At 33.7% G+C, this 57,671-nt stretch carries 47 protein-coding genes, 1 tRNA gene and 2 rRNA genes (2 of these 50 running past the window's edge); 29 read left to right on the top strand and 21 right to left on the bottom strand.

Annotated elements, in window-relative coordinates; genetic code table 11:
* From ftsH to E9099_RS10135, 5 genes are all read left to right on the top strand, one after another.
* Positions 1-1,278, top strand: the 3' portion of a protein-coding gene (gene ftsH / locus E9099_RS10155) for an ATP-dependent zinc metalloprotease FtsH (RefSeq protein WP_136583511.1). The gene continues 690 nt to the left of window position 1, outside the view; the window shows 1,278 of its 1,968 coding nt (coding positions 691-1,968); its start codon lies off the left edge, out of view; its stop codon occupies positions 1,276-1,278.
* Positions 1,279-1,389: 111 nt separating this feature from the next.
* Entirely contained in the window at positions 1,390-1,998 is a 609-nt protein-coding gene (locus tag E9099_RS10150) for an LUD domain-containing protein (protein WP_136583510.1), read from the top strand.
* 4 nt (positions 1,999-2,002) lie between these two features.
* Positions 2,003-2,827: a phosphatidate cytidylyltransferase gene (locus tag E9099_RS10145; protein WP_136583509.1), complete on the top strand. Its 825-nt coding sequence runs from the start codon at positions 2,003-2,005 to the stop codon at positions 2,825-2,827.
* Positions 2,817-3,467, top strand: coding sequence for a phosphatidylserine decarboxylase family protein (locus E9099_RS10140; RefSeq protein ID WP_136583508.1), 651 nt, complete (start codon positions 2,817-2,819; stop codon positions 3,465-3,467). Before E9099_RS10145 ends, E9099_RS10140 begins: the two co-directional genes overlap by 11 nt.
* 4 nt (positions 3,468-3,471) lie before the next feature.
* A complete protein-coding gene (locus tag E9099_RS10135; RefSeq protein WP_136583507.1) occupies positions 3,472-3,738 on the top strand; it encodes an acyl-CoA-binding protein in 267 nt (88 codons plus the stop codon).
* 262 nt (positions 3,739-4,000) lie between these two features.
* Here the strand turns inward: E9099_RS10135 and pafA are convergent, their stop codons facing one another.
* The gene (pafA, locus tag E9099_RS10130; RefSeq protein WP_136583506.1) at positions 4,001-5,656 is read right to left on the bottom strand and encodes an alkaline phosphatase PafA; all 1,656 of its coding nucleotides are present in this window, start codon (positions 5,654-5,656) and stop codon (positions 4,001-4,003) included.
* A 109-nt stretch (positions 5,657-5,765) separates the two neighbouring features.
* Between pafA and E9099_RS10125 the strand changes: the two genes are divergently transcribed.
* On the top strand, positions 5,766-6,506 hold the full coding sequence (locus tag E9099_RS10125; RefSeq protein ID WP_101020660.1) for an MlaE family ABC transporter permease: 741 nt from the start codon (positions 5,766-5,768) through the stop codon (positions 6,504-6,506).
* Positions 6,503-7,270 carry an ABC transporter ATP-binding protein gene (locus tag E9099_RS10120; protein ID WP_101020662.1) on the top strand — a complete coding sequence of 256 codons (768 nt, stop codon included), beginning with the start codon at positions 6,503-6,505 and terminating at the stop codon, positions 7,268-7,270. The genes E9099_RS10125 and E9099_RS10120 overlap by 4 nt, the downstream gene beginning before the upstream one ends.
* Positions 7,271-7,550: 280 nt before the next feature.
* On the opposite strand, the gene E9099_RS10115 is transcribed toward E9099_RS10120, so the two are convergent.
* The 3 genes from E9099_RS10115 to E9099_RS10105 are packed head-to-tail and all read right to left on the bottom strand — an operon-like array spanning position 7,551 to position 10,749.
* Complete coding sequence (locus E9099_RS10115) at positions 7,551-9,029, bottom strand: DUF389 domain-containing protein (protein ID WP_136583505.1); 1,479 nt, start codon at positions 9,027-9,029, stop codon at positions 7,551-7,553.
* Between the two features lie 9 nt (positions 9,030-9,038).
* Positions 9,039-10,121 carry a mannose-1-phosphate guanylyltransferase gene (locus tag E9099_RS10110; protein ID WP_136583504.1) on the bottom strand — a complete coding sequence of 361 codons (1,083 nt, stop codon included), beginning with the start codon at positions 10,119-10,121 and terminating at the stop codon, positions 9,039-9,041.
* A 28-nt stretch (positions 10,122-10,149) separates the two neighbouring features.
* The gene (locus tag E9099_RS10105) at positions 10,150-10,749 is read right to left on the bottom strand and encodes a SprT-like domain-containing protein (RefSeq protein ID WP_136583503.1); all 600 of its coding nucleotides are present in this window, start codon (positions 10,747-10,749) and stop codon (positions 10,150-10,152) included.
* A gap of 118 nt (positions 10,750-10,867) precedes the next feature.
* On the opposite strand from E9099_RS10105, the gene E9099_RS10100 reads away from it, so the two are divergent.
* From E9099_RS10100 to E9099_RS10080, 5 genes are all read left to right on the top strand, one after another.
* Entirely contained in the window at positions 10,868-11,434 is a 567-nt protein-coding gene (locus E9099_RS10100) for a DUF3592 domain-containing protein (RefSeq protein ID WP_136583502.1), read from the top strand.
* The gene (locus E9099_RS10095) at positions 11,434-11,946 is read left to right on the top strand and encodes a DUF3592 domain-containing protein (protein ID WP_136583501.1); all 513 of its coding nucleotides are present in this window, start codon (positions 11,434-11,436) and stop codon (positions 11,944-11,946) included. Before E9099_RS10100 ends, E9099_RS10095 begins: the two co-directional genes overlap by 1 nt.
* A gap of 94 nt (positions 11,947-12,040) precedes the next feature.
* A complete protein-coding gene (locus tag E9099_RS10090; protein ID WP_136583500.1) occupies positions 12,041-13,366 on the top strand; it encodes a hypothetical protein in 1,326 nt (441 codons plus the stop codon).
* A gap of 97 nt (positions 13,367-13,463) precedes the next feature.
* A complete protein-coding gene (locus E9099_RS10085; RefSeq protein WP_136583499.1) occupies positions 13,464-13,976 on the top strand; it encodes a CIA30 family protein in 513 nt (170 codons plus the stop codon).
* 86 nt (positions 13,977-14,062) lie between these two features.
* Positions 14,063-14,902, top strand: coding sequence for a helix-turn-helix domain-containing protein (locus E9099_RS10080; protein WP_136583498.1), 840 nt, complete (start codon positions 14,063-14,065; stop codon positions 14,900-14,902).
* Here the strand turns inward: E9099_RS10080 and E9099_RS10075 are convergent.
* Positions 14,899-16,074, bottom strand: a complete 1,176-nt coding sequence (locus tag E9099_RS10075) for a dicarboxylate/amino acid:cation symporter (protein ID WP_136583497.1) — start codon at positions 16,072-16,074, stop codon at positions 14,899-14,901. The genes E9099_RS10080 and E9099_RS10075 overlap by 4 nt on opposite strands.
* A gap of 492 nt (positions 16,075-16,566) precedes the next feature.
* Here E9099_RS10075 and E9099_RS10070 point away from each other — a divergent pair, with 492 nt between their 5' ends.
* Entirely contained in the window at positions 16,567-18,069 is a 1,503-nt protein-coding gene (locus E9099_RS10070; RefSeq protein WP_136583496.1) for an aldehyde dehydrogenase family protein, read from the top strand.
* Positions 18,070-18,241: 172 nt separating this feature from the next.
* Here the strand turns inward: E9099_RS10070 and E9099_RS10065 are convergent, their stop codons facing one another.
* From E9099_RS10065 to E9099_RS10055, 3 genes are all read right to left on the bottom strand, one after another.
* Positions 18,242-18,835, bottom strand: coding sequence for a porin family protein (locus E9099_RS10065; protein ID WP_136583495.1), 594 nt, complete (start codon positions 18,833-18,835; stop codon positions 18,242-18,244).
* A 42-nt stretch (positions 18,836-18,877) separates the two neighbouring features.
* Positions 18,878-19,642 (bottom strand): membrane metalloprotease, encoded by a 765-nt coding sequence (locus E9099_RS10060; RefSeq protein WP_136583494.1) that lies wholly within the window; start codon positions 19,640-19,642, stop codon positions 18,878-18,880.
* Positions 19,643-19,730: 88 nt separating this feature from the next.
* On the bottom strand, positions 19,731-20,789 hold the full coding sequence (locus tag E9099_RS10055; protein ID WP_136583493.1) for a hypothetical protein: 1,059 nt from the start codon (positions 20,787-20,789) through the stop codon (positions 19,731-19,733).
* A gap of 332 nt (positions 20,790-21,121) precedes the next feature.
* On the opposite strand from E9099_RS10055, the gene E9099_RS10050 reads away from it, so the two are divergent.
* The 10 genes from E9099_RS10050 to E9099_RS10005 all read left to right on the top strand — a co-directional run bounded on the left by E9099_RS10050 (position 21,122) and on the right by E9099_RS10005 (position 34,243).
* Positions 21,122-21,637 carry an RNA polymerase sigma factor gene (locus E9099_RS10050; RefSeq protein WP_136583492.1) on the top strand — a complete coding sequence of 172 codons (516 nt, stop codon included), beginning with the start codon at positions 21,122-21,124 and terminating at the stop codon, positions 21,635-21,637.
* A gap of 52 nt (positions 21,638-21,689) precedes the next feature.
* The gene (locus E9099_RS10045; RefSeq protein WP_136583491.1) at positions 21,690-22,601 is read left to right on the top strand and encodes a FecR family protein; all 912 of its coding nucleotides are present in this window, start codon (positions 21,690-21,692) and stop codon (positions 22,599-22,601) included.
* A complete protein-coding gene (locus E9099_RS10040; protein ID WP_136583490.1) occupies positions 22,591-25,128 on the top strand; it encodes a carboxypeptidase-like regulatory domain-containing protein in 2,538 nt (845 codons plus the stop codon). The genes E9099_RS10045 and E9099_RS10040 overlap by 11 nt, the downstream gene beginning before the upstream one ends.
* Before the next feature lie 80 nt (positions 25,129-25,208).
* Positions 25,209-26,138 carry a hypothetical protein gene (locus E9099_RS10035; protein ID WP_136583489.1) on the top strand — a complete coding sequence of 310 codons (930 nt, stop codon included), beginning with the start codon at positions 25,209-25,211 and terminating at the stop codon, positions 26,136-26,138.
* Positions 26,139-26,315: 177 nt separating this feature from the next.
* The gene (ribB, locus tag E9099_RS10030) at positions 26,316-26,978 is read left to right on the top strand and encodes a 3,4-dihydroxy-2-butanone-4-phosphate synthase (protein WP_136583488.1); all 663 of its coding nucleotides are present in this window, start codon (positions 26,316-26,318) and stop codon (positions 26,976-26,978) included.
* A complete protein-coding gene (locus tag E9099_RS10025; RefSeq protein WP_136583487.1) occupies positions 26,979-27,554 on the top strand; it encodes a Crp/Fnr family transcriptional regulator in 576 nt (191 codons plus the stop codon). It abuts the gene before it with no gap.
* A gap of 328 nt (positions 27,555-27,882) precedes the next feature.
* Positions 27,883-31,203: a hypothetical protein gene (locus tag E9099_RS10020; protein WP_136583486.1), complete on the top strand. Its 3,321-nt coding sequence runs from the start codon at positions 27,883-27,885 to the stop codon at positions 31,201-31,203.
* Positions 31,204-31,542: 339 nt separating this feature from the next.
* Positions 31,543-32,340: a hypothetical protein gene (locus tag E9099_RS10015; RefSeq protein ID WP_136583485.1), complete on the top strand. Its 798-nt coding sequence runs from the start codon at positions 31,543-31,545 to the stop codon at positions 32,338-32,340.
* Positions 32,341-33,710: 1,370 nt separating this feature from the next.
* The gene (locus tag E9099_RS10010) at positions 33,711-33,965 is read left to right on the top strand and encodes a hypothetical protein (RefSeq protein WP_136583484.1); all 255 of its coding nucleotides are present in this window, start codon (positions 33,711-33,713) and stop codon (positions 33,963-33,965) included.
* Between the two features lie 5 nt (positions 33,966-33,970).
* Positions 33,971-34,243 (top strand): hypothetical protein, encoded by a 273-nt coding sequence (locus E9099_RS10005; protein ID WP_136583483.1) that lies wholly within the window; start codon positions 33,971-33,973, stop codon positions 34,241-34,243.
* 198 nt (positions 34,244-34,441) lie between these two features.
* Here E9099_RS10005 and argS read toward each other — a convergent pair whose 3' ends face one another.
* Complete coding sequence (gene argS, locus E9099_RS10000; RefSeq protein WP_136583482.1) at positions 34,442-36,226, bottom strand: arginine--tRNA ligase; 1,785 nt, start codon at positions 36,224-36,226, stop codon at positions 34,442-34,444.
* A 317-nt stretch (positions 36,227-36,543) separates the two neighbouring features.
* On the opposite strand from argS, the gene E9099_RS19505 reads away from it, so the two are divergent.
* Both E9099_RS19505 and E9099_RS19500 read left to right on the top strand, forming a co-directional pair.
* On the top strand, positions 36,544-36,702 hold the full coding sequence (locus tag E9099_RS19505; protein ID WP_240788879.1) for an ATP-binding protein: 159 nt from the start codon (positions 36,544-36,546) through the stop codon (positions 36,700-36,702).
* A 46-nt stretch (positions 36,703-36,748) separates the two neighbouring features.
* Positions 36,749-36,871, top strand: coding sequence for a cell wall metabolism sensor histidine kinase WalK (locus E9099_RS19500; protein WP_240788990.1), 123 nt, complete (start codon positions 36,749-36,751; stop codon positions 36,869-36,871).
* Here the strand turns inward: E9099_RS19500 and ctlX are convergent.
* The gene (gene ctlX, locus E9099_RS09990; protein ID WP_136583481.1) at positions 36,857-37,789 is read right to left on the bottom strand and encodes a citrulline utilization hydrolase CtlX; all 933 of its coding nucleotides are present in this window, start codon (positions 37,787-37,789) and stop codon (positions 36,857-36,859) included. The two genes, E9099_RS19500 and ctlX, sit on opposite strands and share 15 nt — an antisense overlap.
* Positions 37,790-38,063: 274 nt before the next feature.
* Between ctlX and E9099_RS09985 the strand changes: the two genes are divergently transcribed.
* Entirely contained in the window at positions 38,064-38,369 is a 306-nt protein-coding gene (locus E9099_RS09985) for a hypothetical protein (protein ID WP_136583480.1), read from the top strand.
* Positions 38,370-38,391: 22 nt separating this feature from the next.
* On the opposite strand, the gene E9099_RS09980 is transcribed toward E9099_RS09985, so the two are convergent.
* Positions 38,392-38,952, bottom strand: a complete 561-nt coding sequence (locus E9099_RS09980) for a thioredoxin family protein (protein WP_136583479.1) — start codon at positions 38,950-38,952, stop codon at positions 38,392-38,394.
* Between the two features lie 117 nt (positions 38,953-39,069).
* Here E9099_RS09980 and E9099_RS09975 point away from each other — a divergent pair, with 117 nt between their 5' ends.
* Complete coding sequence (locus E9099_RS09975; protein WP_136583478.1) at positions 39,070-39,498, top strand: hypothetical protein; 429 nt, start codon at positions 39,070-39,072, stop codon at positions 39,496-39,498.
* A 60-nt stretch (positions 39,499-39,558) separates the two neighbouring features.
* On the opposite strand, the gene E9099_RS09970 is transcribed toward E9099_RS09975, so the two are convergent.
* From E9099_RS09970 to porU, 7 genes are all read right to left on the bottom strand, one after another.
* Entirely contained in the window at positions 39,559-40,245 is a 687-nt protein-coding gene (locus E9099_RS09970) for an SDR family NAD(P)-dependent oxidoreductase (RefSeq protein WP_136583477.1), read from the bottom strand.
* Positions 40,246-41,199: a M28 family peptidase gene (locus tag E9099_RS09965; RefSeq protein ID WP_136583476.1), complete on the bottom strand. Its 954-nt coding sequence runs from the start codon at positions 41,197-41,199 to the stop codon at positions 40,246-40,248.
* A 94-nt stretch (positions 41,200-41,293) separates the two neighbouring features.
* On the bottom strand, positions 41,294-42,916 hold the full coding sequence (locus E9099_RS09960) for a pyruvate dehydrogenase complex dihydrolipoamide acetyltransferase (protein WP_136583475.1): 1,623 nt from the start codon (positions 42,914-42,916) through the stop codon (positions 41,294-41,296).
* A 3-nt stretch (positions 42,917-42,919) separates the two neighbouring features.
* Entirely contained in the window at positions 42,920-43,921 is a 1,002-nt protein-coding gene (gene pdhA / locus E9099_RS09955) for a pyruvate dehydrogenase (acetyl-transferring) E1 component subunit alpha (RefSeq protein WP_136583474.1), read from the bottom strand.
* Between the two features lie 100 nt (positions 43,922-44,021).
* Complete coding sequence (gene cdd / locus E9099_RS09950; RefSeq protein WP_136583473.1) at positions 44,022-44,504, bottom strand: cytidine deaminase; 483 nt, start codon at positions 44,502-44,504, stop codon at positions 44,022-44,024.
* 83 nt (positions 44,505-44,587) lie between these two features.
* Positions 44,588-45,787 (bottom strand): type IX secretion system outer membrane channel protein PorV, encoded by a 1,200-nt coding sequence (gene porV / locus E9099_RS09945; RefSeq protein ID WP_136583472.1) that lies wholly within the window; start codon positions 45,785-45,787, stop codon positions 44,588-44,590.
* 33 nt (positions 45,788-45,820) lie between these two features.
* Positions 45,821-49,711 carry a type IX secretion system sortase PorU gene (gene porU / locus E9099_RS09940; RefSeq protein WP_136583471.1) on the bottom strand — a complete coding sequence of 1,297 codons (3,891 nt, stop codon included), beginning with the start codon at positions 49,709-49,711 and terminating at the stop codon, positions 45,821-45,823.
* A gap of 275 nt (positions 49,712-49,986) precedes the next feature.
* Between porU and gldJ the strand changes: the two genes are divergently transcribed.
* Together gldJ and E9099_RS09930 are read left to right on the top strand one after the other, a co-directional pair.
* Positions 49,987-51,663, top strand: a complete 1,677-nt coding sequence (gene gldJ, locus E9099_RS09935) for a gliding motility lipoprotein GldJ (protein WP_136583470.1) — start codon at positions 49,987-49,989, stop codon at positions 51,661-51,663.
* A 69-nt stretch (positions 51,664-51,732) separates the two neighbouring features.
* Complete coding sequence (locus tag E9099_RS09930) at positions 51,733-53,010, top strand: UDP-N-acetylmuramoyl-tripeptide--D-alanyl-D-alanine ligase (protein ID WP_136583469.1); 1,278 nt, start codon at positions 51,733-51,735, stop codon at positions 53,008-53,010.
* 37 nt (positions 53,011-53,047) lie between these two features.
* On the opposite strand, the gene E9099_RS09925 is transcribed toward E9099_RS09930, so the two are convergent.
* From E9099_RS09925 to E9099_RS09915, 3 genes are all read right to left on the bottom strand, one after another.
* Positions 53,048-53,122 (bottom strand) — tRNA-Val (locus E9099_RS09925).
* 2,111 nt (positions 53,123-55,233) lie between these two features.
* A 5S ribosomal RNA gene (gene rrf, locus E9099_RS09920) occupies positions 55,234-55,341 on the bottom strand.
* A gap of 102 nt (positions 55,342-55,443) precedes the next feature.
* Positions 55,444-57,671 (bottom strand): 23S ribosomal RNA (locus E9099_RS09915) (it continues 593 nt past the right edge of the window).

Here is a 57,671-nt window from a genome sequence, read left to right as displayed (position 1 = left end):
AAAGGAGCCTTATTAGTAGGACCTCCAGGGACAGGTAAAACATTATTAGCAAAAGCAGTAGCAGGAGAAGCTAAAGTACCATTTTTCTCTTTGTCAGGTTCTGACTTTGTTGAAATGTTTGTTGGTGTTGGAGCCTCTCGTGTAAGAGATTTATTTAAACAGGCTAAAGAAAAATCTCCAGCCATTATTTTTATTGACGAGATTGATGCTATTGGACGTGCAAGAGGTAAAAACGCCATGTCAGGAAGTAATGACGAGCGTGAAAATACACTTAACCAATTACTAACAGAGATGGATGGTTTTGGTACTAACACAAACGTTATTGTATTAGCAGCAACCAACCGTGCAGATATTTTGGATGGTGCATTAATGCGAGCTGGTCGTTTTGACAGACAAATACATGTTGACTTACCGAACTTAACAGAACGTAAAGCAATTTTTGAAGTACACCTTAAGCCTCTTAAAAAAGCAGAAGGCTTAGATGTCGAATTTTTATCTAAGCAAACACCTGGTTTTTCTGGAGCAGATATAGCTAACTTATGTAATGAGGCTGCTTTAATAGCTGCAAGACATGATAAAAAAGCAGTTGAAAAACAAGACTTTTTAGATGCTGTAGACCGTATTGTTGGAGGTTTAGAAAAGCGCAGTAATTTATTCTCTGTTGAAGAGAAAAAGACTATTGCATACCACGAAGCAGGACATGCTACCGTTAGTTGGTTTTTAGAACATGCTGATCCCTTAGTAAAAGTGACTATTGTGCCTAGAGGACGTAGTTTAGGAGCTGCATGGTATTTACCACAAGAAGCTTTTATTACTAGAACAAGTAAGTTTTTAGACGAAATCTGTGTAACAATGGGTGGACGTGCGGCAGAAAAGATAATCTTTAACGAGATTTCTACAGGTGCCTTAAGCGATTTAGAAAATGTAACCAAAAAAGCAAAAGCTATGGTTATGATTTATGGTCTAAATGAAAAAGTAGGAAATATTACTTATTACGATCCAGCTGGAGAAAGTGGCTTTGTTAAACCTTATAGCGAAAAAACGTCAGAGCTTATAGATAATGAAATAAAGAATATTGTTGAAACAGAGTTTCAACGTGCTTTAGATTTATTAGAGTCTAAGAAGGATGTTTTGAAGAAGTTAGCAGAACGACTAATCGAAAGAGAAGTTATATTTAAAGATGATTTAGAAGAAATTTTAGGTAAACGTCCGTTTGCTGAAGTTGACAGAAAACCATCTGAAAAGATACAAATAGAAAACAAAAAAGAAGAGGAGTAAATCTTGTTTTATTATTATATTCTTAAAAATCTTAGATTATCACACTAGATAGTCTAAGATTTTTTATATTTGATTATCCCAAAGTAGAAATTTGATTTTAGCAATATATAAATGAGTCTATTTAGAAAAATTTTTAGTTCTAAATCTCAAAAAGAAAAAGAGGTAGTAAAGTCTGACGAAAGAGGCAGGTACATGCCTACCCAAGAAATACCAATCGATGAAAGTTTTACCATAAATTTCAAAAAAAATGGTGGTAAATTCTTGTATTGTGATTCTTTGGATGAAGTGTATGACAATCTAAATAATATCATCTTGGAAAACAATTGGGAAGAGACGTCCGCGTTTTTCTACGATACTAATTTAAAAGAGAAGTTTAAATCCTCTCAACTTAAAGTAAGCACGACTTTATCAGAATGCACCTATTTTATAACAACTTGTGAAAACTTAATTGCTAACGATGGCTCGTTATTAGTATGTTCCAATCAATTAGCAGAAAAAAAGCTTAACGAATTCCCTAATAATGTTATCGTTTTTGCTACTACAAGTCAAATTGTTTCTAATATAGGAGAAGGCTTAAGAGAAATAAAACACAAAAACACCAGTAGGATCCCTACAAACATCACCACAATCAAACATTTTAAATTACAAGAGGAAAAAGATTTTTTATCTTACGGAAGCAGTGCAAAAAACTTATATTTGTTGCTTTTAGAAGACCTTTAGTTTTATGAACGAAACCCTTACCAGAGCACTTTCAGGATTCTTATACGTAAGTTTACTAATAGCCTCACTGTTAAATCAACACGCATTTATTGTGTTATTTTTCGTGTTCGGGTTTATCTGTTTAATGGAGTTTTGTAAACTAATCCAACTTAAAAGTATTGTGCCCTATATTATTTTTATAGTGCTTTATTTTATTTTTGGATATTGGCAACTCGTTTTAAAATCTGATAAAGGATTAGATGAGGCCACACAAATACTGCAAGTCATTACTCTTTTTGTTCAATTACTTTTAATAAAGGATTTATTTTCAGAAAAAACAATTCCTTTATTTAGTTCTAAACGTTACATAATAACCACCTTTTATTTATCCAGTGGCTTTGTCTTTTTAGTATTAATAGCCAATCACAATGAAACGTTTACACCAGTATATGTTCTAGGATCATTTATACTAGTTTGGGTAAATGATACTTTTGCTTATTTAGTTGGTAAAAATTTTGGTAAGCAAAAATTATTTCCCAGTATATCTCCTAAAAAAACAGTGGAAGGCTTTTTAGGTGGTCTATTTTTTGCGTGTATTGCCAGCTATTTTATTTATATCTTTACAGACCAAACACTAACTTTTACGCATTGGTTAATTTTAAGCGTTATAATAAGTGTTTTTGGCACACTTGGAGATTTAATCGAGTCTAAGTTTAAACGCCAAGCAAAAGTTAAAGATAGTGGTGTAATTATGCCAGGTCATGGAGGTTTAATGGATCGCTTTGACAGCATGATTTTTGCTGCTCCTTTTATTTATTTATTTCTAAGAATGTTAAATTATGTTTCATAAAGAAGGTTTTAAAATAATTGCAATCACCTTTTTATTGGTGGGTATTCTTGCAGTAGTCGTAGATAAATTTGTATCCCTTCAATGGTTACAGTACTTATTATTTTTTACACTATTTGTTTTTCTATTTCTTATACTTCAATTTTTTAGAAATCCAAAAAGAGTAACATCTCTAAATGACAATACAGTAGTCTCTCCTGTAGATGGTAAAGTTGTTGTTATCGAAGAAGTTTTTGAACCTGAATATTTTAAAGAAAAACGTCTACAAGTTAGCGTATTTATGTCGCCTATTAATGTACATGTTACCCGTTATCCAATTGGAGGGCAAGTAGCTTATAGCAAATACCATCCAGGAAAATATTTAGTTGCCTGGCATCCAAAAGCAAGTACAGAAAATGAACGCACAACAGTTGTTGTAGACAACCCATCTTATGGTAAAGTATTATACAGACAAATTGCCGGAGCTTTAGCAAAACGTATCGTTAATTATGCCAAAGAAGGAGACGCTGCAATACAAGGTACAGACTCGGGTTTTATTAAGTTTGGGTCAAGAGTAGATTTATTTTTACCTTTGGATACTAATATCAAGGTAAGCTTAAACCAAAAAGTTAAAGGTGGAGAAAGCATTATTGCCGAAATCTAAGAGCATGACTAGTGAAGAATTAAATATTGTTTTTGAAGAAGCGGTAGACCGCATAAACGCGCATACCGAACCTTTTCCTGCAGACTTCCTGCTTCGGTTATATGCATACTACAAAAAAGCAACAAACAACTACGAAAGCCCAAGCAGTAAAAAGCGTATCATAAATGCTTTTAAAGCGAATGCCCTATTTCAAATTAAAGATATTACTACAGATCAAGCTAAAGAAACTTATATCGAATTGGTCGACAATTACTTTTTATATAGAAAATAATTAGCCTAACTTTTAAGCTAACAATCACTTCAAATGTATTGCCTGGTCTTTCTACCACAATAAAGTAAATTACTTATATAATCTACTCGTAACGTTTTAAAAGAACAATACCCATTGAATTATTATGTCCATGCACCACAGTAGTATATGTCGTACTATTATCTCTAAATAAATAATGCCCCACTTAAACTTGGTTTAAGTGGGGCATTATTATTTCAACTTCGCTCGTTAAAGATTAAAGCAACGTTACTATCAGTTATAATTAGTATTCTAAAACAAACTCTAAAGGCGATCCTGTTGCTCCATTAGGAAAACTTATCCCTAATAACGCCGACATTGTTGGTGCTATATCAGGAATAGTAGTGTGTTGTAAGGTACTTCCTGTTTTAATGCCTTTTCCGAAAAACAATAAGGGTACATGCGTGTCATAATTTAAAGCTGATCCGTGAGTAGATCCTGTTTTACTGTAACTAATCACTGCTGGATCTAATACAAATAAAACATCCCCAGAGCGCTTTTGATTAAAGCCCATTTGAAGTAAGCTTTCCACACCGTTAGAAAACTCGGTACTAGTCATACTTGTTGCCGTATAAGCTTTATAAACTTTGGGATACTCAATCATAATATTAACAAGCTCTTGTTGCACCTCTATTAAGTTTAAACCATAACTTTTAATCGTTTCACGATCTAAAAACACTTGATTATTACTTATGTTCTTTATCAGTTTTTCTCCAGTATAATTAAAAATAACAGATTCGTTTAACATTGTTTTAAACGCATCCGTATCAAAATATCCTGCTGGCACCTTTACAGACTCTAAATAAGAGGGCACTTCTACTGCTCCATGATCCGAAGATAAAAATAAGGTGTAATTTCCTTGACCTACTTTAGTATCTAACGCGTTTAATAAACGTTCTATTTCCTTATCTAATCTAATATAGGTGTCTTCAACCTCTTTACTATTCACTCCAAAATTATGTCCCACATAATCTGTACTAGAAAAACTAACCGTTAAAACATCTGTAATATTATCTTGACCTAACTGCTCACCCTCTAAGGCTGCGATTGCAAAGTCAGCCACAAGACTATTCCCATAAGGTGTTGCTTTTATAATATCATACCCCCTATTAGTTTCACTTAATGCTTTTAGATCATAAGGAAACGTTGCTGTTTTCTTTCCTTTAAAACCACCTTCAAAAGCGTTCAAATCACTCCCACTTTCAGTGTATGTCTTAATATCATATAATGTATTCCATTCCTTTAAATAGCTTTCGGCTTTAGCCGTATTATTAAAATCTTGTACCCAACTTGGTAATGTTTCTAAATAATAGGTACTAGAAATAAAATGTCCTTCATCTGCCCCATGAAACCAATAAGCTGCATTAGCAGTATGTCCTGCTGGTAAAATAGCACCTCTATCTTTTACAGAGATTCCAATAGTTTTCCCTCGCATTTGCGTGAACAGTCTATTCTCATCAGCAAAAGACGTTGTTTTTAATCTGTGTGGTGACATTTGCCCCGCTTTATTAGTAGTCCCTACTGACTGCACTGTTGTATCTCCTGCACAATAGACGTAACTATCAGAGACTTTATCATACCAATTATTAGATATTATACCGTGCATTTTAGGCGTTGTCCCAGAAAATATAGACGCATGTCCAGGCCCTGTATAAGTCGGTACATAATTAAAATGATTGTTTTTACAGTTGAATCCTTGGTTCATTAATCTTTTAAAACCACCTTCGCCATATTTACTATAAAAACGTGTTAAATAATCGTACCTCATTTGGTCTACTACAATACCAATGACTAATTTTGGCTGTTCGTTAATTGTGGTAACATTAGATTTAATGATGTTTTTTTGTGACTGGCAACTTAGCAAGAAACAAATAACAAATACTGATACTATGGCTCTCATTTTGGATAATTTAATTTTGAACCACAAAAATACAGTTTTTAAACATCTAATTTGAAATTAGGGTCAAATACCTACTAGAATTTTATATTTTAGCAGTAACAAATAAAGCATGAATTACCTACACTATATTGGGACTTACTTTTTAATGGTTATCGAGATGTTTCGGAAGCCTACAAAGTGGTCTGTAATGAAAAAATTAATACTAAAAGATGTTGACGATTTAATTATCGGTTCCATCGGTATTGTCGCTTTTATCTCCTTTTTTGTTGGAGGCGTGGTTACCATTCAAACCGCATTAAATATTGACAGTCCATTAATTCCAAAAAACATCGTTGGATTTGCAACTAGACAATCTATTATTCTAGAATTCGCACCCACTTTTATGTCAATAATCATGGCAGGAAAAGTAGGTTCGTTTATCACTTCTAGTATTGGAACCATGCGTGTTACAGAACAGATTGACGCCTTAGAAGTTATGGGGATCAACAGTTTAAACTACCTGGTTTTCCCTAAGTTTATAGCTTTAACGTTATACCCTTTTGTTATCTCAATCTCTATGTTTTTAGGTATTGTAGGGGGATTAGCAGCCTGTGTTTATGGTGGCTATGCAACAATGCCGGATTACATTGAAGGAATACAATTAGACTTTAAGCCGTTTCACATGGCTTACGCCTTTATAAAAACATTAATCTTCGCTTTTATTTTAGCGACAGTCCCTTCTTATCATGGGTATTACATGAAAGGTGGTGCTTTGGAGGTTGGTAAAGCTAGTACAACCTCATTTGTTTGGACTAGTGTCATGATTATTCTTGTAAACTATATATTAACTCAACTCCTACTAAGTCAATGATTGAAGTAAAAAATTTACACAAATCTTTTGGAGACGCTCATATTTTAAAAGGAGTTACAACCACTTTTGAAAAAGGAAAAACCAATCTAATCATTGGACAAAGTGGTTCTGGTAAAACGGTATTTATAAAATGCCTACTCGGTTTATTTGATTATGAAGAAGGTAGCATTGCCTACGATGGTAAAATATTTTCACAATTAAGCGAAGACCAAAAAAGAGAACTTAGAGCCGATATTGGAATGGTTTTTCAAGGTAGTGCGTTGTTTGATTCGATGACTATTGCTGAAAATGTAATGTTTCCATTACAAATGTTTACTAAACAGAGTAAAAGCGAAATGGAAGATCGTGTCAACTTTGTTTTAAATAGAGTGAATCTTGGAGACGCACATCATAAAAAGCCAAGTGAAGCGTCTGGAGGAATGCAAAAACGTGTTGCAATTGCACGCGCCATTGTAAACAAACCAAAATACTTGTTTTGCGACGAACCGAACTCTGGTTTAGATCCAAAAACGTCTATTGTCATAGATAATTTAATTAAAGAAATTACTGAAGAGTATCAAATTACAACCGTTATAAATTCGCATGACATGAACTCTGTAATGCAAATTGGAGAAAAAATTGTCTTTCTTAAAAATGGTTTAAAAGAATGGGAAGGTTCTCGTTATGATATTTTTAAAACAGATAACGAAGCAGTTACTGATTTTGTATACTCGTCTGAACTATTCAAAAAAGTACGTCAAATGTACTTGGAGGAACGCGGTTAACAGCCCGTATTAAATCTTAACGACATTATTATCGTTACTCAGCAGAAAGACGACTGACCAATCTATTATATAACAAATTAGACAGGCTTCGTTTTGCTCGTGAATGACACTACAATTAGCTAGAATACCTGTATCTCTTCATTTTAATAAAATTAAACAGTATTGAAATTCGGAAGGCGTATTGAAGCATCTATAATTTAAGACTTAAAGATGCTTCGCTTTGTTTCTGAATAAAACAGATACTATAGCACATATAACATTTCTTATAAAAACCTAAAAGTTACTTTATCTGCTTAACCACTAAAGTATCTAATTTTAGTTTTAATTTTAACCAACGGTATAGTTTATCTTTTTCTTTAGACACTTGCTTTGCATCCACTAAACTATCATTCCATTTTACCTGAAACACCGCTAAAGTATCAATACTTTTAAAGTTAGAATTCACCACACTAGCATAAGATAATGACTTGATGTTTTCGTAATTGATATTTACCTCTTTCGTTAATTCTTCAAAAGGAACATACCCACGTTCTAGTTTAGACAATGCTCTTACTTTATCTTCTAAAAACGTTATTTTTTGTTGCTGGCTCATTAAGTCTAACGAGTCTCTTGTACGCAACTCTTCCATGTATTCTAGATTATTAATCTGTCTGTTTTTACTCTGATTAATTAATAATTTAGACTCTTTTAAATACGTATATTCTTGTAATCTATTTTCTAAGAAATGTTTCATATCATCCGAAATCACATCTGTACCAAAAGTAGTCAGCTCTATATTAGACTCACCAGTAGGCGAATAATTAGGCGTTGCATACTTTTGAATATAACTAGCGTTTGGTAATGACTTAAGCTCGATACTAATAAAATCTTTAGCATCTACTTTAAATTGACTTTCTCTAAGAACACTTAAAAATGTAAACATCGCAGGTACCATCACAATAATAGCTATTAAAGAAGCAATTCTTGCGGTACGTTTACGTTTTGCAGAATTAGCATATTTAAGCATTGGAAAACGCAATATTTTTAGAACTACAAACGTCGCTAGGGCAATAAATATCGTGTTAATAGTAAACAAATACATGGCTTGACCAAAGTAGGTCCAATTACCTTTTGCCAATCCGTAACCTGCTGTACATAACGGTGGCATTAATGCTGTCGCAATAGCAACTCCAAAAATAACAGACGCTATCGTTCCTTTTTTTGTACGCGCAATAATTAAAGCTAATCCTCCAAAAAAAGCAATTAACACATCACGTATATCTGGTTGCACACGACCTAAAAGCTCTGACGTATCCTCACTTAACGGAAAAAATCTAAAAAACAAAAAGGCTGTTAGCAAACTAAGGACAATCATTATTGCCAAGTTGATTAACGAGCGTTTAAGTGTATCAATATCATTAATAGCAATAGATAATCCAACACCAAGAATTGGTCCCATCAATGGAGATATTAACATGGCTCCAATCACAACTGCAGTACTATTCGCATTTAAACCAATAGAGGCCACAAATATAGAACATATTAAAATCCATGCTGTCGCTCCTTTAAAAGGAATATCTGCTTTTATGGCTTCAATAGTCGCATCTCTATCTGTATCTTCTCTAAAATCGAGCAGCTCTTGCATAAAGGTTTTGATACTTTTAAATAACCCTTTAGCATCTTTTTTAACTGCTTCTTTTTTTTGATCTACTGCTTCTTTTTGCTTCTCTTCATCGGAGAAATCAAATTTATTTTCTTTAGGCACGTTGTTCTCTTCCATAGTTAAATACTATCCGTAATGCTCTCCATACTTGTCTTTTACTTCCTGGAGTACTTTTTTAATATCTTGCTCTTTTGACTTCGGAAAGATAAGTAAAACTTCATCTTTATCCACAATAATATAATCATTCAATCCATCGACTACCACTACTTTGTCGGCTTTGGTACGGATCATATTTCCCGACGCATCTTCCGTTAATGTTTTAGCATTAACCACAGCGTTATTATTCTCGTCTTTATCTAATTTATCATATAAACTTCCCCACGTTCCCAAATCATTCCAATCAAAAGTTGCTGGTATTACATGGACATTAGTCGAAGATTCCATAATCGCGTAATCGACAGAGATGTTTTCCGCTTTAGCGTAATTCTCTTTAATAAAATCGTCTTCAAACTCTGTATTGTATGTTGGTATTCCTGTTTTGAATAATTCAAATAATTCCGGCTGCTTATTTTGAAAGGCTTTAATAACACTAGTTGCACTCCACATAAAAATCCCAGCATTCCATAAAAAATTACCTTTCGCAATAAATTGCTTTGCTGTATTATAATCAGGTTTTTCTCTAAACTGAATAACATCGCTGATATTATCTTCTGAAGCCACTCCACACTCGATATAACCATATCCCGTATTGGGGAAGGTTGGCGTCACACCTAAAGTCATTAAGGCATCATTACGCTCACAATATTTAAAGGCTTGTGTTACATTTTTAGTAAAGGCGTCTTCATCTTCTATCCAATGATCACTTGGAGCTACAATCATGACTGCTTCAGGATTTTCTTTTTGGATTTTTAAACTAGCATACAAAATACAAGGTGCAGTATTACGCATTGCTGGTTCTAAAACAACTTGACGTTGATTAACTTCCGGAAGTTGTTCTAGTACCAAATCGTTATATTTTTCATTAGTAAGAATGAAAATATTTTCTTTAGGAATTAAATTACTTAATCTGCTAAATGTTTTTTGAATTAGCGTATCTCCAGTCCCCAACATATCATGGAATTGTTTTGGGAATTCTTCTGTACTAACAGGCCAAAAGCGTGAGCCTACACCTCCTGCCATTAAAATAGCGTAATAATTTTTATTTTGCATGTCCTTACTGTTAGAATTAAGCCTTTACTTAATCATTAATTATATCTACCTCAGCATTAGCGTTAAACAGGTAAACCCTACCCGTTTTTACCTCAACACACTCGTGACGTGTGCGTCGTTTTGCTCCTTTTTTAAACACACGGTTATTATGTGTTTTAAAAGTTTGATGTAAAGGTACTTCAAATATAAAGCTTTTATTATTTGGAGCGTCCAATTGCTTTAAAGCTAAGGCGAGTTGTACATCTGTATCGCTAGAGGCTTTTGGGTTTATAAAATGTTTTGCTAAAGCAGGTAAAATGATCTCTGGAAACACTTCTGGATTAATAAATGGCAACATTAAGTGCTGAAAGGTATGCTTCCACTCTGCCCCGTGTGGTTTTATATTACGTCCATATTTAGAAAATGCTTCTAAATGTGCAATCTCATGTATTAGTGTAATCAGAAAACGATATTTATTTAAACTTCCATTAACCGTTATTTGATGTTTGCCATTGGGCAACCTGCGATAATCACCATGCCTTGTTTTACGTTCCTTTTTAATTAAAACAATTAAATTATCGTGTTCTAACAGTTGTAAAACCTGAGAGACTGATGCTTCTGGAATATAATGAGAAATGGTGTATTGCATTGGCTACAAAAATAAGATTTTACAAAGATTATACATCCTTGTAAGAGTAGATTTTTTATATAAAAACAATTAAGTTTGTTTACAATCTGTTTTCCGTTAAAAAAAACCACAATATTTAATGAATAAACTTCCAAAACTTTTAATAGTATTATTGTCTATAATGCTATTTATATTTTTGCTCTTAACCTTTAAATTTTTAAATATAAATTTAAAAATACTAACAGAACATCAAAAATACAATTGGAAAAAAACAGAGGCTGTAATTAACAGTATAAAGCTTATCAAAGCTCCAAATCCTGCACTTAAAGATGATCCTGATTTGTATACTGTTTTTCTAAACGATGTTTGTGAAATACAATACAGTTATCACTTTAACAAAAACCAATATACTAGTAATAATATTGGTTTTAACAAAAGACGAGATACAACAAAAAACGCTACTAATGAAGGCACCAACGAATTGCATCGTCTTTTATTTCAGAAATTACAATACCATAAAAAAATATTTATTTATGTCAATCCCAAACATCCCGAACATGCGACATTAATACAATATGACTTTGATTACAAAAAATTAGGGTCAACTATAATAACACTCTCGTTTTCATTATTACTTATTGTGTTACTCTATTTAAATTACAAGTACCCCTCTAATTATACTTCAAATCAAATTAAGCTCAAATAATGATTATTTATATTTTAACAATTAGCGGTGCATTATTACTCTTACTAGCAGTAATACAAATATATCTATCCATGCAATCGGTATTCTGGAATGAAACAGAAGGCATTATTATTGATTCACAATTTTTAACAAAGAGACAAACAGATAGCAATGATAGCGGAGGGACTTATATAACCTATAAAACTATTGTTAAATATGAATACCAACCAAAAGGAAGTCATAATACATTAATAGGAAAAAGAATATATAGAATTAACTCTAACGGTTTCACGACAAATAGAAATGAACAACATTACACCTACCTTAAACTAACCAAAAACACCAAGCTAAAAGTATACTACAACCCAGCAAACCATGCCAAATGTTGTTTAATACAAAAAACAAATTACAACATCTATTATACTTTAGTTATTGGCATTGTATTACTAGGAATTGGCTTAGGTATATACATACAACACTTAGAAAATGATGGAATATATTTACTTATAGACACCATTGAAATACTAAAATAAAACATTTAGATTTTAAAAGTTAAAGCATTTTTATACAAATCTATACTTTTGACTTCTTGATTAAACAATCATAAACTGACCACCAAATTTAATTATGACCAGACTAATTTTTATTTCACTTATACTATTTTCTACTATCTCATTAAGCCAAAACAGAAGAGGCAGTCTTAAAATAAATAATACAACCAAAAAGCAAGACGCTGTTTTTAAAGAACTAAAAGACAATAATGACGCTAATAAGTTAATGTACGTTTCTTTTCAAAAAAATCTTATGGAAGCATTAACTAAAGAACACCTCGACATTCTTCGTAACAGTACTATTAATGACACTTTAGTAATCTCGTTAGATCTAACACTTAACAAAAAAGGAATAATAACAAATCAGTACATAAAAAATTCGAGGAATAACACCCTTTTTACTGACACGAAGGTCACTGTTAAGAACTTGACATCATCCAAATTTCATATTGATAAAACAATCAAGAAAAACAGATCTTATTTCTATATTAACTACGATTTGTTGTTTACTTGGACTGACAAAAACAAATTAAACCTTTCACCTATTCTATTTGAAACCAAATACACTATTCCTAGACAATATATCCTTAAAAACAATCCTGAAAGAATCAATTTAGTATTCAAGGAATGTACTGACAAACAAGATGTAAAACTATGTTTTTATAACACCATACAAGAGGCTATATTTTTACAATTACAGAATGCGAACAAAACTATTTTATTAAACGATGCTAATGATAATATTTTATCCGTCTTTATAAATATATACGCTAACAAAAAAGATTTACTGATAAAAGACATATCCTTCCCAAATAACACTACATCCGCCAAAATAATCCAAGATTACAATAGCCTTTTTAAAGATAAAACACTTGCTCACTTAAGCAAAATCATGCCTAATAATCTAAATTATTACAGCTCTGAGTTTAATGTGTTTTTTAAACTAGACACATTAGATAATGGCACTTTAAAAATCGACAAGCTTCCTTTTGATTACACTCAAAAATTCTACAGAAATAAAACTGGAACAACAAGAAAAAACACACCTCCTATCCATCCTAATTGTGTTAATTTGGATAACAATACTGCACAATTAAATTGTTTAGACAACACACTAAAACGACTAATTAACAAACAATTTATTGTGCTTGAAAATGATAATTCAAATAATTATATCACGGACAACAGCAATGACATGAATGAGCGCTTTATCTTAAAACTATTTGTCAACAAAACAGGTGTTATAGACGTCCTTTCTGCTTACGGAGAAAAGAAGACAGAAAATCTAGAGCAAGTTATTAGTATCATTCAAGCAATTCCAAAAATGACGCCAGCTAAAGATCCAAAGGGCAATCCTGCTATAAGTTTTTTACAACTCCCTTTTAGATTAGTATATAACTAACAAAATGCTAAAAGCAATTAACAATCCTTTAATAGTATTGCCTTTTGTTACTTTGTATCTTTAATCATAATGTTTTATTATTTACAACACCCGTTTTATGACAGCAAACACAGGATTAACAGTCGATTTCGGAAAGAACAAATCAGGAGATGATTGGCGCATTGTTAATGATGGTGTCATGGGAGGCTTGTCAAAATCCAATACAACTTTATCAGAAAACAGTATGGTTTTTAAAGGCGAAATCAGACTAGAAAACAATGGCGGATTTGCAAGTATGCGCACTTTAATTACCGCAGGCGTATTAACCCGTTGTAAAACAGTTAGCATCCGCTATAAAAGCAACCACACAGATCGTACGTTTGGGGTGTCATTAAAAAATAGTCAACAGTATTATATACCATATTACAAATTTTTGTTTACGCCAAACACAACAGACTGGACGGTTTTAACACTTAACTTATCGGACTTTAAACATTACCGTATTGGTGAAATTATTGGAGATCAAATGCCAACAAAAGCTTTAGATGACGTTTTTAATATAGCGATAATTATTAGTGATAAAAAGGCAGGTGCTTTTGATATTGAAATTGATTATATAACGTTTGAGTAAGCCATCTTTTTAAAACTAACATCTTATCTTCTAATTCTAATTCTAATTCTAATTCTAATTCTAATTCTAATTCTAAAACAACATCAATGGCAATAGAAAACATACCTGAAATCTACATAAAAGATAGCACAAAAAATTCAGATTTATTCGTGTATGATTTTAAAATGAGTAATGATGTTGTTAAAAGTAAGGTTAATTTAGGGATGAATATGTTTAGCTTTTTACAAGTAGGCAAAAAACAGGTTCACTTTTCAGGTAATACGGTTGCAGTAAACAAAGATCAATCTTTACTCTTAAAAAAAGGAAATTGGCTTTGGACAGAATTACTAGATACAGAAACTATTTACTATTGTAAACTCTTCTTCTTTTCTGAACAAAAACTCACTGATTTTTTAAGCAAATACACCAACAATGTCAAACCTTACAAAGAAGAAGTCCCCTATTTTGTTATTGAAAATGACGATTACATTGCTGCTTTTATAAGCTCTCTATCTTCAAAAGCATTCGAAAAAAACAATTACAGCTCTGCTCTATTATCTTTAAAGTTTGACGAAATAATGTTATACCTACTTGATAAATATGGGAATCCATTTGAGTACTATTTACATGCTTTGATTTCAAAAGAAATATCCCCTTTTAACAACACAATAGAAAACCATATTAATTCTAATCTTAAAGTTGAAGAAATTGCTTTTTTATGCAATATGAGTTTATCGACTTTTAAACGCCATTTTATTGCAGCTTACAATAGCCCTCCGGGACAATGGTTTCAAGATAAACGTCTTCAAAAAGCAAAAGTATTATTACAGGAAGGTCATCTAAAACCTTCCGATATTTACTTAGATATTGGATACAACAATCTATCAAATTTCAGTACTGCCTTTAAAAACAAGTTTGGAATCAATCCAACAGAAATCTCTAATTAAGCACGCGCCTCTCCTTTTGTTACTTCATTAACAACCAAAGCTATGGCACCATCCCCTGTAACATTACAAGCAGTACCAAAACTATCCATTGCAATATATAAAGCGATCATTAACCCTAACATTTCTTCAGAAAAACCTAACATTGATTGTAGGATACCCACAGCTGCCATTATAGCTCCTCCAGGCACTCCTGGTGCTGCAATCATAGCTATTCCTAACACAAAAATAAATCCTGCAAAGAGTGTAAAATTAAAAGGCATGCCTTGCAAAACCATTAATGCCATAGCACAAGCAGTAATTTTCATAATACTTCCTGAAAGATGAATGGTAGCACATAATGGAATAACAAAGCCTGCTATTTTTTCAGAAACTCCATTCTTTAATGCTTGTTCTAAGGTTACAGGAATCGTAGCTGCTGAAGACTGAGTCCCTAATGCGGTAAAATAAGCAGGCATCATCGTTGCTAACAACTTTAAAGGATTCTTTTTTGTAAGAATACCTGCAATAGTATATTGAAGGAATAACAATAGAATATGTAAGGCAAAAATGACTCCAATAATACTTATAAATATAGAAAGGATTGAGAATACCTTTCCACTAAAAGACATACTTACAAATATCCCTAAAATAAACAGAGGTAATAAAGGTACAATCACGTTTTCTATTAATTGCATTATAATTTTTTGAAAATCTTTTACCACTAATTTCAAACTAGATTGTTCCTGCGAGGCAAGTCCTAAACCAATTACAAATGCTAAGACTAAAGCTGTCATGACATCTAATGCTGGCGGAATATTAATACTAAAATAAGGTAATAATTCAAGACCTGAATCAGTAATCTGAGTTGCTTCATTGACATGAGACTCTAAAAGCATTGGAAAGATATTAGAAGCTGCAAAATAGGTCATAAAGCCAGAAAACAAGGTAGACCCATAAGCAATACCGGCCGTTAGCAATAACAGCTTACCGGCACCTTTGCCTAAGTCGGAAATGGCAGGCATTATCAAGCCCATTATTATTAACGGAATAGCAAAATTTAAAAATTGCCCAAAAAAAGCATTAAAAGTTGCAAACACACGGTTTATAGATTCCGGGAGATAATGTCCAAAAACAATACCCAATACTATAGCTAGAAAAACTTTAAATAATAAGTTTGAAAATATGCGCTTCATAAGATCTACTAATTGGTACAAAAAATAATAGTTTTTTATACGTTATTTTTAAGCTCGCTAATATACAACCAATCGCAGGATTGAACATTTAATAAGTTATTTATTTAAATTTTATACGTCCATAGCTTCGCTTTATAAAATAAGATTTAACGCAGATAATATTATTACCACAAACCCTTTATTAGATCATCAATTTATGACACTTAACACCTATAAAAGGCCAAACTACTTTTATAGGTACTTCAAAACCCCACAATCAGTCCATAAAACTCTAAAACAAAAAACACTCCAATAGTAACAGGCACAAAGCCAACGCGTTACACCTCTTGCTTAACTTATTTAATAAGCAGCACAAAATATTGACCTGTTTTCATAAGTTAATGAACCATTTCAATAAATAAAGAACAAACAACCAAACTTACATTTGCACTATACTTACAAACATTAGTTTTTTGTAAGATTCAATTAAATAATAATTTAAAACATATAATTATGGCAAATGTAACAAAGCCTGTATTTAAAGAAAAATACGGGAATTTTATTGGAGGTAAATTCGTTGCTCCTGTTAACGGTAAATATTTTGATAACGTCTCCCCTGTAGATGGTAAAGTATTCACGCAAGCAGCACGTTCTTCTCAAGAAGATATAGATCTTGCTTTAGATGCCGCACATGACGCGTTTCCTGCCTGGAGTACATCTTCAGCAACAGAGCGTAGTAATATGCTATTAAAAATCGCTCAAGTTATGGAGGATAACTTCGAGTACTTAGCAACTTTAGAAACCATTGATAACGGTAAACCAATTAGAGAGTCCCGCGCAGCAGACATCCCTTACTGTATTGATCACTTCCGTTATTTTGCTGGAGTTATCCGCGCAGACGAAGGTAGTATTTCAGAACATGACAAAGACACCGTTAGTATTGTATTACATGAGCCTGTAGGTGTTGTTGGTGAAATTATCCCTTGGAACTTCCCAATGTTAATGTTAGCTTGGAAAATTGCTCCGGCATTAGCTGCAGGCTGTACTGCTGTTGTTAAACCCGCAGAACAAACACCGACAAGTGTTATTATGCTAATGGAACTTATTGGTGACATTTTACCAGCAGGTGTATTAAACATTGTAACTGGTTTTGGTGCAGAAGCTGGTGCAGCTTTAGCAACCTCAAAACGTATTGCAAAATTATCGTTTACTGGCTCTACTGAGACTGGACGCAAAGTATTACACAATGCAGCAGAAAATATTATTCCTGTAACAATGGAATTAGGTGGTAAATCTCCAAACGTATTTTTCCCATCTGTAGCTGCTCATGATGATGACTTTTTTAGCAAAGCTATTGAAGGAGCGTTAATGTTTTCTTTAAATCAAGGTGAAATTTGTACAGCTCCATCTCGAATTTTAGTACACGAAGATATTGCAGATCTATTTATCGAAAAAATGAAAGTGCGCTTAAAAGCAATCAAAACAGGAAACCCATTAGATCCTGAAACAATGATTGGATCTCAAGTCTCTAAACCACAATACGATAAAATCCTTGATTATATCAAAATAGGAAAAGATGAAGGTGCAGAAGTCGTTGCTGGTGGGAGCGCTGGTAATTATGACGGTGAGCTTTCTGAAGGTTATTATATACAACCTACCGTTTTAAAAGGACATAATAAGATGCGTATTTTCCAAGAAGAAATTTTTGGACCAGTTGTAGCATTAACAACATTCAGTTCTACTGAAGAAGCTATTGCAATTGCAAACGACACACCTTATGGCTTAGGTGCTGGGGTTTGGTCTCGTGATGCTCACGAATTATACCAAGTACCACGTGCGATACAAGCAGGTAGAGTCTGGGTCAATCAATACCATACCTACCCTGCTCATGCTCCTTTTGGAGGCGTTAAGGAGTCTGGTTTTGGTCGTGAAAACCATAAAATGGCTTTAGATCATTACCGTGTTGTAAAAAACATGTTAATCTCTTACGACAAGAAACCGATGGGCTTCTTTTAATAAAGATCTAATTATTTATATTTTACCTAAAACCTCAGAGACCTCTGAGGTTTTATTTTTCTTTTACAAGAAGATTGCGACGTCACACTTCTATGTAATGACAATCATATAAAAAACCGCTTTCAATTACATGAAAGCGGTTTTTTTTCGTGTTCTATTTTTTCCCTACAATCTAAAATCCAAATCCTACAGAAAACTGCCATACTCTATTTTTAGGAGAGCCATCATCATAAATATCTCCTAATCCCAGATGGTAGCGCACCCCTAACGTCACGTTAGACTCTGTTTTAAAACCCACTCCAAAATTAACACCATAATCAAAATTGTTTGGCTCAAACTCTTGAGACGTGTCAAACAAATTAAAATTACTATCGTATGTTTCTTTATGAGAAATAGCATAACCTATTTGTGGCCCAGCTTCTAAATAAAACGCGCTTACCGGATACAGTTTTAAAGACAATGGTAGATTTATATAGTTTAGTTTTTGCGTAAATGTCCCACCGTCAGTTTCAATTTGATACCCTTGTTGAGAGTACAAAGCTTCTATTTGGATAGACGCAAATTCTGAAATATACGATTCGCCATAAACACCAACATGAAAACCACTACGCTGTCCTGTTTCTGCATCGCCATCATATTGTACAGCAGCTAAATTATACCCAGCTTTAATACCTCCGTTAGATTTGCTTTTAAATGTTTGCTCTTGTCCGTTTACTGAAAATAGAGCACCAAAAAATAATGCCATTATTATATATTGCTTTTTCATAAGTATTTGTTTTAAGTAATAAAAATGTAATGTATGCCTTAGTTATTTCCCACCATTTGCTTGTAGATCAGCAATACATTGTGCATCTAATTGTGGTATCGTACCACCAGAGATCATGCCCATAGCACCACCACCTGTTTCGGCCTGCCAGTACATTAAGCAACTATCAACATCACAATGTTTTGGATGATCTGCATCTTCATGACTAGATTGCAACGCACTTCCTAGGTTTGTCAAACCTAAAATATGTCCAAACTCGTGTGTGATTACCGTAGACTCTAATATTGGTGTTGTATTTGTAAAAGTTCCTGAAGTTAAGTCCTCAATCGTTTCTTGATAAATCACAAAAGAGGTATTACGATAAGCAGTACCGAGCACAACACCTGTATCGGTATTACTTTCCGACTCACCATCTGCAAAAAAGGCCCAAACTGCAATTTGACTATTGTTATTATATAAAGTTCTATTAGCATCTTCTATAACGGTTATTTCTTCGTTAGAATAAGGAGATTGTCCTGGAGATGCGATTGCTCGTTTTTCTACGGTGATTCCGTTTGGCTTATCCGTTCTAGCCTCTAAAAAAGCAACAAAATTATTTACTGCTGTTTCTGATGGTTCAAAACCTTCAACATAAACAAGCTCCACAACTAAGCTAGAAAAGGAGGTATCCGACAATAAATCGTTTGCAGACACTCCCACAGATAATTTATTAGCTTGTTCGTTATTACTAGAATTGGATTGCGTATCATCACTACTACATGATAACAACACCAATAACACTATACTTAAAACGCTTATCTTTTTCATCTTTATCCTTTTGTTTTTAACGGTACTGCTACACCGTTAAGTATAGCAGCACTGTTAAAAGTAATACTAACCACTTAACTTAACGACTTTATATTTGAGTTAACACTAAAGTTAACGCTGCATTTGTTGTGCTTTGTAAAGAAATTGAAGTACTATTAAAACTAGTCACTGTCCAGTTTTGGTTTAATAAATTAAACGTTGCATTTCCTGCAAATGATAAATTTAAAAACACTTCTGTCTCTGATGTTACTTGATACGTCCCTTGTACATCCTGTACTGTTGCACTTACTACATTATCCGCAACTACTGATAAATCATTAGCAAAATCTATAGTAAACTCGGCAAAATCAATAGCCGTATCAATACCCGCATCAATAACCGTTTCTACCTGAAATACACCATCAACTAAAATTGCTTCTAATTCATCTGCATCATTTTGCGCTTGTGTTTCTAAATCTTCAATACCTAAACAATCTGTAATGGCAGCTTGCAATTCGGCATCACTATTAAAAGCAACAGACTGTGTCGTACTACTTTCTACAGTTGCTGTAATTGGGTAATTAATTGCAAATAACTGGTCATTACCAAAGTCATTCATATACGTATATAATGCTTGTTCGGTTTCCACAACAACACTACCCGTTTGCTCTAAACTTAAACTATATGTTAGAATAGTGATAGGAAAATCAAACGTTACGCATGATATTGCAGATTCGCCTGCTGCTTCCAAATCCTCACAAGCTCCAATAATCTCGTCATAATCCGATTGACTAGCAATAACAACCTCTGTATAATTACTAAGTGTTACTGCAAATGGAAACTGTAACACAACAGTATCATCATCCGTATTAAATTGTGCTAAAATATCAATAACTTGTTGGTAATCCGATTGACTAATAATAGACACTTGTACGCCATTAACCGTTGCGTCAACTGGTAATATTACAGATGCACATGACATATCATCCAAAAAGTCATCAAAAGACCCATCATATGCAGAAGCACGTTCTAGATTTTTTGCTGTTTCAGAATTGGCCGTATTTGTATTTGGGTTATTTCCGTTTTCGTTATCAATTTCATCTTGACAAGATGTAAGAGATAATATTGAAGTTAAAAATAACGCTGTAAATAATTTTAGATTTTTCATAATTTAAAAGTTTGTAAAGTTAATTCTTCTTTTTCTGTTTTGTTAATTTCTTTTTGATAGCAATTTTTTCGCCTGTCTATAAGTAAGACAACTGGCTTATTTTTTACCCTACCCTAAAATGTTAAATAATTGATTTATAATATAAATTGAAGCTGCAAAGCTTGATAATAGTATGATCACTAAAAAGGTTTCTACTATTGTGATTAATTTTTCGGTTTCCATTTCATATCTTTTGGATTAATACGACCTTAAGACAACACAAAATAATTTTACCCTACTTTTACAAAAAAATAATTCCAAAAAAAGAAGTATTGAAACGCTTAACCTAATTTATGATTGACAGTAAAAACAACCTTTGCGAAGAAAATTACTTCAGTAATTTTTATTTAGAGCACCTCCAATCGGCGAGCAACTTTGCCTATTATAAATGCGGAGATTCTGCAAAAGGTTTAGATTTAGTACAGGACGCTTTTTCTAAAATATGGGAAAATTGTTCTAAAATAGAGTTCACAAAAGCAAAGACGTATCTGTTTACCTCTATTAATAATATGTTTTTAAATACCATCAAACATAATAAGGTGGTTATGGATTACGCCAAAGCAGCACCTTATATAGATCAAGACAATCAAAGTCCAGAATACTTATTAGAAGAAGAAGAATTTAAAGTGAAACTACAAAATGCTATTGCTTTATTGACGGATGGACAGCGTGAAGTGTTTTTATTAAATAGAATTGAAGGCAAAAAGTATCGTGAAATTGCTGTACTATTAGACCTCTCTCAAAAAGCGGTTGAAAAACGAATGTCTGCTGCCTTAAAAACATTAAAGCAACACATAGAAAACATTTAATAAAGTAGGGTAAACTAGTATTTAATTGTCTTAAGATTGAAGGATTTATAAAATGAAAGAAGAAAACAACATATTAAAATGGTTTAATAATGACTTGTCTAAACAGGAGCTTGACGATTTAAAACAATCCGAAGACTTTAAAACTTTAGAAAAAATCAAGCATTATAGTGCACAAATGCAAGCACCAAAAGTGGAGGCACAACAGGCATTAGAGGCCTTTAAAAACAGAAAACTAACCAAAACAGAACCTAAAGTCATTCCGTTGCACTTTAAAACCTTTTTTAAAGTTGCCGCTATGGTTATTGTTTTATTGGGCGTATCCTACTTTGCTTTTTTTAATAACACGACCAATTTTACCACACAAATTGCAGAGACAGAAACGTTACAGTTACCAGATCAATCCGAAGTTATATTAAACGCAAAGTCTAGTTTATCTTATAATAAAAAAACTTGGGATGACCATCGCGATTTAACTTTAGACGGAGAAGCCTTTTTTAAAGTTAGTAAAGGCCAAAAGTTTACGGTAACCACGGACGCCGGAATTGTACAAGTTTTAGGGACACAGTTTAACGTCAAAGAACGTGACCACTATTTTGAAGTCATTTGTTACGAAGGTTTGGTTAGCGTCACCCATAATAATAAAACTATAAAATTATCAAAAGGCAAAGGCTTTAAGGTGGTTAATGGCGATATCGAATTAATAGACAGCGATACTACCACAACACCATCATGGTTACAAGCCGAAAGTAGTTTTAACAAAATAGCATTACAGGAAGTCATTGCAGAGTTAGAGCGTCAATACGATGTGACTATCAAGGCAACCGCTGTTGATATCACGCAATTATTTACAGGTACGTTTACACACAACAATTTAAATACCGCATTACAATCCATTACAATCCCTCTTAAAATAAGTTTTAAAATTGAAGGAAAAACAGTCACATTTTATAAATATGAAGGGTAATTTCTGGCTAACCTGTTTTTGTTTAGTATTGGTTACTGTCAGTTTTAGTCAGACAGACAAACTGCCGCTTGCAGACTACATTAAAACGCTCCAATCGGAATTTAATGTCAAGTTCTCTTACGCGGTGGAGGATGTTGCTAATATTATAATTTCAAAACCTGATACCGTATTAAATCTAGACGACACGCTGGACTATTTAAACGCTAATACACTTTTAAATTTTAAGACTATTGACCAACGTTACATTACGGTTTCGGTATTAGAAAAAACAATTTCTATTTGCGGTACGGTCTATTCTGCAACAGCAAACCAAAGCCTATTAGGCGCTTCTGTAGTTATAAAAGGAACCACCAAAGGGACTACTACAAACTATGATGGTCAATTTCAATTTAAAGATCTGCCATTAAATGCTACGCTTTCAATTTCTTACTTAGGGTTTGAATCCCAAGACGTGCTTGCTAAATATTTTTTCTCAGACAGTGAGATCTGCAAACCCGTACGTCTGATTGAAAATAACGAAATGCTTAACGAGGTATTAATCACCAAGTATCTAACCACGGGTTTACAAAAACTAATGGACGGAAGTCTGTTATTAAACACAGAACAATTTGGCATTTTACCAGGATTGATAGCGCCTGATATTTTACAATCTATACAAGCCCTTCCAGGAATAGAAAGTGTTAATGAAAGCATTGCCAATATTAATGTAAGAGGTGGTACTAACGACCAAAACCTTATGCTTTGGGATGGTATTAAAATGTACCATTCGGGACACTTTTTTGGATTAATATCCGCTTATAACCCCAACTTAACCAACAAAGTTGTGGTTACCAAAAACGGAACAAGTAGCCAATATAGCGATGGTGTCTCTAGTACCATTACTATGTTTACAAAAGACGAGCTTTCCCATACTATCTCCGGAGGTGCTGGTATAAACTTAATAAGCGCGGATGCTTTTTTAGAATTACCGATTACCAAAAAACTAGAGTTACACCTTTCCGGAAGACGGTCTATCACAGATGTATTTACCACACCGACTTACGATAATTATTTTGAAAGAAGTTTTCAGGATAGTGATATTAATACCAACGCTAGTATTGCAAATAGTAACACCCAATCCGATTTTGTGTTTTATGACTATTCCGCAAAAGTAGTGTTTGATTTAAATAAAAAACACAAGTTTAGAGCTAATGTTATTGGTATTAATAACACTTTAGATTATGCCGAAAGTATTACTGATAGCGAAAACACAACCACTTCAAAAACTAGTAACCTCTCACAAAACAATTTAGGTTACGCCGGAAATTGGCAAGCACAATGGACCGATAAATTCTGTACTATTGTGGCAGGAAGCTACTCGCAATACAATGTAGATGCTTCAGACTTACGTGTCCAAACGGAGCAACGTTTAACACAAGCTAACGAGGTTTTAGAAACTGGAGTCCAGCTAAAAACCCAGTGGGCAATAACTAGTAATCTATCCTTTTTAAATGGTTACCAGTTTGACGAAATCGGTATTTTAAACGAAACCACAGTTACAGCACCGTCCTATAATCGTACTAAAAAAGACGTATTACTTAATCACGCCTTATTTTCTGAAGTCGAATACAATAAAAACAATACTTATTTCAGGATCGGAGTCCGTGCCAATTACTTTCAAAAATTTGACCTGTTATTAATTGAACCTCGCTTAAATATCAGACAAAAACTAAATAATCAATTCGCTTTAAAATTGGAAGGCGAATTTAAAAATCAGTCTGCCACACAAATAGTAGATTTTCAAGATGATTTTCTAGGTGTGGAAAATAGACGTTGGATCTTAGCGGATAATGCAGCCATACCAATCTCTAAAAGCAAACAAGCCTCCTTTGGTGTCGATTTTAAACAGCATAATTTTAATATTGATGTGACTAGTTTTTACAAAGTAGTAAATGGTATTACCGCCATAAACCAAGGCTTCTATAACAACTTTCAATACCTCAACGCGACGGGTAATTACACCGCAAAAGGTCTCGAATTTTTAGCCAATAAAACGGCTGATAATTTTAGCACTTGGTTAAGTTATACGTATAGTATTAACGATTACGAGTTTACAAGTTTTACGCCTTCCATATTCCCAAACAATGTTGATATCCGACACTCCGTATCCTTGGCGCTTAACTACACCGTATTAGACAACTTACAACTCTCCCTTGGCGGAATTTGGCGTTCTGGGCAACCCTACACTAAACCATTGGAAGCTAACCAAACCGTTAAAATTAACAATGATTACTATGTCAATTACGACCAGCCCAATAGTAATAACGTCGCTCCCTTTTTTAGGATCGACACCTCTATTAGTTACGATATAAACCTATCGGAGCAAACTAAATTTACCTTAAGAGCAGGTGTTAGAAATCTGACGAATCAAAATAATATAATCAATCGCTATTTTGAAGTCGATCCAGAAGACACCAACCAAACGATTGAAATCAACAATAAATCTTTAGGCTTAACGCCGAACGTTAGTTTGCGTGTTAGTTTTTAATGGGTTACCTTTCTAAATAGCAAACGGCCATCACAATAAAACCGTAAGCTTACAGACTAATAATCCATATACCTTTTAAGATGAATAAAACCCTAACACTACTCCTCCTTCTTTTAACAATAACGTCTTGTAAAAACAACAGCCCCCAGGAAACGTCAATCACAGTTGAAACTCCTGATTATATAGAACTTATAGAAACCGATTACCAACTGTATAAACCAACACAAAAAGCCAAAGCGGTACTAGTGCTTTTTGGAGGCTTCCCTGAAACGGCAGAAGACATAAAAAGAGAATTTAAAATTCTTGACCTTGCCAAACAAAATAATATTGCTGTTATTTTTTCTAACTACAACAAAAAATTATGGCTAGAAACACAAGAAAAACACCAACTGGCCTCTCAAATACAAAAGATTATAGTCGATAACCAATTACCAACAAACGCCATTTATATTGGTGGATTTTCTAGCGGTGGTGTGGTAAGCCTCTTGTTAAGTGATTTTATAATCGGTTTAAAACAGTATTATATTGATCCAAAGGGCGTGTTTATTGTAGATTCTCCAATAGATTTAGCAGCGTTATATACCTCATCAGAAAAAAATGTGAAACGTACAGATCCTAATATTTCCAATGAAGAAAGCCAATGGATATTAAACACATTAACCGATGCTTTTGGTCATCCGGATCAAAATCTTGAAAACTACCAGAAACATGCTGTTTACACCTCTAGAAGTAATTACACCAATAACCTAAAACGCTTAAAAAACACCAAAATCAGACTCTATACTGAGCCGGATACACTTTGGTGGAAAACCAACCATAAGGCAAATTACGACCAACTAAATGCTTATTACATTAAAAAGCTATCTCAAAGTTTAGAAGCACAACAATTTAAACATGTCGACTATATTCCGACGACTAATAAGGGCTACCGATCAAACGGAGACAGGCACCCACATAGCTGGTCCATTATTGATACAGAAGATTTGATTGATTGGATTTTAAAGGATTAACCTCCCCACAATCAACCTCAACCTCTACCCCAAAAACCAAGATCAATCCGACATGCAAACTAACCTAAAATAGACCAAACTACAATACTTAAAAAAAGTTCATTATTTGACTTACATCAAACAATTTGATCGAATACAACTTTAATTTTACATTTAAATTAATACTAAAAATTTAAAATGGCACTTACAGAATTAAAGACACCAGAAAGCATTGACACCACAAGTCAAGAACGTGTAGAAAACGCACTAAAACATATTCAAAATGGTCACGGCGTTATTTTAACTGATGATAAAAACAGAGAAAATGAAGGCGACTTAATATTCTCTGCGCACCATCTAACTAATGCTAATATGGCACTTATGATTAGAAAATGTAGTGGTATCGTTTGCCTGTGCTTAACTAATAAAAAAGCCGACATACTAGAACTGCCCTATATGGTAAAAGAAAACACAAGTAGCTTTCAAACCCCTTTCACTATTACTATTGAAGCAAAAAAAGGAGTCACCACAGGCGTATCGGCTAGTGACCGATTAAAAACCATCCAAGAAGCGTGCAAAGATAACGCAACAAGCAACGACTTAGCAAGACCAGGTCATATCTTTCCTTTACGCGCCCGTGACAATGGCGTGCTTGAAAGACAAGGCCATACTGAAGGTAGCGTAGACTTAATGAAACTGGCAGGTTTAAAACCAGAAGCCGTGCTGTGTGAATTAATGAACGACGACGGAACAATGGCTAAAACAGATACCATTATAGCCTTTGCTAAAGTCCATAATTTGATTGTCTTATCAATACAGGATATTATCCATTATCGTAAATTTGTGAGAGACTACAACTAAATGACAAACTACACAGCACTCACTAATTATATAAAGAAAAATATTACAATTGACGCTAAAGATTTAAAAGTCGTCTTATCTTATTTTAAATTGATTACAAAAAATAAGCATGACATTTTACTATCTAATGGAAAAAACAGTCAAGTTAGTTATTTTGTAAAAAAAGGATGTTTAAGACTCTTTTACATAGACGAGGAAGGCAAAGACATTACACGTTATATTGCTTTCGAGAATCAATTTGCTACAGAGTTGGTTAGCTTTATAACAGACGAACCCGCACAAGAAACCATTCAAGTGATTGAAAACAGCGAATTACTGTACATCACGCATGACGATTTTAGGCATTTAATGAAAACAATCCCGAAATGGAAAGAGTTTTACACCCTCTATTTAGAAAAAGCATACGTTAATAATTCAAAACGATTAATTTCATTTACCACGCTAGACGCAGCAGAAAGGTATAAACAATTATTTAAAATAAACCCAAATATTGTCAAACGTCTACCAAACAAAATAGTGGCGTCTTATATTAATATCTCACAAGAAACCCTAAGCAGAATAAAATCTAAAATCTGATTTTAAACTTAAAAAACGCTTTCAATTACTTGAAAGCGTTTTTTAATATAGGTAAATCTTAGGGTTTGGACACCTCTAATTTTTAATACGCTTAACAATTTGAAGATTTTACTTGTCGGCGTTATTAAAGTTATATTCTAAACACAACCCAACCTGCATTAAGCATAAAACACAATAAATCAATAATTTAAATTAAACAAATCTACGTAGTTCTACGTATAGTTTTTCTAGCAGAAATCATCTAACTTCGTTGAACGATTGATAAAAAAAATATTGACATCCTTTTTTATTAATCAAATATTGGGCTTCACGCTAAAAACACTCGAATATGAAATTTGAATTAAAAGAAATTAAAGACGCTTATAAAAGGCTGAAAACTTATATCTACTATGACAATACAGATATCATTTTAAGGCGAAAATTAGTTGAATTTGAGACTAACTTGACGAAAGATTTTAATTCATTATTCAGAGGAAGCGAAAAACCATACCAATTAGAAGATGAACTGAATATTTTTAAAAACGATTTTGGTGTACCTCAATCAATTGACAGTAAACTCCAAATCTTTACGGATGAACTGAATAACTTTCACAGCTCATCAGAATTTTTTGATTTTTTTCTCAATAAAATAGATGCACATATCTATCCGAAAAAATATGAGAAAACTGAAATAGCAGATAATTTCATTACAAATCAAAGAGTTGAGAAAGAATATCCAATAAATCGACTCACAGCTTTTATAGACGCTCCAATCGAAATACACTTGTTGTCTGTTCTTTGGACTATAAATTATGGTGTTCAAATTGACTCTAAACTTGGAGACAATTGTATTGGGAATCGATTATTACTTAGTAAGGATAAAAAAACTATTGTTCACGGCTCTGGTTTATTTAAACCCTATTTTAAACAATATCAAAAATGGAGAGACGACTCTGTAAATGTTGCTCAGGAATTAATAAAAAACGAAAGGGATGTTCTTTTTCTCAATTTAGATGTTAAAGATTATTTCCATTCTGTAAGAATACCAAATGATTTAATTTACAGTGATAATAAAACTCATTATAATGCAGCTCATAATAATTTAAACAGGTTGTTTTTAAAAATTCATCATATTTATACAGAGAAAATTTCAGTAGAATATCAACAACCTTATAATTTCTCAAATGAATTAGAACGCAATGAAGAAAATGAACTCCAAGAATTTATATTGCCTATAGGTCTTTTATCATCTTTCGTACTTGCAAATGATTATTTAAAAGATTTTGATAAAAGAATAGTAGAAAAATACAAACCTGCATATTACGGAAGATATGTTGATGATATTTTACTAGTTCTTGCAGACCCAAATCCAAATTCAAACAATGAAGAAGTAAATGAAGAATTTAAATTTTCATTTAATGATTACAAGAAAAGGATTAAGAAGAAATATAACCGTACAAACGGTATTCATTATAAAATCACCTTTGAGGAAGATACTCTTAATAAAATTGAGAAATATATTATTTCAAATCTTAGCCCATTAATAAACCTTGTTGATTCTCCTTTTTCCAAAAATTCAAGTAATTCAAGTAATTCAAGTAATTCTAAAGGAAGAGTTTTTAAAATAAATGGGAAGAAGTCATTGTTCTGCCAAAGTGAAAAAACACTTCTTTACTACTTTGATTCGGAAGCATCAGATATGGTAATAAATAAATTGAAGAGAGAGTTAGAAGAAAGAACTAGTGAGTTTCGGGATTTACCAAGCCACGACAATTCATTAGGGGAATTTGAATCAAGTGCGTATCATTTAGATTACAATGGAACAGAAGGGAAAATTAAAACCCTACAAGATTATAAAGAAAACAGATATGGTTTGACTTTATTTCTTTCCAATCAAATATTTAGTTCATTAAATCACGAACGAAGTATTTCTGAGAAAGAAAAAAATCAAGTTCTTAAATTTTTCAAAGGCTCTACTTGTCTCGAATTTTATCGTTTATGGGAAAGAGTTTTTACTTATTTTTTAGTCAATAAAGAACCTAAATCGTATATCGATTTTTATATTCATTGCGCTGAACAAATTGATAAAATTGGTAAAATTGGTAAAAAAGATATTAATTTTATAGAAAACACTAAGGTCGAATATAGCCTTGTTCAAAAGTCTATGGCTGAGTATTTAGATTGTGCTCACGAATTAACTATTTCATTGAATCCAATGTTTTTAAATCAAAGTAGAGATATTGAACGTCATTTTGAATTCAAAACAATTGAACTATCAAATTCTCTTTTAGTTTATTATTTGAATAACAACGAAATAACGAAATCAAATTCAGTTTGGCAGAATAGGTTTAGAGAAACAAATATGATTAGGCATCAATATGTTTCTACTCCACTATTAAACTATACAAAAGATTCTAAAAGAGGATTTAGTAATTTACTAAAACTTCAACTCGATATTGAGTCTTATGAGTTAGATGAAAACCTTATAGAAAATTCTCCAAGACCAATAAAATTCTGGGAATGTTGTTTTGCTTCTACTTTTACAGAGTTGTCTAAATTCGACAAATCAGAATGTAAAGAAAAAAATGGATATCCCTTAACAGATATATTAGGGCCTAAAATAAAAAATGATAAGGAAGAGTATTATTTAGATTATGCTTTTGATATTTATCTAAAAGGGAATACAAATCATTTACCTCATTACATTTTAAATGATAAAGAATTAAAATCAAGTTTCTATAATTTGGTGAATAGAGACGATAATTTGGGAGACCAAAATCAAATAAAGGAATTTCGAATTAATTCTAAAGATAAAATTGAGGAGCCTAGTATTTCATTTGCGAATACCGAAGTAACAGAAAACAATATTGTCAAAGGCGTTAGAAATGAACCAAATTTATCTATTGAAAGATACCAACGTCTAGCTTTAATTTTAAATCAAGCCAGAAAAGAAAACTCAGATATTGTCTTATTTCCTGAGTTTTTTATCCCAATAAACTTACTACCTAGTTTAGCCCGTTATTCGCAAAAAAATCAAACTCTTGTAATCTCTGGACTAGAACATATTGTTTCTAATAAAACCGCTTTTAATTTTGTGGCTACTATACTTCCAGTAGAAGTAAATGGAATTAAAGATGCTACCATAGTTTTCAGACTCAAAAATCATTATGCTCCAGTTGAAGAACATTTAATTTCTCAAAATCATTTAAGTGTACCAAAGCCCAGCATAAGCAGATATGATATTTTCAATTGGAAAAACATCTACTTTTCAGTATTCTACTGTTTTGAATTAGCAGATTTAGAACATAGAAGCTTACTGAGAAGTAAAATTGATTTACTTATCGCACTAGAATGGAACAAAGACACTCCATATTTCTCAAATATAATTGAAGCAAGCGCAAGAGATTTACATTGCTATGTCGCTCAGGTCAATACCAGCCAATTTGGAGACACTAGACTAACCCAACCAACAGAAACAGCTACAAAGGATTTATTGCGATTGAAAGGCGGTACAAATGACGCTATACTTGTTTCAAAATTGAAGATTCCAAAATTAAGAGAGTTTCAACGCAAAAAATTCTCTGTTTCAAATAAAAACTTTAAACCTTTACCACCGAATTTTTCGATTGAGGAAGTTTTGAAAAGAATTAAAAACGAAAATATTAACTAAAAAAGTACGAAAGCTCGACAACAGATAAAGAATAATGATTTATGAGTTAAAAAAAGATAACTAAGATTATTAACAATTTGAAAAAAGCAGAGCTTAAAGTGACATTTACTACTGCACAAAACAAACCCCAAAAACTACTCAAATCATGACACTAACACACACACAAAACTAAATACTTTCGCATAGCATTCCCAATAGTTTTAGACAACTGCACTTTAAATTTAATTAGCCTTAATTTTCTGCTTTCCAAAAATTACGAGCAATTAAGAAAACAATTAGGCATTAATTTAGTCATCCCAAAATAACATATCTTTAGGGCGATCTATAACTTATACCATAATGCAAAAAACAATACGCTCTTTTTCTATTTTAGTAGTCTTACTTTTCACTATAACCAGTTGTAAACACAAGGAAGACATAGACCAATCGGACAATAAAATAAAAAATGAAGTCTTAGTATTAGGTACAATCCACGGAGGTCACCTTACCGATAGTGTTTACACTACAGCTTATTTAAAAAAAATAGTCACTAACATCAATCCAGATTATATACTCACTGAGATTCCTCCAAATCTTTTTAAAACAGCTATGGACGGATTTAAAAGAGATGATAGTATTTCGGAACCTCGCACGATGCGCTTTCCAGAATATGTGGATGTTATATTTCCATTATCAAAAACCATGGGATTTGAAATTATTCCAACAGCTGGATGGACAAGATCTATGGCTACAGCGCGTGGCGAACAATTAAGAGCGATTAGACAAGATACGTCTAGAATAAAGGATTGGGCCCAATATGTAAAAGGGAATAACCTTTCGGATTCAATATACAAAGCTAGTGGTAAAGTCAATGATCCCTATTTTATACATACTAACACTTATGACAGTATTCAAGATATAGCATTACAGCCTTATAACAAATTGTTTAATGACGAGCTTGGTCTTGGTGGTTGGGAAAATATTAATATCGCACATTATTGGAATATTGAAAAGGCATTAGAAAAACACCGCTATCAAGGAAAACGAATACTAATTACGTATGGTGCCGGACATAAAGGTTGGTTTTTAAGAGAATTACGCAAACGTGAAGATATTCAAATATTAGAAATGTCTCCCTTCTTGGAGGCTATTCAATAACGTATATCATAAGGGCGCTTTGCTTTTCTAAAAAAGGAATACGACTGTTCTTACAGCTTTAGATCGTTAGCTTAGTTGTGTTATAAATTATTTTACTTTAAAATAGTTCTCGATACAATTTGCTCATGCTTCACAAATCACTCGAACTGACGGGATGTGCTGACTCGGCTGCATGTGTGTTTGTTTGTTTGCTTGTTTGTTTGTTTGTTTGTAATGCAAACTCTAATCTATTTTAACCTTTAATAGTTTTCAATTAAACCGCATGAGTGCTCACGTATCGTCAGTTCGAGTGTTTATTTTTGAAGTGACAACGTAAAAGATAAATGTATCGAGAACTTCATCTTTTTTTTTAAAAATCGCTTCACGTTTAAGGTAAACGCTTCTACTTACTCAAATGAGTAACTACGTCTTATTAACTTCTAAATAGTTCTCGACACCATTTGCTCATGCTTCACAAATCACTCGAACTGACGGGATGTGCTGACTCGGCTGTGTGTGTGTGTGTGTGTGTGTGTGTGTGTGTAATGCAAACTCTAATCTATTTTAACCTTTAATAGTTTTCAATTAAACCGCATGAGTACTCACGTATCGTCAGTTCGAGTGTTTATTTTTGAAGTGACAACGTAAAAGATACATGTATCGAGAACCTCATCTTTTTTTAAATCGCTTCACGTTTAAGGTAAACGCTTCGACTTACTCAAATGAGTAACTACAGCTTATTAACTTCTAAATAGTTCTCGATACCATTTGCTCATACTTCACAAATCACTCGAACTGACGGGATGTGCTGACTCGGCTGTGTGTGTGTGTGTGTAATGCAAGCTCTAAGCTATTTTAACCTTTCATAGTATTCAATTAAACCACAGGAGTGCTCACGCATCGTCAGTTCGAGTGTTTATTTTTGAAGTGACAACGTAAAAGATAAATGTATCGAGAACTTCACCTTTTTTTTAAATCGCTTCACGTTTGAGGTAAACGCTTCTACTTACTCAAATGAGTAACTACAGCTTATTAACCTCTAAATAGTTCTCGATACAATTAATTTGCTCATGCTTAACAAATCACTCGAACTGACGGGATGTGCTGACTCGGTTGTGTGTGTGTGTGTGTGTGTGTGTGTGTTATGCAAACTCTAATCTATTTTAACCTTTCATAGTATTCAATTAAACTACATGAGTGCACACGCATCGTCAATTCGAGTGTTTATTTTTGAAGTGACAACGTAAAAGATACATGTATCGAGACCCTCATCTTAAAAATAAAATATGAATGGTTATCAAAATACACATACAGCTTTTCTAACAAAATTTAATTAAATTCGTTTAACGATTGAAAAAGATATTGAGCATAAACTAAAAAACAACTCAGTAATGAAAGAACAAGAAATATTAAGGGAACAGATTTCGGAAATAGTAAAAAACCAACTAAAAAACAATGATCCTCCGGAAACAAAAATCGTATATAAACAGTTACTACAAACTGGATTTACAGACGCCCAAACTAAACAAATGATAGAGCAGTGTGTGACTCTTGAATTGTTTGAAATTATTCAAATGGGAAAAACGTTTGATAATGACAGGTATATAAAAAATTTAAAAAACTTACCAAACGAACCTATCGAATAAAAATCATGACAATAGAACTAACAAAAGAGGAATACAAAACCTTATTAACCTTAACCTTTTGTGGAGAATGGATGATAAACAGCCATAAAACAGAAGTTGACCGTATCTCAAAAAAAACGGAAACATTAGAACAAAAATTATTCGCCTTTGCTAAAGACGCTGGCTTAAAAAAATGGATAGAATATGATCTTGAAATGGAACAATATTTTCCGACTGCAGACATGGAAAATGAATTACACACCTTTATTGACCAATATAACTCAAGAGAAGAAGAATAAATATAAACTATTGTACCTCTAAATAGTTCTCGATACAATTAATTTGCTCACGCTTCACAAACCACTCGAACTGACGGGATGTGCTGACTCGGTTGTGTTACATATTCTAACAAACACTACGCTTCGTTAAAAAATAATCAACAAAAAAAACGCTTTCAAATAATTGAAAGCGTTTTTTAATATCGTAAAATTTTAAACTTACATACGTTCTGGCACTGCCACACCTAATAAGCTAAAAGCATTTTTTATAGTATTTGCAACTGCATGAGATAACTGTACTCTAAATATAATTTCATTTTGAGTATTTGCACCTAGTATAGACACATTTTGATAAAAGCTATTAAAGGCTTTTACCAGATCGTAAGTATAATTTGCGATTAATGCTGGACTATGATTAGTTGCTGCTTGTTGGATAACCTCCGGAAATAATTGCAACTGCTTGATTAACTCACGCTCCTTATCTTCTAACGTTACTTGATCCGCACTTAGCGTTACCGTAGTGTCTACTCCTGCTTTACGTAAGATAGATTGGATTCTAGCATACGTATACTGTATAAAAGGTCCTGTATTACCCTGAAAATCGATTGAATCCTTTGGATCAAACAAAATACGTTTTTTAGGGTCTACTTTTAAAATGTAATATTTTAAAGCTCCTAAACCAATCGTTTTATATAAGTCTGTTTTTTCCTGATCTGTATACCCTTCTAATTTCCCTAAATCTTCAGATATGGTTTTTGCGGTGTCTGCCATTTCGACAATTAAATCATCGGCATCTACAACAGTCCCTTCTCTACTCTTCATTTTTCCTGATGGTAAATCGACCATACCATAACTTAAATGAAATAGATTTTTAGCCCAATCAAATCCTAACTTTTTAATAATTAAAAACAGCACTTGAAAATGGTATTCTTGCTCATTACCCACCGTATAAACCATTCCGCCAACATCTGGATAATCTTTAACACGTTGGATAGCTGTTCCTATATCTTGCGTCATGTACACTGCTGTTCCGTCAGAACGTAGTACAATTTTTTCGTCTAAACCATCGGCAGTTAAATCGCACCAAACCGATCCATCTTCTTTTTTAAAGAACACACCTGATTTTAAACCTTCGGCAACAAACTCTTTACCCAAAAGGTAGGTTTGACTTTCGTAATACAAATTATCAAAATCAACCCCTAGGTTATTATAAGTTTCTTCAAACCCTTTATATACCCATCCATTCATGGTTTCCCATAATGTTACAACGTCTTTATCTCCTGCTTCCCACTTTTGAAGCATGTGTTGTGCGGCAACTAAAATTGGCGCTTCTTTTTTAGCCTCATCTTCGGTTTTACCCTCAGTTATTAAAGTTGCAATTTCCTTTTTATATTCTTGATCAAATTTAACGTAGTAATTACCAACTAATTTGTCACCTTTTAATCCTGTAGATTCAGGAGTTTCGGCATTTCCAAAACGTTGCCAAGCCAACATACTTTTACAAATATGTATCCCTCTATCGTTTATAATTTGTGTTTTATATACTTTTTTACCGGACGCTTTAATTATTTCGGCCACACTGTACCCTAATAAATTGTTTCGGATGTGTCCAAGGTGTAATGGTTTGTTTGTGTTTGGCGAAGAATACTCTACCATAACGGCTTTATTTTCCGCGGAAGCGTCAACAAAACCAAACGTTTCTTGCTCCTTAATACTATTAAAATAGTTTACAAAATAGGACGCCTGAATCTCTAGATTTAAAAACCCTTTAACCACATTAAACCCTTCGACTTCGGTGACGTTTTCTAACAAATAATTACCAATAGCCTCTCCTATTTGCACAGGATTACCTTTAACCACCCTTAGCATTGGAAAAACCACCACTGTAATATCTCCAGCAAACTCTTTACGTGTTGCTTGAAACTCTACCGCTGGTAAATCTGCGCTATAAATGGATTTTACTGCTTGTTTAACGTGTTGCTCTAAGGTATTTTGAAGACTCATTTGTTGTATTTTTGAAAGCGCAAATATAGTATTTATTGTATGAAAACAGTAGATTTAATCCTGCTTATTAGTACCAATTATAATAACTTATAAATAAAACTGTGGCTTTTTTAAGCGGTAAATAAAACGCGTGATTAAAGTCAAAAAACAATAAATAACAAAAATAGGTTTAGCTGAAATGATTTGTTTTGAAACTAAAATGAATGACAAACAAGGCAACATCATCAAAATTATTACTGTCTTAAAAAACAAACTAAATTTTACAATCTATTTATTATATTAATGCGAATACTAAATTAAAGAATAACCACGGTATAATGCAAAACCTACTGGCTAATGTTGTCAAGTTATGTAATAGAGGCGATAGCATTACCATGTCTAATACAATGAATAATAAGAAAGTGCTACTTAGCATCTCCCATACAGGTGTTGGAATAGATAAAGCTAATCAAGCTAAGCTATTTGAAGATAATTAATAAAGAAAAAGGGACTGGCTTAGGACTGACTATTTGTAAAGAATTAGTGACACTAAATAAGGGCACTATTTGGGTAGACAGCCAGTTAAATATAGGGAGCACTTTTTATGTAGAACTCCCTAAAAATAAGATTTACACTGATGATAAATTAATCTTATGCCTTTGGTAGAAAAACCTCAGCCATCATACAGCGCGCACTTCCACCACCACAAGTCTCAATAGTCTCTAAACTACTTGATAAGATTGGGCAATGTGCTTCAATATCTGCTTTTTGAGCTGGTGTTAAACTATCATGAGCCGCTTGACTCATTACTAAATACAATACCTCATCTTTTCCTTTTAACTGTAACATATTACCTGCAAATTGATTCATTTGCTGCTCTGTAATAGTAATTACCTTTTTACCTGTGTCTTTTAAATGAGACAACACATTTTTACGCTCCTTTTTATCGTCAATCGTATCTAAACAAATAACCGCAAAGGTTTCTGCTAAACACATCATGACATTAGTATGATAAATTGGTAAACGTTTATCTTCTACCGTTTGGTTTGCTGTAAAAACTACTGGTGTATATTCAAAATCCTCACAGAATTCTATAAATAAATCCTCATCCGCTCTTGGTGATAATGCACAATACGCAATACTATTAGCTCTATCTAATAATAAACTGCCTGTACCTTCCAAAAACACACCTTCTTCTTCCGCCGATGTGTAATCCGTAATATTATTAATTTTATAACCTTCTTTTTCTAATCTAACAAAAATAGCTTCACGTCTTTCTTTTCTTCTGTTTTCTGCAAACATCGGATACATCGCAACATCTCCATTTTGATGAAAACTAACCCAGTTATTTGGAAAAATAGAATCCGGTGTATCTACAGATATATCATCATTTTCTACAATAACAGTAACACCAACAGCTCTTAATTTTTCTACAAACGCATCAAATTCTTCTTGTGCTTTTGTATTAATTTCTGCATTTTTAATATTAATATCTTCCTGAAAATAATTATTAACTGCAGTTTGCTCGTTCATCCTGAAATTTACAGGGCGAATCATTAATATGGTGTTTGTTGTTTGCTTCATTTTCTTGATTTTTGACAAAAGTAAATTAATTTAAAATGACTTTCATTTAAAAAATTAAGTAAATTGAAATCTCAAATCAAAGGCATATGGAATTTGTACAGCACTATTTACAAAGTGAACGCTTACTAGGTTTAAGTGCAGGAATTATTGGATTATTATCCATGGCAACTGGCGCTATATTTTACATTAGTAAACCCCAGTTTAAAATATTTGCGATAACACTGCTTATCTTAGGTCTAATAGAAGCTAGTCTTTTTATAACTGTTATTTTTTTGTGAATAACCAAGCTAATGTTACACGTAAAATAGACCATTTTGAAGAGGATACTATTGCTTATTTACAAGCAGACAAAATTGTCGTTGACAAAAATTTGAACTCCTTTTTTATACTAAAATTAATTTATGGCATTGTATTTATGGCTTTAGCTATCGTCCTTTCTAAACTAAATTTAAAGCCAATCTATTTTGGCATTTTCACCGCCGTAATGATTCACTTAGCTGTAGCCATTGTGATTGATACTTTTGGAGAGCGTTATACTAAAGCATACAAAGCTAGCATCGAGCAGGCATTACAACTATAGGCACATTACAAAAGCGTATTAATTAGTCTTTTTTCCATTTAATACCACAACCCATACTGGGTTTTTGTTCCGCTAACGGTTGGGCCTTATCTAAAACAGCCTCCATTGCTTTTATCAAATCTATACCAGTCACTGGTATACCATTCCCAGGTCTAGACGTATCTAACTGACCATGATAGGTCGCTTTTAATTGGCTATCAAAAAGATAAAAATCAGGAGTACAAGCAGCATCATAAGCTTTAGCCACGTCTTGAGTAGCATCATACAAATAAGGGAAAGGGTAGTTTAAATCCTTGGCTAACTGCTTCATTTTATCGGGACCATCTTGTGGATAATTTTCCACATCATTACTACTTATCGCAATAAAGTTGATTCCTTTTTGTTGATAGGTATTTGCTAACGCAACCAATATCTCATTAATATGAATCACAAAAGGACAATGATTACATATAAACATAATTACAGTCCCTTTTTCTCCTTTAAGAGCATTCAAACTAAGCTCTTCTTCCGTTACGGTATTAAATAATAAAAATTGGGGAGCAGTGACGCCTAATGTTATTGGGTTAGAAGATGTTAAAGCCATAGGTAAAATGTTAAAAAGATAAATTAAAGCTAGCGAATTGTTTGGATTACACCTAAAAAAGTGGTTTCTTGTCAAAACCCATAACGGACTTCTAAACAAACAACCTACTAATTAACAATGAGATACGCTATTATTCTCCTGTTTGCACTGTGTTTAAATACAATTCATGCGCAACAAAATGTCGACAAAAATACAAATCCTATCGATTACTTACAAGTAACGCAATACGGACAACATCATCATCTTCTGACTATCCAAAACAAAATAGATTCCGAAAAAGATGTTATCCAAATCAATTATAATTTTGCGACCAATATCTCTAAAAAGTCTAAATGCTTACAACCTAAAAAGAGTCCTGTTTTATTTTTATACAATACAAATCCAAGTATCAATAAAAGCACCCAGCCTTTTAAGTTAGCAACTAACATAAAAAAGATCTACAGAATAAGAGACAATAAGCAATTAATACAAATTATTAGAGTCTTTGAGTACAATGTTTTTCCTGAAAATCGCTTTATAATTACTGAAGCTTATGCTGCTCTCTAGCGCAAATAAACTAAATACTATAAAAAAGCAGCTGATTTATAAATCAGCTGCTTTTTTTATTTACGGGGTAGAACTAGAGACTTGTAATAGTTTACCATTATACAGTTGCTGTCCTGTTAAAGCAAAATTGGCCATATAATCGGCCATTTGTTTTGCTGTATTAGGTGCTTCATAACCAGGGAAAGCTTCCTCTAACATCTCTGTTTGCACTGCTCCTAAAGCCAACACATTAAATGAAGGCCCAGTTTCTTTATACTCTTCCGCTAAAAGCTCTGTAAGCGTTATTACAGCTCCTTTACTAGAACTATAAGCAGACAATCCTGCAAACTTCATACTACCCTGTACACCGCCCATTGAACTAACTGTAACAACGTGACCGTCTTTGTTCATAAACGGAAGGACTGTTCTTGTCATCTCTGCGACTCCAAAAACGTTAGTACGATACACGGTTTCAAACGCTTCCATAGTCGTCTCCGCAAAAGGTTTATTTAATAGTGTTCCTGCATTATTTATTAAGACATCAACATGTTTCCACTCGTCTTTAACAAAATCAGCAACTTTTTTATAATCCTCCTGATTTCCTAAATCAAAAGCAAAAGATGTTATGTTATCAAAATGAAGATTGTTTACGGGTTGTGCATTTCTAGACAAGGCTAATACATTATGTCCTTGATTAGCAAAAATATGCACTAACTCGAAACCAATACCACGACTAGTACCTGTTATAATTATATTTTTAGCTTTCATTTAATTTAATTTGATTTCTTGTGTTTCTGCATTTGTCATTTTCTCTATAACTGGAGCCAATGTGTTTATTAAGTTAGTCATGAAAGGATAATCTAATTGATCCACCTCATCATTAACATGGTGATAAAAATCAAAGTTAGTTAAGTCGCAAGACGATACTGTATGACTTGGGACATTAAAAGCTTCATAAAAAGCATAATTATCCGACCGTTTAAACAAGCTATATTTTGCTGCAACATCAGAGAATCCTACAAATTTTTCTCCAGCATAAGTATTCATCACTTCCGCCAGATTAGATTTATCATAACCGGTTATAAATGCCTGATAGTCTCTATCCTTAAATGGCACACCAATCATCTCTAAATTAATCATGGTATATACATTAAGATCAGCTTCTTTTAAACGTTTTGCTAAATGTTTTGATCCTATTAATCCTTTCTCCTCAGCCGAAAAAGTAACAAACAACAAACTTCTTTTATTGCTTTTTTTAGCGCCAAAGTATTTTGCCATAGCTAAAACGCCGCTTGTTCCTGCAGCATTATCGTTTGCACCATTAGCAATACTATCATTTTCTACGGTAGTAATTTGTCCAATATGATCGTAATGCGCACCGATAACAATATATTCATTTTTTAAATCTGCATCAGTACCTTCCAAATATCCAACCACATTAAAAGCGTCTAAATCGCCTACTTTAAAATTGTCACGATACGTCTCAAAATAAGGTTTGACTCCATAAGATTTTAGTTTAGACTCTACAAAAGTAGCTGCTTCGGCAATACCTGGACTTCCTACGTCTCGACCTTTTAAATCATCGGAAGCCAAGTAACCCACGATATCTTTTATTTCTTGCGTGGTTACTGTATACTCTTCTGTTTTTAAAGGCTCACTGACTTTAGTCTTACAAGACACTAAAACAGTAAAAACAGATACTAATAAAATTATTTTTTTCATTTGAATGGATTTGAGTTTAAAGATAAAAAAATCCCAAATCAATTATATTGAAATGGGATTTTATATGATTTTTAATTCCGCTAAAGCGAAACTATTATACTAACATCGTTACTGGATTTTCAATATATCCTTTTAATGTTTGAAGGAATTGAGATCCTGTCGCACCATCTACCGTTCTGTGGTCACAAGCTAGTGTTAACTTCATTGTGTTACCCGCTACAACTTGACCATTTTTAACTACTGGTTTTGCTACAATAGCACCAACAGATAATATTGCCGAGTTAGGTTGATTTATAATAGATGTAAAGCTTTCGATACCAAACATTCCTAAATTAGAAATAGTAAACGTACTACCTTCCATCTCGTCTAAAGATAATTTTTTCTTTCTAGCACGTCCTGCAAAGTCTCTGACCGCTGCACCAATTTGAGGTAAAGACTGCTCATTAGCAAACTTTACAACTGGTACAAGCAATCCGTCTTCTACAGCAACCGCTACTCCAATATGTACGTGATTATTTAATCTCATTTTATCATCAAACCACTGTGAGTTAACTTGCGGATGTTGACGTAATGCTAAAGCACAAGCTTTAACAATCATATCGTTAAATGAAATTTTAGTATCTGGAATAGAGTTATACTGCGCTCTAAATGCCATAGCATTATCCATATCAAACTCCACATTTAAGTAGTAATGAGGTGCTGTAAACTTAGACTTCGCTAAGTTTTTAGCAATTGCTTTACGCATTTGCGAGTTAGGTTTCTCATCAAAATCTTCTTGTCCTGAAGCTACAAATTTAGCCACTGGCGCAGAAGATTGTGCTACTACTGCAGCTGGAGTAAAGTTTTCAATATCGCGTTTTACAATACGTCCGTTTTCTCCTGATCCCTTCACCTGAACTAAATCGATTCCTTTTTCTTCAGCCATTTTTTTAGCTAAAGGCGATACAAATATACGTCCTGTTGCTGTATTTGTATTTTGTACTGGAGGTGCTGAAACTGTTTTAGTCTCTTGCTTTGGTGTTTCCGTTTTAACTGCTGTTGTTTTTGGAGACTCTTCTGTTTTAGCAGCATCATTTACTGAAGCTTTAAAGCTTTTGGCAATACCTGAAACCTCTGTTCCTGCAGGGCCAATAATAGCTAATAAAGCATCAACCTTAGCAGAATCACCTTCTCCTAATCCAATATATAATAACGTACCAGACTGGAACGATTCAAATTCCATTGTGGCTTTATCTGTTTCGATTTCAGCTAAAATATCACCTTCCTCTACTACATCTCCTACTTTTTTCAACCAAGTAGCAACAGTACCTTCTTCCATGGTATCACTTAACCTTGGCATAGTAACAACGACTACTCCTTCTGGAAGTGTTTCTGATTCTGAAGTTGCCTCATCAGCACTTGATGCCTCTTCTTCTTTCTCTTCAGTAGCTTCCTCTTGTTTATCCTCAGCACCGCTTAATAATGCTGAAACATCTTCACCTTCTTCACCAATTATAGCTAAAAGTTGATCGACTTTAGTGGTTTCTCCTTCTTGAACACCGATATATAATAAAGTCCCTTCGTGAAAAGATTCAAACTCCATTGTTGCTTTATCAGTTTCGATTTCTGCAAGAATGTCGCCTTCTTCAATTTTATCTCCTACTTTTTTCAACCAAGCAGCGACAGTCCCTTCTTCCATGGTGTCACTTAAACGTGGCATATTTATAATTTCCGCCATAGCTTATTTTATTTTGTGGTCTATAAATGGATAATCTTCTTGATCGTAAACAACATCGTACATCACATTTTTATCTGGATATGGCGATTCGTCTGCAAATTTCTCACACTCTGCAACTAAGTCTTTCACACGCTTGTCGATAACTTTAAGTTCATCTTCAGTTGCGTACTCTTCTGCAAGAATAATATCTTTTACTTGCGTAATAGGATCTAATTTCTTGTATTCTTTAACTTCGTCTTTTGTTCTATAATGCTGTGCATCAGACATTGAATGTCCTCTGTAACGGTATGTTTTAACTTCTAAAAACGTTGGTCCATCACCACGACGTGCACGTTGTATTGCCTCATCAAATGCTTCAGCAACTTTAATTGGATTCATCCCATCGACAGGTCCACAAGGCATTTCATAACCTAAACCTAGTTTCCAGATATCCGTATGGTTCGCTGTACGTGCTACAGACGTCCCCATGGCGTATCCATTGTTCTCGCAAACAAAAACAACTGGTAACTTCCAAAGCATCGCTAAGTTAAACGTCTCATGTAAAGACCCTTGACGTGCTGCTCCATCACCGAAACAACAGATAGTAACACCATCTACACCATGAAACTTATCTCCAAAAGCAATACCTGCTCCTAAAGGGATTTGACCTCCAACGATACCATGTCCTCCATAAAAACGGTGCTCTTTAGAAAATATATGCATAGAACCACCTAAACCTTGAGAGGTTCCTGTCGCTTTTCCAAATAATTCTGCCATAACACGTTTTGGATCGACACCCATACCAATTGGTTGTACGTGATTACGATATGCGGTAATCATTTTATCCTTTGTTAAGTCCATTGCATGTAAAGCTCCTGCTAATACAGCTTCTTGACCATTATACAAATGAAGAAAACCTCTAACTTTTTGTTGAATGTAGACAGCTGCAAGCTTATCTTCAAACTTTCTCCAAAATAGCATGTCTTCATACCATTTTATATACGTTTCTTTTGTTACTTTTTGCATTGGTGATGTTTGGTTTTTTTTTAATCTAATAACAAAAGTAACACTTTAGTTATTAACGAAAAAACTGAAAATAGTTATTTTTATTACGAAAACGATATAGTTATAGTGCTGATTTGTCAAAAAGTAGTGGCAGTAAGTTTCCTAACGAATTTGAACGCACAACTTTACCTGTTTCTCCCATAAAATATAATTCTATTGGCGTGTCTTGTTTAACTTCATATTCTGCAATAGCTTGACGACATGCTCCACAAGGTGGTATTGGCGTTAAAGTAGGATGCAATTGCGACCCCGCAATTATAGCCATTTTTACAAATTTTGCTTTTGGGTATTTTGCACCAGCATAATAAATAGCGGTACGCTCTGCACATAACCCTGACGGATATGATGCATTTTCTTGATTACTACCGGTAATTACTTCTCCATTATCTAATAACAATGCAGCGCCTACACTAAATTTTGAATACGGTGCATAAGCCTTCTGTCTTGCTTCTGATGCTTGACTCATTAAAGCCTGAAGCTCTTCAGATAACTCCTTAATATTGTCAAAGACTTGCAATGTGGTTTCTATTTTTACTTCCTTCATAAATTAAATATACGTAACTATTTAAGACAAAAAAACTATTGCTTTCACAATAGTCTTTTTTTTTGATTTTAAGTCATTCTATTTTAAAACTCTTTATACGTTCCTGCTCCTAAATTAAAGGTTAAAGAAAAACGCAATGTACTTTCTAATGGACTCTGTACTTGTGACGCAGAGAATAAATAAGATAAATCAACATTTATAACATTGTATTTAAAACCAGCACCTAAAGCAAAAAACTTACGTGCTCCTTTTGTCTCGTGTTCATTAAAATACCCCGCTCTAAAAGCAAAAGAATCTTGATAAGTATACTCGGCACCTAAAGCATAAGTAAATTCTTGTATCTCTTCTTTAAATCCGCCCGGAGCATCCCCAAAAGATTGAAATACACCTGATAAAAATGGTACATCAGGATCTTGTCCTGACACAATATATGTTGGCTCATCTGCATCCTGAACGCCATCCTCATCTGTATCATCAAAACCTAAAAGCGGTGGTGTTGGCACTAATAACTTAGAAAACTCTGCAGTAACTCCTACCGTATTATATTGATCCAATATAAAGTCAAAACCAACCCCTAATCTAAGGTTTGTTGGTTGAAAATTTTCTTGACCTTCTTCATCATACTTAAATTTAGGACCTAAATTTTGAATAGCGAATCCACCTCTCCAACGACCATTAAAATCGTTATAAGCTTCTTCTTCTCCTTGATAATACCCTGTAATATCTGCCCCAAAACTACTGGCAGCTGTAGCATCTGTATCGCCAGTTTGTAATTTTAAATCAGATCTTAAATATCTTAATCCAACAGCCATACCAAATTGATCACTTAATCTTAAAGCATAGGAGACATCTAAGGTTAACTCATTAGGTTTTTGCACTACTGGTGTAGAAAACTCATCTTGAACAAATTCAATTTCTCCTAAAGAAAAATATCTAAATCCAACTCCAAAAGCACTATTCTCGTCTATTCTATTAAAATATGAAACCGACGCTAATCCTATATCGTTTACCAACTTACTTAAGTATGGTGTATAACTAAGTGTTATTCCTGACTTATTAGTATTAAATACATTTTTTGAAGCATTCCAAAATTGAGAATATCCATCTGGAGATGTAGCGACTCCCATGTCTCCTAAACCTGCAGCTCTCGCGTCTGGCGCTATTAAAGCAAAAGGAATCCCTGTTGTAATTACACGTGAATCATTAGGGTTTGTTATTGTCGTTTGCGATAGTCCTTTAAGAGATAAAAAGAAAGCTACAGCTATTAGAATTTTATTTTTCATGCATCAATTTTAGTTAACAAATATAATTTTTAATTAGAGGATTACAAGTTTCTCTATTTTTTCTACTGATTTATTAGTGCTTTGTGAATGTACTTTTAATTTGTAAATATACGTTCCTTTTCCTATTTTATCTCCAAAATCATCACGACCATCCCAAACAATATCTCTAGAGGTCGATTTTGTAGATTTCCCACCAGCTAAAGCGGTTTGTCCATTTAGTGTTCTCACCAATTTTCCTGAAACTGTAAATATTTGAACAGAAATATCTAAAACTTCAGAACTATTATGGCTAAACCAAAACTCTGTATAATTGACAAACGGGTTTGGGTAGTTTAGTACGTTATTAATAACTAAACTTTCATTTTCATTAAAAACAATAAATTGTATTTCGGCTGTAGCCGAATTATTATAAACATCCCACGCTTTTAACGTCAAGGTATGTAAGCCCGGCTCTAAATCTTTAAAAGAAAAACTCAAGGCGCCTTTTGTATAATCATCTACCTCTGTCAGGTAATAATCATTAAGCACATATGGGTTAACTTCATCTCCATCTAATAAAGCAACAATATCATGCCCAATACCACTTGCTGTGTTAATTCCGTTTTCGTCCTCAAAATTTGCTAATAACAATGGGGACTCATTAGTTATACCTCCCGAAACAAATGCTTCGTCATTCATATACAACTGAATTGTTGGCCCAATATTGTCCTCGGCCGCATTAGGATTTATTCCTCCAATTTTTAAAACCTCTGTACTTGCACCAGTCTTATCCTCCAGAGCGTTCTCTTGTGTGGCATAAAAACTAATTTTCCCTGTCCCTACAGGAATACCAATATCTTTGGGCACAATAAAATCAAATTCAAATTGACCATTAGTCACCGTTGCTTGCCCCTTAAAAACAACTGCTCCTAAAGTCGTGAAGTTAAGTTTTATTAACCCACTAGCATTTCTTGTATTATCATTTGCTAGTGTTACTCGCTCAATTTCTTTATCGTAAATAGTAGTTATTACAATCCCATTATAACCATTAAGCACGTTACCATTAACATCCGTAACTTCTCCTGCTAGTTTAGCATAACCTAAAGCTTGAAGCACATCAGTCTCTTGAGTAATAGGCACATCATTTATTGTGGTTAGCCTAATATTTGGTTCAGGAAAAGCCAACGTAAGTGCTGGATCCCCAATATAAAATGCCAAACTTTTTTGGGCATTAGAAAAATTTGGATCATTTTTAGCCAATCGTAATGCTTCTGCAACTGTAGGATATTCAAAATCTGAATACGTATCGTTTGTGCTGTAAGAAAAAAGGTATTCTTTTAAAATTTTATTTAAATCTTTTCCAACCTCGACAAAAATTTGTCTTGTCGTGGTAATTAACGCAATAGAACCTGCGTCTTTATTCCAATAAATTAATTCGCCCGCAGTTTCCCTTAGCGGATTATCAAACCTTGTAAACTCGCAAGTTACGGTAACAAATAAATTTAATTTACAGACATTATTTAGGGCTACTACATCATCCTTTTGAAAAATACGCTCATGCGCCAATCCATCTTCTCCTCCATGTCCAAAATAATTAACCATTATAGCACCTTTCTCAATCGCATTAGTCAATGCTTCTGTCACTCCTGGATAACGGTCTCCTCCGGCTGAAGCCTGTTGCTCGTATGCATCAGAATGTATCTTAGTCACATTTATATAAGGTTTAAATAAAGCCACTTCATCAGCAATCTCATCTGTTGTTTTTTGTAACGTTTCTTCCCAAGCTTCGTCTACATCATCTGACACAACAATAAAATTATTTCTCCAACTCCCTAATGCTCCTTTTGAATAATAAACTTCGATTTTGTCTACCATTTGCTTCGCACGCAAGGGAGAGTCTGCCAAAATTCTACCCACTGCAATATCTAGTTTATTAGCATTATTAAATTGATCTAAAACGCCTTCGTTTAAATCTACGTATGCATAATAATCATCTGAAATAAAAGAACTTGACAAGTTAAAACTACTGTAAGCGTTCCATGTTGGAAAGTTATAGGTATTTGAAGAAATACGCCCTTTATAGTCAAATGAAGAATCACCAAAAATACACAAATATTTTACTCTGTTGTCCGGTGTACTTGCATTGTCATACACATATTTAACAAAATTCCGAATTCCTGAGATATCTGGATTCCCAGAAGAAAACTCTGTATATATATCATCAACAACAACAACCTTAACATTTAAGTTTTTCTTATCCCTATTAATTTGGGCTAGTCGTCTTGCTTGTGTTGCATGAGATTGTGTTGTTAACATTAAATAATCAACATCTTGGAAGTTACCCTCGGAATTTAAAAAGATAGTCCCTTTTAAATTTTGATTATTCACGTTACTATTTTGAGCTAAACTAGGCTCTAAATAACTTTGAGAACTAACCGTTACAAACGTTTTAGGAGCTCCCATCGGCGCTTTAAAAGTAAATGTGCTTTCTGCTGAAGAATTTAAAATAGCTGTTACATCATAAAGATTACTAACATCCCAAATTTCTTGTACCTGAGCAGCATTAGACACTATATAATTAGCAATTCCACTACCTATTGTTGCTTCTTTATTTTTAAAGTGAAATTGAGTACCGTTAAACGTTAGCGCTCTAGTAGCTTCCACCGATATATAATCTAAATAAGCTTCGGCACTGGGATTACCTTGATTATCATAATCCAACCTTACACTAACATTATCATTAACGACATTGGTTGTCTGATCAAAAGTTCCTCCTGTAACATACACACCATTTGCTGTATTAGTACCAGACAAAGAAACAGAACCTAAAGCAGCATCATTGACACTAACTAAAAAACGGCTCGTACTTGAAGCTGTAGTTGCCGTAACAACTTTTACATTAACGGCTTCTGAAGGCTCTAAATTAGGAAATACAAAATCAAATGATTGAGAACTTTCTACACCAAACTCTTCACCAAACCAACGTCTACCGACAAAAATAATATTCTTTTCATCTATTTCATGAAACTGATAATCCTGAAATGTATTAAAATCTGCTGTTGCAATACCTGTGGGTTGACTAAAATTTTGAATTCGTTTTCCTTGTCCCGAACTAATATTAATATAGTACACCGTTTTATCCGTATATGGATTTATATTAGTATTTACGTAAGATAAATTAACATCGGCTGATGGTCCTTGTGCATAAAACAAGATATAATCTTCATCATTAAAAACACCATCTTCTTCTCCTACAATTTTGATTGCATTCTCTGTTGGATCAAATGGAAAGTCTGCATTATTAGCAAAAGGCATCATTTTACCACCATTACCAAACACCTTAATGTTTCTTGGGTCAAAACTATTAACATTAACACCCATTTGATTTAAAAATGATTTAGATATTTTATGAACACCAGATTTTTCCACTTCAAATTTATACCAGTCTCCATTAGTTAAAACAGAATTAGTAATCATTCGATTTGTAGACCTTCTATAACTTGAAGTGACATTCATATCATAGTTCACCTTAAAGGACACTACCTTTTTATAACTATTCCCTTGTTTAATAATAGGACTCAATGATAAAACAGCGTAATTAACATCTCGAGATGTTCCATTCTTTAAAGACGCCGTTATATTTTCAGGTATCGCAATAAGGTTTAAGTTTTTTAAATCAGATTTAGAAATTGGTAAATAAACAATATCCGATACTACTAAAGAGTTTTCATTAACAAAACCACTAACCTGCCACTGTTCCACAAAATGAATACCATTAGCCATGTCAAAAGAAAAGTTTTTTGCAGGTGTAAAAGTTGGAATAGTTACACTATAACTATCTGTGGAATATATTTGGGATGCACCCCATACTATATTTATACTTTTTTCTTGAGAAAATAATGGCACACAATAAAAGGAAACCAATAATAGTAATATCTTTTTCATTGAAATAATAACGTCTAATTTTAATTGATAGTACTTAATTCTTAATAATATCTTAAAATAAATCAAAATTACGATAATATTATCAAAAAAAACACGTTATATTGTTCGAAACGCGCAACAAAAAACAAAAATTAACATCGTTGTAGCGTAAAAAAAATAGGACAAAATGCAATTTAGTTTAGTCAAAAAAATGATTTTTAGTTGTTTTGTTGGGTTTAATTCTTATATTGCGTCTCCAAAAAATAACATTATTTAGGTTACTTAAACGTATTAATATGAAAAAAATAATTGTATCAAGGCTATTATTAACTCTAGCAGTTTCGTTGACCTTGGTTGGTTGTAAAAGATCTGGTAGTGGCTCAAATACCTCTAGGGCAACAGGATGGGACATCAATTCTAAAGATGGAGGTTTTCAATACAACACTAATTTTAAAGAGCAAGAAACTGCTCCTGGATTAGTTTTTGTTGAAGGAGGAACTTTTACAATGGGACGTGTACAAGACGATGTTATGCATGATTGGAACAATAGTCCAAATCAGCAACACGTTCAGTCTTTTTACATGGATGAAACTGAAGTTACTAATAAAATGTATCTTGAGTATTTAGACTGGATTAAAAGAACTTACCCGCCAGAAGAAGAAAATTTTAGAGCAATATACCACGGTGTATTACCAGATACTTTAGTTTGGAGAAACCGTTTAGGTTACAACGAAGTAATGACGGACAACTATTTACGTCATCCTGGATATGGAGAATATCCTGTTGTTGGGGTTAGTTGGATGCAAGCAGTTGAGTTTGCTAACTGGAGAACAGACCGTGTAAACGAATTCTACTTACAACAAGATGGTTACCTAAAAGAAGGTAGTCAATTAGAAGCTACTGCAGATTCTAATTTTAGTACAGACACTTACATTAACGCACCAACCCAAACTTTTGGTGGTAATGAAGAAATTATAAAAGGAGGAAACTTAAAGCCTCAAACTAATGCAGCCGGAGAAGAAATTAATGTTTTCGCGTCAAGAGAAACGGGATTAATTTCACCTAAGTATAGACTACCTACGGAAGTAGAATGGGAATATGCAGCTTTAGGATTATCTGAAATCAGAAGTTATAACGTATACAGAGGTCGTAAAAAATACCCATGGGACGGACAATACACTCGTTCTGGTAAACGTAAAATAAAAGGAGATCAACTTGCAAACTTTAAGCAAGGTAAAGGAGATTACGGTGGAATTGCTGGATGGTCTGACGATGGTGCTGATATTACTGCTCAAGTAAAATCTTATGCCCCTAATGATTACGGTCTTTATGATATGGCTGGAAATGTTGCTGAATGGGTTGCTGATGTTTACAGACCTATCGTAGATGATGAGTTTAATGACTTTAACTACTACAGAGGTAACGTATATACAAAAAACGCAATTAACGATGATGGAACAGTAAAAATTGTGACTACTGACGAAATCGTATTTGATACCTTGCCTAATGGAAACATTATAGCTAGAGATTTACCTGGATCGATTGCAACACAACCTGTTGACGAAGAAGAAACTTACTTAAGAACAAACTTTGACAGAAGTGATAACCGTAACTTCAGAGATGGTGACACACAATCTTCTCGTTACTATGCTGATAGATTTGGAGATGAAGAAGGTGATGAAACTCAAGACGTATCAACAAGAAAAATGTATAATGCTCCAAAGCACAACATAGAGATTGATTCTGCTGGTAACATAATCAGAGAGTATGACAAATCTAACAAACGTACTTCTTTAATTAATGACGAAGTAAGAGTTTACAAAGGTGGATCTTGGAAAGATAGAGAGTACTGGTTAGATCCAGCTCAAAGACGTTACTACCCTCAAAACATGGCTACAGACTATATTGGCTTTAGATGTGCAATGTCAAGAGTAGGATCAAAATCAAAAAGTAAACAAAAATCAAAAAACTAAACTAATTTAATTAGTTAATATATTTAAAAGTCCTAACAAATGTTAGGACTTTTTTTATACTTTTATTTTATGAAAATAGATGCTTTACATAAACTTTTTCTAGACTGCACTAGTGTAAGTACAGACACTAGAAACGTAGACAACAACAATATGTTTTTCGCTTTAAGTGGTGATAACTTTAACGGTAATACTTTTGCACAAGATGCTCTCAAAAAAGGAGCCAAATACGCAATTATAGACGATGTAAACTTTAAAACATCAAAGCATACCATTTTAGTGGAAAACACCCTTAAAACACTTCAAGAACTAGCAACATATCACCGCGCGTACTTAGGTGTCAAAATAATCTCACTAACAGGAAGCAATGGAAAGACAACAACTAAAGAATTAATAAATGTTGTACTATCAAAAAAATACAACACCACTGCAACCATCGGTAATTTAAACAACCACATTGGCGTACCACTAACGCTTTTATCAATGACCAAAGACACCGAAATTGGCATTGTAGAAATGGGTGCCAATCACAAGAAAGAAATAGCTTTTTTGTGCCAGATTGCAAAACCCGATTTTGGCTATATCACTAATTTTGGAAAAGCACATTTAGAAGGCTTTGGAAGTATTGAGGGTGTCATTGAAGGTAAGTGCGAATTATATCAATACCTGACCACTAATAATAAGTATGTATTTATAAATGCTGATGACACTATTCAATTAGAAAAACTGAATAGTTATGATAAAAAATCTGGCTTTAGCCAAAACAATTCAAAATACCTTAACATAGAGCTAATAGACGCTAAACCCTTTGTCTCTTTTACAACTCAAGACACGCCAATTAAGTCTAATCTAATAGGTGCATATAATTTTACTAATTTATGTGCAGCAACAATGATTGGCAACTACTTTAATGTTGACCTAATAGATATTAAACAAGCCATTGAAGGTTATACTCCTACCAATAATCGTTCTCAAATAATAACAAGAGAGAGTAACACAATTATATTGGATGCCTATAACGCAAACCCCTCGAGTATGGAAGTTGCATTACAGAACTTTAGTAATCAAAACTCCAAAAACAAAATTGCTATTTTAGGAGACATGTTTGAATTGGGAGCATCGGCTTCTAAAGAGCACCAAAGCATAGTTAACTTGGTCAGTACTTTACATATAAATCATATTATTCTGATAGGAGAAAACTTCCTAAAAACAGAAATAAACAAGAGCACTATAAAACAATATAAATCCTTTGAAAGTTTCAAAGAAAACTACACCCCCATCATCAACAGCTCGCTTTTAATAAAAGGCTCTAGAGGAATGGCTTTAGAAAGGGTCTTAGAACTATTATAAATAAAAAAATCCAAAACACATGTTTCGGATTTTTTTGTGGGCGACAAGGGATTCGAACCCCTGACCCCTTGGGTGTAAACCAAGTGCTCTGAACCAACTGAGCTAGTCGCCCTAATTATTAGGAGTGCAAATATACAGCACATTTAATTTAAAAACAACAATTAAATAGATTAATATTATAATATTTATCACTACAACTGATTTCCAAACGCTTAACAATCGCTATTTTTATTCAGCACTTAATATTTTACTAAATATCTTTTACTTAAAAACTAAATAATACTTAAAATACTTTAAACTATTCTTTTCTCAAGAAACTTGTACAAGGTATTCCTATGTGTCTATAAAATTGTATTCCTGTACGCGACAAAATAGCGATATCTTATAGAAGCAACAATATAATATTTACAAGCAAAAGTTTTAGCATCGATTATAATTTAATATCTCCATGCTCTAGTTGTATTAATACAATTATTTACTTCCAAAATCAGCTAACTATAGTAACTGTCAGTTTGATTTACCCTATTTATGCATTTTTTGATTTAATTATTAAATGTGATTTCATTTTACAATCAGAATAGTAATTTAATAGGTCATAAAACTAAAGTGACCTCAAACAATAAAATAAACTTTTGAGAGAAATACTGCAAACAATAAAATTAAACATAACAAACTATTCTAGAAACGAAAAAAAAGGAGTATTTGTTTAAATATAATTACAATTTGAACAATATATTCTCCTAACCATCTCATAATTATATAGTAACTAAATAATACAAAACATACATATTAAATAAAGGCCCCCTCATTCCCTCTTGGATTTAAGATTACAAATGGGATAAAACTCCTTCCGAATGCAAAATTAATGTTACTTAAAACACTTATAATTCATTTTAATTTATCTGTGCACAAAGTTATTAATAGAGTAATTCAGTTTTACTTCTCAGACCTAAATAAGCTTACAAAGAAACATATTACGGTGCTTCTTATTTCGAAAGATACACTGCTCGAATCGAGCTCTACATATCGCAACATACGTTCTAAACGTGTGCTTTTTATTTGCACATAACACACCATATAGACCATTGGCAAAAGCTGCTAAAAATTAGCACCAGATATATAAGCAATAAATAATAAAAGACATTAGAGTCACTCGCATGTTCGCTATTTTAATATAAAGAAACATTTACTATTTTTTATATCACGGTTCTTGCTGCGAACTTCTACCTCCTAATTTAAAGAAAATTTATCCGTTTGCAAGTGTACAATAAAAGGAACATTCCAAAAATTTATTGTTTCTTCCCAAAAGTCAAGAAGTTAACCTCCTTTTACTTACCACACTTTTCTCGAATAACGGTCTATATAACATAATGAATAATTACAAGTGAAAGAAGGGAAAATATATCTAATATTAATTGGTAAACAACCAAACCAGAAGTCCATAAAATAAAAAGGTGAAACAAAAGGTAATTACAAGTGATCTTAGATATAACTAAAATCATGAAAATAACTGTAAAGAATTAATGCGCCAATGCACTACTGCTTTATTTGTAAAATAATCTTAGATGGAATATTAAAGGTGCTGAGAAAGATACAAGAGGAATAAATAACGAAAAAAAACACACCTACTACCTAACGCAAACAACTTAAACAACTACTAACAGGAAATAGATATTATATTTAAAAGAAAAGGAATTATTTTTAATACTATCCTAATTTAAAATAAGCACATGAATTATGTTCCAATATTCATTCGATATTAATTAACACCGAATACAAGACTTCAACACTAATAGAATTAGTTAAATAAGACAAAAGAAAAGTTAAACTAATAGATTCAATACCATTGCTAACACTATGTCTATTCTTTATAAAAACAGAAGCAAATATTTTAAAAATAAAAATACTAATGCCTTAATAGAATTGATTCAATATTACTTTAACGTCATTAAGGCCCTTCCTAACTTCATGTAAATGTGAAATAGAAGTAATTTTATACGTTTAAAACTTCGTGATTGGTCAAATCAAAAGGGCTAAGGTTAATTTTATTTATACTTCGTTTTTAATCCTTTTAACCTATGAACCAGTTAATCTAGTTCCAAATTCCCCTCCCCCTTTGTGACTATTTACTTTTTCCCTTTTGCCTATTCATTTCTGGCATATACTTCATTTCAATTTCGGGCACAAAAAAACCCTTCATAAATAAATATGAAGGGTTCTCTAAAAAGGCAACGACCTACTCTCCCACAAATGCAGTACCATCGGCGCAAATGGGCTTAACTTCTCTGTTCGGAATGGTAAGAGGTGAGCCCCATCGCTATAATCACCTTAAATCTTTCGGTGTATGTAGTATTAACTACTTGACCGTATAAAATAACATATTGAAAAAATGATTCATGAAAATCTGTATTGAACTTTGTAAAAAAACAGGCGTACAATAAGCCTATGGGTTATTAGTATCACTCGGCTATGACATTACTGCCTTTACACCTATGACCTATCAACGTAGTCATCTCCTACGACCCTTTAAAGAAATCTCATCTTGTGGTGGGTTTCGCGCTTATATGCTTTCAGCGCTTATCCCTTCCCAACGTAGCTACTCTGCAATGCTCCTGGCGGAACAACAGATACACCAGAGGTTAGTCCAACTCGGTCCTCTCGTACTAGAGTCAGATCCACTCAAATTTCTAACGCCCACTGTAGATAGAGACCGAACTGTCTCACGACGTTCTGAACCCAGCTCGCGTGCCACTTTAATGGGCGAACAGCCCAACCCTTGGGACCTTCTCCAGCCCCAGGATGTGACGAGCCGACATCGAGGTGCCAAACCCCCCCGTCGATATGAGCTCTTGGGGGAGATCAGCCTGTTATCCCCGGCGTACCTTTTATCCTTTGAGCGATGGCCCTTCCATACGGAACCACCGGATCACTATGCTCTTGTTTCCAACCTGATCGACTTGTAGGTCTCTCAGTCAAGCACCCTTATGCCATTGCACTCTACGCACGGTTACCAAGCGTGCTGAGGGTACCTTTAGAAGCCTCCGTTACTCTTTTGGAGGCGACCACCCCAGTCAAACTACCCACCAAGCACTGTCCCTTCATTGAAGGTTAGACTCTAGACAAGCAAAGGGTGGTATTTCAACAATGACTCCACAACGCCTAGCGACGCCACTTCAAAGTCTCCCACCTATCCTACACATTACTTATCCAAAACCAATACTAAGCTATAGTAAAGGTGCACGGGGTCTTTTCGTCCCACAGCGGGTAATCGGCATCTTCACCGATACTACAATTTCACCGAGCTCATGGCTGAGACAGTGTCCAGATCGTTGCACCATTCGTGCAGGTCGGAACTTACCCGACAAGGAATTTCGCTACCTTAGGACCGTTATAGTTACGGCCGCCGTTTACTGGGGCTTCATTTGAGATCTTCGCCGAAGCTAAACCCTCCACTTAACCTTCCAGCACCGGGCAGGTGTCAGGCCATATACGTCATCTTTCAATTTAGCATAGCCCTGTGTTTTTGATAAACAGTCGCCTGGACCTTTTCACTGCGGCCACCCCGAAGGGTGGCGACCTTTCTCCCGAAGTTACAGGTCTATTTTGCCTAGTTCCTTAGCCATGAATCTCTCGAGCTCCTTAGAATTCTCATCCCAACTACCTGTGTCGGTTTAGGGTACGGGCTGCTTCTCTCGCTTTTCTTGGAAGTCGATTTGCTAGATTATCACCGCGACCGTAGTCTTAGTGTACTATCGGGGGGTTACCCCTCCCTTCAACGCACAATTCCGTCTGTGCGCACTAACTTTTCGCCTCCGTCACTTTTAATGAGAGCAGGTACAGGAATATTAACCTGTTGTCCATCCACTACCCCTTTCGGGTTCGCGTTAGGTCCCGACTAACCCTCAGCTGATTAGCATAGCTGAGGAAACCTTAGTCTTTCGGAGTGCGGGTTTCTCGCCCGCATTATCGTTACTTATGCCTACATTTTCTTTTGTAGCTACTCCAGCATCCCTCACAGAACACCTTCAACGCCACTACAATGCTCCCCTACCACTTTTACAAGTCCATAGCTTCGGTAATATGTTTATGCCCGATTATTATCCATGCCGAACCGCTCGACTAGTGAGCTGTTACGCACTCTTTAAATGAATGGCTGCTTCCAAGCCAACATCCTAGCTGTCTAAGCAGTTCAACCTCGTTTTTTCAACTTAACATATATTTGGGGACCTTAGCTGATGGTCTGGGTTCTTTCCCTTTCGGACATGGACCTTAGCACCCATGCCCTCACTGCTGATTAACATTTTATAGCATTCGGAGTTTGTCAGGAATTGGTAGGCGGTGAAGCCCCCGCATCCAATCAGTAGCTCTACCTCTATAAAACTATAAATCAACGCTGCACCTAAATGCATTTCGGGGAGTACGAGCTATTTCCGAGTTTGATTGGCCTTTCACCCCTACCCACAGGTCATCCGAAGACTTTTCAACGTCAACCGGTTCGGTCCTCCACTATATGTTACTATAGCTTCAACCTGCCCATGGGTAGATCACACGGTTTCGCGTCTACCACTACTAACTAAAGCGCCCTATTCAGACTCGCTTTCGCTACGGATCCGTGACTTAATCACTTAACCTTGCTAGCAACGGTAACTCGTAGGCTCATT

Origin of the sequence: Psychroserpens sp. NJDZ02 (genome assembly GCF_004843725.1) — a bacterium.
In the GTDB taxonomy this organism is placed as follows: Bacteria; Bacteroidota; Bacteroidia; order Flavobacteriales; family Flavobacteriaceae; genus Olleya.
Note: the sequence above shows the minus strand (reverse complement) of the source record. Positions and strands in the feature narration are given on the sequence as shown.

Coding starts and splice junctions, on each gene's coding strand:
- E9099_RS10150 (WP_136583510.1), top strand. CDS start 1,390: ATGAGTCTATTTAGAAAAATTTTTAGTTCTAAATCTCAAAAAGAAAAA.
- E9099_RS10145 (WP_136583509.1), top strand. CDS start 2,003: ATGAACGAAACCCTTACCAGAGCACTTTCAGGATTCTTATACGTAAGT.
- E9099_RS10140 (WP_136583508.1), top strand. CDS start 2,817: ATGTTTCATAAAGAAGGTTTTAAAATAATTGCAATCACCTTTTTATTG.
- E9099_RS10135 (WP_136583507.1), top strand. CDS start 3,472: ATGACTAGTGAAGAATTAAATATTGTTTTTGAAGAAGCGGTAGACCGC.
- pafA (WP_136583506.1), bottom strand. CDS start 5,656: ATGAGAGCCATAGTATCAGTATTTGTTATTTGTTTCTTGCTAAGTTGC.
- E9099_RS10125 (WP_101020660.1), top strand. CDS start 5,766: ATGAATTACCTACACTATATTGGGACTTACTTTTTAATGGTTATCGAG.
- E9099_RS10120 (WP_101020662.1), top strand. CDS start 6,503: ATGATTGAAGTAAAAAATTTACACAAATCTTTTGGAGACGCTCATATT.
- E9099_RS10115 (WP_136583505.1), bottom strand. CDS start 9,029: ATGGAAGAGAACAACGTGCCTAAAGAAAATAAATTTGATTTCTCCGAT.
- E9099_RS10110 (WP_136583504.1), bottom strand. CDS start 10,121: ATGCAAAATAAAAATTATTACGCTATTTTAATGGCAGGAGGTGTAGGC.
- E9099_RS10105 (WP_136583503.1), bottom strand. CDS start 10,749: ATGCAATACACCATTTCTCATTATATTCCAGAAGCATCAGTCTCTCAG.
- E9099_RS10100 (WP_136583502.1), top strand. CDS start 10,868: ATGAATAAACTTCCAAAACTTTTAATAGTATTATTGTCTATAATGCTA.
- E9099_RS10095 (WP_136583501.1), top strand. CDS start 11,434: ATGATTATTTATATTTTAACAATTAGCGGTGCATTATTACTCTTACTA.
- E9099_RS10090 (WP_136583500.1), top strand. CDS start 12,041: ATGACCAGACTAATTTTTATTTCACTTATACTATTTTCTACTATCTCA.
- E9099_RS10085 (WP_136583499.1), top strand. CDS start 13,464: ATGACAGCAAACACAGGATTAACAGTCGATTTCGGAAAGAACAAATCA.
- E9099_RS10080 (WP_136583498.1), top strand. CDS start 14,063: ATGGCAATAGAAAACATACCTGAAATCTACATAAAAGATAGCACAAAA.
- E9099_RS10075 (WP_136583497.1), bottom strand. CDS start 16,074: ATGAAGCGCATATTTTCAAACTTATTATTTAAAGTTTTTCTAGCTATA.
- E9099_RS10070 (WP_136583496.1), top strand. CDS start 16,567: ATGGCAAATGTAACAAAGCCTGTATTTAAAGAAAAATACGGGAATTTT.
- E9099_RS10065 (WP_136583495.1), bottom strand. CDS start 18,835: ATGAAAAAGCAATATATAATAATGGCATTATTTTTTGGTGCTCTATTT.
- E9099_RS10060 (WP_136583494.1), bottom strand. CDS start 19,642: ATGAAAAAGATAAGCGTTTTAAGTATAGTGTTATTGGTGTTGTTATCA.
- E9099_RS10055 (WP_136583493.1), bottom strand. CDS start 20,789: ATGAAAAATCTAAAATTATTTACAGCGTTATTTTTAACTTCAATATTA.
- E9099_RS10050 (WP_136583492.1), top strand. CDS start 21,122: ATGATTGACAGTAAAAACAACCTTTGCGAAGAAAATTACTTCAGTAAT.
- E9099_RS10045 (WP_136583491.1), top strand. CDS start 21,690: ATGAAAGAAGAAAACAACATATTAAAATGGTTTAATAATGACTTGTCT.
- E9099_RS10040 (WP_136583490.1), top strand. CDS start 22,591: ATGAAGGGTAATTTCTGGCTAACCTGTTTTTGTTTAGTATTGGTTACT.
- E9099_RS10035 (WP_136583489.1), top strand. CDS start 25,209: ATGAATAAAACCCTAACACTACTCCTCCTTCTTTTAACAATAACGTCT.
- ribB (WP_136583488.1), top strand. CDS start 26,316: ATGGCACTTACAGAATTAAAGACACCAGAAAGCATTGACACCACAAGT.
- E9099_RS10025 (WP_136583487.1), top strand. CDS start 26,979: ATGACAAACTACACAGCACTCACTAATTATATAAAGAAAAATATTACA.
- E9099_RS10020 (WP_136583486.1), top strand. CDS start 27,883: ATGAAATTTGAATTAAAAGAAATTAAAGACGCTTATAAAAGGCTGAAA.
- E9099_RS10015 (WP_136583485.1), top strand. CDS start 31,543: ATGCAAAAAACAATACGCTCTTTTTCTATTTTAGTAGTCTTACTTTTC.
- E9099_RS10010 (WP_136583484.1), top strand. CDS start 33,711: ATGAAAGAACAAGAAATATTAAGGGAACAGATTTCGGAAATAGTAAAA.
- E9099_RS10005 (WP_136583483.1), top strand. CDS start 33,971: ATGACAATAGAACTAACAAAAGAGGAATACAAAACCTTATTAACCTTA.
- argS (WP_136583482.1), bottom strand. CDS start 36,226: ATGAGTCTTCAAAATACCTTAGAGCAACACGTTAAACAAGCAGTAAAA.
- E9099_RS19505 (WP_240788879.1), top strand. CDS start 36,544: ATGCAAAACCTACTGGCTAATGTTGTCAAGTTATGTAATAGAGGCGAT.
- ctlX (WP_136583481.1), bottom strand. CDS start 37,789: ATGAAGCAAACAACAAACACCATATTAATGATTCGCCCTGTAAATTTC.
- E9099_RS09980 (WP_136583479.1), bottom strand. CDS start 38,952: ATGGCTTTAACATCTTCTAACCCAATAACATTAGGCGTCACTGCTCCC.
- E9099_RS09975 (WP_136583478.1), top strand. CDS start 39,070: ATGAGATACGCTATTATTCTCCTGTTTGCACTGTGTTTAAATACAATT.
- E9099_RS09970 (WP_136583477.1), bottom strand. CDS start 40,245: ATGAAAGCTAAAAATATAATTATAACAGGTACTAGTCGTGGTATTGGT.
- E9099_RS09965 (WP_136583476.1), bottom strand. CDS start 41,199: ATGAAAAAAATAATTTTATTAGTATCTGTTTTTACTGTTTTAGTGTCT.
- E9099_RS09960 (WP_136583475.1), bottom strand. CDS start 42,916: ATGGCGGAAATTATAAATATGCCACGTTTAAGTGACACCATGGAAGAA.
- pdhA (WP_136583474.1), bottom strand. CDS start 43,921: ATGCAAAAAGTAACAAAAGAAACGTATATAAAATGGTATGAAGACATG.
- cdd (WP_136583473.1), bottom strand. CDS start 44,504: ATGAAGGAAGTAAAAATAGAAACCACATTGCAAGTCTTTGACAATATT.
- porV (WP_136583472.1), bottom strand. CDS start 45,787: ATGAAAAATAAAATTCTAATAGCTGTAGCTTTCTTTTTATCTCTTAAA.
- porU (WP_136583471.1), bottom strand. CDS start 49,711: ATGAAAAAGATATTACTATTATTGGTTTCCTTTTATTGTGTGCCATTA.
- gldJ (WP_136583470.1), top strand. CDS start 49,987: ATGAAAAAAATAATTGTATCAAGGCTATTATTAACTCTAGCAGTTTCG.
- E9099_RS09930 (WP_136583469.1), top strand. CDS start 51,733: ATGAAAATAGATGCTTTACATAAACTTTTTCTAGACTGCACTAGTGTA.